Source organism: Nocardiopsis deserti (assembly GCF_008638355.1).
Taxonomy (GTDB): domain Bacteria; phylum Actinomycetota; class Actinomycetes; order Streptosporangiales; family Streptosporangiaceae; genus Nocardiopsis; species Nocardiopsis alborubida.
The window spans coordinates 1-54,970 of record NZ_VWVS01000031.1 but is presented as its reverse complement, the minus strand read 5'-3'; the positions used below and the strand labels follow the sequence as shown (position 1 = coordinate 54,970).

31 protein-coding genes are annotated in these 54,970 nt (G+C 72.2%); 18 read left to right on the top strand and 13 right to left on the bottom strand.

The features are described from left to right. A partial coding sequence (locus FYW99_RS32680; protein WP_223839804.1) for a hypothetical protein occupies nucleotides 1-185 on the bottom strand: 185 nt, incomplete at its 3' end. Nucleotides 186-221: 36 nt separating this feature from the next. Here FYW99_RS32680 and FYW99_RS30225 point away from each other — a divergent pair. The 3 genes from FYW99_RS30225 to FYW99_RS30215 all read left to right on the top strand — a co-directional run bounded on the left by FYW99_RS30225 (nucleotide 222) and on the right by FYW99_RS30215 (nucleotide 19,508). Continuing rightward, nucleotides 222-16,970 (top strand): ADP-ribosyltransferase, encoded by a 16,749-nt coding sequence (locus tag FYW99_RS30225; RefSeq protein ID WP_263364102.1) that lies wholly within the window; start codon nucleotides 222-224, stop codon nucleotides 16,968-16,970. Beyond that, nucleotides 16,957-17,820, top strand: coding sequence for a toxin-antitoxin system YwqK family antitoxin (locus tag FYW99_RS30220; RefSeq protein WP_223839802.1), 864 nt, complete (start codon nucleotides 16,957-16,959; stop codon nucleotides 17,818-17,820). The genes FYW99_RS30225 and FYW99_RS30220 overlap by 14 nt, the downstream gene beginning before the upstream one ends. A 428-nt stretch (nucleotides 17,821-18,248) precedes the next feature. Next, the gene (locus tag FYW99_RS30215; RefSeq protein ID WP_150255759.1) at nucleotides 18,249-19,508 is read left to right on the top strand and encodes a S8 family serine peptidase; all 1,260 of its coding nucleotides are present in this window, start codon (nucleotides 18,249-18,251) and stop codon (nucleotides 19,506-19,508) included. A 140-nt stretch (nucleotides 19,509-19,648) separates the two neighbouring features. On the opposite strand, the gene eccCa is transcribed toward FYW99_RS30215, so the two are convergent. Further along, the gene (gene eccCa / locus FYW99_RS30210) at nucleotides 19,649-23,611 is read right to left on the bottom strand and encodes a type VII secretion protein EccCa (RefSeq protein ID WP_150255757.1); all 3,963 of its coding nucleotides are present in this window, start codon (nucleotides 23,609-23,611) and stop codon (nucleotides 19,649-19,651) included. 213 nt (nucleotides 23,612-23,824) lie between these two features. On the opposite strand from eccCa, the gene eccD reads away from it, so the two are divergent. The 10 genes from eccD (at nucleotide 23,825) to FYW99_RS30160 (ending at nucleotide 39,540) form a co-directional block, all read left to right on the top strand. Beyond that, the gene (eccD, locus tag FYW99_RS30205; RefSeq protein ID WP_150255754.1) at nucleotides 23,825-25,243 is read left to right on the top strand and encodes a type VII secretion integral membrane protein EccD; all 1,419 of its coding nucleotides are present in this window, start codon (nucleotides 23,825-23,827) and stop codon (nucleotides 25,241-25,243) included. A gap of 1 nt (nucleotide 25,244) precedes the next feature. Next, a complete protein-coding gene (gene eccB / locus FYW99_RS30200) occupies nucleotides 25,245-26,690 on the top strand; it encodes a type VII secretion protein EccB (protein ID WP_150255752.1) in 1,446 nt (481 codons plus the stop codon). A gap of 76 nt (nucleotides 26,691-26,766) precedes the next feature. After that, on the top strand, nucleotides 26,767-27,039 hold the full coding sequence (locus FYW99_RS30195) for a hypothetical protein (protein WP_150255769.1): 273 nt from the start codon (nucleotides 26,767-26,769) through the stop codon (nucleotides 27,037-27,039). Nucleotides 27,040-27,090: 51 nt separating this feature from the next. Beyond that, on the top strand, nucleotides 27,091-27,393 hold the full coding sequence (locus FYW99_RS30190) for a WXG100 family type VII secretion target (protein ID WP_150255750.1): 303 nt from the start codon (nucleotides 27,091-27,093) through the stop codon (nucleotides 27,391-27,393). Nucleotides 27,394-27,530: 137 nt separating this feature from the next. After that, nucleotides 27,531-30,287 carry an AAA family ATPase gene (locus tag FYW99_RS30185; protein ID WP_150255749.1) on the top strand — a complete coding sequence of 919 codons (2,757 nt, stop codon included), beginning with the start codon at nucleotides 27,531-27,533 and terminating at the stop codon, nucleotides 30,285-30,287. A 32-nt stretch (nucleotides 30,288-30,319) separates the two neighbouring features. Continuing rightward, nucleotides 30,320-33,781, top strand: a complete 3,462-nt coding sequence (locus tag FYW99_RS30180) for a YML083C domain-containing protein (protein WP_150255747.1) — start codon at nucleotides 30,320-30,322, stop codon at nucleotides 33,779-33,781. Next, nucleotides 33,672-34,010: a YbaB/EbfC family nucleoid-associated protein gene (locus tag FYW99_RS30175; protein ID WP_150255767.1), complete on the top strand. Its 339-nt coding sequence runs from the start codon at nucleotides 33,672-33,674 to the stop codon at nucleotides 34,008-34,010. The genes FYW99_RS30180 and FYW99_RS30175 overlap by 110 nt, the downstream gene beginning before the upstream one ends. A gap of 47 nt (nucleotides 34,011-34,057) precedes the next feature. Next, nucleotides 34,058-34,411 carry a hypothetical protein gene (locus tag FYW99_RS30170; protein ID WP_150255745.1) on the top strand — a complete coding sequence of 118 codons (354 nt, stop codon included), beginning with the start codon at nucleotides 34,058-34,060 and terminating at the stop codon, nucleotides 34,409-34,411. A 71-nt stretch (nucleotides 34,412-34,482) separates the two neighbouring features. Beyond that, the gene (locus FYW99_RS30165; protein WP_150255743.1) at nucleotides 34,483-36,165 is read left to right on the top strand and encodes a hypothetical protein; all 1,683 of its coding nucleotides are present in this window, start codon (nucleotides 34,483-34,485) and stop codon (nucleotides 36,163-36,165) included. Nucleotides 36,166-36,231: 66 nt separating this feature from the next. Beyond that, entirely contained in the window at nucleotides 36,232-39,540 is a 3,309-nt protein-coding gene (locus tag FYW99_RS30160; protein WP_150255741.1) for a right-handed parallel beta-helix repeat-containing protein, read from the top strand. A 95-nt stretch (nucleotides 39,541-39,635) separates the two neighbouring features. On the opposite strand, the gene FYW99_RS30155 is transcribed toward FYW99_RS30160, so the two are convergent. Next, on the bottom strand, nucleotides 39,636-40,484 hold the full coding sequence (locus tag FYW99_RS30155) for a SigB/SigF/SigG family RNA polymerase sigma factor (RefSeq protein WP_150255739.1): 849 nt from the start codon (nucleotides 40,482-40,484) through the stop codon (nucleotides 39,636-39,638). A gap of 506 nt (nucleotides 40,485-40,990) precedes the next feature. Between FYW99_RS30155 and FYW99_RS30150 the strand changes: the two genes are divergently transcribed. Beyond that, nucleotides 40,991-41,875 (top strand): aldo/keto reductase, encoded by an 885-nt coding sequence (locus tag FYW99_RS30150; RefSeq protein WP_150255736.1) that lies wholly within the window; start codon nucleotides 40,991-40,993, stop codon nucleotides 41,873-41,875. 49 nt (nucleotides 41,876-41,924) lie between these two features. Here the strand turns inward: FYW99_RS30150 and FYW99_RS30145 are convergent, their stop codons facing one another. Further along, on the bottom strand, nucleotides 41,925-42,491 hold the full coding sequence (locus FYW99_RS30145) for a type I-E CRISPR-associated protein Cas6/Cse3/CasE (protein WP_150255734.1): 567 nt from the start codon (nucleotides 42,489-42,491) through the stop codon (nucleotides 41,925-41,927). 853 nt (nucleotides 42,492-43,344) lie between these two features. Here FYW99_RS30145 and FYW99_RS32675 point away from each other — a divergent pair. Next, the gene (locus FYW99_RS32675; RefSeq protein WP_223839798.1) at nucleotides 43,345-43,584 is read left to right on the top strand and encodes a hypothetical protein; all 240 of its coding nucleotides are present in this window, start codon (nucleotides 43,345-43,347) and stop codon (nucleotides 43,582-43,584) included. Further along, nucleotides 43,569-43,820, top strand: coding sequence for a CPBP family intramembrane glutamic endopeptidase (locus FYW99_RS30135; RefSeq protein WP_223839796.1), 252 nt, complete (start codon nucleotides 43,569-43,571; stop codon nucleotides 43,818-43,820). The genes FYW99_RS32675 and FYW99_RS30135 overlap by 16 nt, the downstream gene beginning before the upstream one ends. A gap of 238 nt (nucleotides 43,821-44,058) precedes the next feature. Here the strand turns inward: FYW99_RS30135 and FYW99_RS30130 are convergent, their stop codons facing one another. The 9 genes from FYW99_RS30130 to FYW99_RS30090 form a co-directional block, all read right to left on the bottom strand. Next, the gene (locus tag FYW99_RS30130; protein WP_223839794.1) at nucleotides 44,059-45,465 is read right to left on the bottom strand and encodes an NADH-quinone oxidoreductase subunit N; all 1,407 of its coding nucleotides are present in this window, start codon (nucleotides 45,463-45,465) and stop codon (nucleotides 44,059-44,061) included. After that, nucleotides 45,462-46,973 carry a complex I subunit 4 family protein gene (locus tag FYW99_RS30125; protein ID WP_150255732.1) on the bottom strand — a complete coding sequence of 504 codons (1,512 nt, stop codon included), beginning with the start codon at nucleotides 46,971-46,973 and terminating at the stop codon, nucleotides 45,462-45,464. Before FYW99_RS30125 ends, FYW99_RS30130 begins: the two co-directional genes overlap by 4 nt. A 3-nt stretch (nucleotides 46,974-46,976) precedes the next feature. Continuing rightward, a complete protein-coding gene (locus FYW99_RS30120; protein WP_150255730.1) occupies nucleotides 46,977-48,920 on the bottom strand; it encodes a proton-conducting transporter transmembrane domain-containing protein in 1,944 nt (647 codons plus the stop codon). Beyond that, on the bottom strand, nucleotides 48,917-49,315 hold the full coding sequence (nuoK, locus tag FYW99_RS30115; RefSeq protein WP_150255728.1) for an NADH-quinone oxidoreductase subunit NuoK: 399 nt from the start codon (nucleotides 49,313-49,315) through the stop codon (nucleotides 48,917-48,919). The genes FYW99_RS30120 and nuoK overlap by 4 nt, the downstream gene beginning before the upstream one ends. Then, nucleotides 49,315-49,875: an NADH-quinone oxidoreductase subunit J gene (locus FYW99_RS30110; protein WP_150255726.1), complete on the bottom strand. Its 561-nt coding sequence runs from the start codon at nucleotides 49,873-49,875 to the stop codon at nucleotides 49,315-49,317. Before FYW99_RS30110 ends, nuoK begins: the two co-directional genes overlap by 1 nt. 17 nt (nucleotides 49,876-49,892) lie before the next feature. Further along, nucleotides 49,893-50,819: an NADH-quinone oxidoreductase subunit H gene (locus tag FYW99_RS30105; RefSeq protein ID WP_150255722.1), complete on the bottom strand. Its 927-nt coding sequence runs from the start codon at nucleotides 50,817-50,819 to the stop codon at nucleotides 49,893-49,895. Further along, complete coding sequence (locus FYW99_RS30100; protein WP_150255720.1) at nucleotides 50,816-51,883, bottom strand: hypothetical protein; 1,068 nt, start codon at nucleotides 51,881-51,883, stop codon at nucleotides 50,816-50,818. The genes FYW99_RS30105 and FYW99_RS30100 overlap by 4 nt, the downstream gene beginning before the upstream one ends. Further along, nucleotides 51,874-52,224: an NADH-quinone oxidoreductase subunit A gene (locus FYW99_RS30095; RefSeq protein WP_150255718.1), complete on the bottom strand. Its 351-nt coding sequence runs from the start codon at nucleotides 52,222-52,224 to the stop codon at nucleotides 51,874-51,876. The genes FYW99_RS30100 and FYW99_RS30095 overlap by 10 nt, the downstream gene beginning before the upstream one ends. A gap of 327 nt (nucleotides 52,225-52,551) precedes the next feature. Further along, nucleotides 52,552-52,875 (bottom strand): beta propeller repeat protein, encoded by a 324-nt coding sequence (locus FYW99_RS30090; RefSeq protein ID WP_190394865.1) that lies wholly within the window; start codon nucleotides 52,873-52,875, stop codon nucleotides 52,552-52,554. 671 nt (nucleotides 52,876-53,546) lie between these two features. On the opposite strand from FYW99_RS30090, the gene FYW99_RS30085 reads away from it, so the two are divergent. Then, on the top strand, nucleotides 53,547-53,918 hold the full coding sequence (locus FYW99_RS30085) for an ArsR/SmtB family transcription factor (RefSeq protein ID WP_150255716.1): 372 nt from the start codon (nucleotides 53,547-53,549) through the stop codon (nucleotides 53,916-53,918). A gap of 3 nt (nucleotides 53,919-53,921) precedes the next feature. Then, a partial coding sequence (locus FYW99_RS30080) for a P-type ATPase actuator domain-containing protein (protein WP_150255714.1) occupies nucleotides 53,922-54,970 on the top strand: 1,049 nt, incomplete at its 3' end.

The following is a 54,970-nucleotide window of genomic DNA, read 5'->3' as shown; positions in this document are numbered from 1 at the left end:
CCAGCCCCATCGGCGCGGGCGCCTTCGACAACGCCGCCAAAGCCGCCACAGCACGCAACGACTTCGCCGACCTCTTCGCCCGCAACTTCGGCGACCACCTCGGCGACACCGCCGCACGCGACCTCGGACGCGACTACGCCGACACCCTCACCCGCAACTGGACCGATCCCAACCTGAGCCAGCACCTACGGGACACCATCGGCGACCGCCTGCCCCCACACATGCGCGACCACCTCGCCGACGTCCCCGTCAACCTGCAAAAACCCCTCAACGACTACTTCTCCACCACCGGTGCCTACGCCCAACAGGTCGGCGGCAGCATCGGCAGCGGAGCGCTGGAGGGCTACCTCGGCGAGGGCCTGGGCAGCATGGCCGACGGACGCGGCTGGGAGGCCTCGGTCTGGTCCGCCACATCCGGCGCCTCCCAGGCGGGCATCCAACAGGGCGCCACAGACGGCATCCTCAACGGCATCGACCTGTTCAGCGACAAGAACACACCCGACACCACAGCCCCACCGCCCCAAACCCAGACCGAAACCAACAACACCGACAACCAGACGAACGGCCGCACCACTCCCCCGCCAGAAAGGCACACGGACACGGAGTCCCTGTACGACAGCGACTCCGACTACGACAGCGACGCATCGTCCGTCTTCGACCGGGACGAGAGCTCCTCCCCCTACGACAGCGACGACGAGGCCTCGCTGTTCGACACCGACGAGGTCGCCCCCCAACAGGACACCACCACCGAGAAACCGGACAGGAAACCCGACCCCGACGCGCCCTCCGTCCCCGGGCTGCGCGACGACCCGCTGAACCTGGGGCCCTTCAACCCCAAGTCCGACGACCCCTTCCTGCCGGGCACGAACGACGGCCCCCTGAGCGTCGACTTCCTCAACGCCATCGTCCCCGACAACCCGATGACGGCCGCGCCCCCCGGAACCGACCAGGTCACACCGGACACGGGGAACACCGGCAACCGCGACACCGCGGCCCCGACCGACCGCTCCGTTCCCGAACAGGAGCAGCAGCACAACATCCCTCCCGTCGCCGTGGCGCCCCCCGTCGGCCAGGCAACCCCACCACCCGCACCCGCACCACAGAACCCGACCTCCGACACCGGCCAGCGCTCCACCCCCACCGAACGCAACAGCGGTGAACGCTCACCCCAGCGCACCGACGACACCCGCACCACGGACACCGCCGCGCGACAGACGACCGGCGACGACCTCCAGACCGTCGCGACAGGCCCCCCGCCCGCACCGGAGACCGAGACCACCGGGCAGGACGACCCCCGCGGCTCGACGGACGAACAGCGGGCGACCCCCCACGCCCCGACCGCATCCGATGCGCCCGCCCCGGCCGACATCCCGCTGCCCCCGTCTCCCGTGACCGAGAGCGGGCCGCCCCAGGACACGGAGGACACCGGACACAGCCCGTCCGAACGCGGTGGCGAACAGCCCGAGGACCGCGACGAGGACACCTCCCGCGACGACGACCGCTCCCGGGACGGCGAGAGGGATCGGTCCGGCGACGGCAGGGACCGGTCCGGCGACGAGAGCGGCGACGGATCCGACGGCGAGAGCGGCGACCGCTCCGGAGACGGCGGGAACCGGGGCGACGGAGACCGCTCCGGGGAGGAGAAGGGCGACGGATCCGACGGCGAGGAGGGCAAGGACGGCGAACGCGCCGACGACGCCGATTCCGTCCACGAGGAGGAGTCCACCGACGGACAGGAGGGCCAGGAGCAGGGCGGCAGCGGCGAACGTTCGCCCCAACGCACCAACGACAACCGCACACCGGACTCCTCCCCCCAGCGATCAATCGGTGACGGTGCGCACACCGCAGAGAGCACGTCACAACCGGATACCGCACCCACAGCTGAGCAGCGGACCACATCGGAGGACGTCCCGCCGTCTACGCCACCCGTCACCGAAACCGGCGACGGCCAGCACGACACCGACCTCAGGACGGAGAGCGCACCGCCTCCGCCGACCGTCACCGAAACCGGCGACGGCCAGCACGACACCGGTCCCACGTCCGAGAACGGACCCCCTCAGGACACGGAGAACACCGAGCACCCCCGTGCCGAGCGCGACACGGAACAGTCCGACGAGCGCGACGAGCGCGACGAGCGCGACGAGGACAGCGAACGCAAGGACGACGGCACCGGGTCCGGCCACGGGGAGGCCCCCGCCGAGGAGGCGGACGGCCAGGATCAGGACGGCGAGAAGAGCCGCAAGGACGCCCCCGTAGGAGAGGGCGAGACGTCCGGGGCGGCCCTGTCCCGGAACACGGACGGTGTCCCGCAGGGTCAGGAGACGCCGCGGTCCCGTCCGAAGCCGCTCCCCGGCAGGGAGGTCGGTCCGGAGCGGAACGGCTCGCCCTCTCCCGCCGCCGTGGAGCCCCCAGCCATGGCCGACAGCTGGGAGACCGCAGCCCCGCCGACGGAGAACAGCGGGGCGCCGGTACCGGGCGTCGGGGACGCCCCGCCCGCCGCCGAGGTCACGGCGTCCGACACGACCGAGGGCAGGCCGGTCCCCACGCGGAGCGCGGACGCGTCTTCGGTACCGCCCGCCTCCGGACCCGACCCGGCACCACCCGCATCCGGACCCGACCGCGCGGCGGACAGCGGTTCCGACAGCCCCCAAGAGACGCGCACCGACCCCACCGCTTCCGGGATCGACCCGGGGGCCGACGCCCGCGCCGCGTCGGTCCTGGACCGCCTGCCCGAACTCACCCGGGCCCTCGCGGACAAGGACATCCCCAGGGCGCGGACGCTGGGAGCCGAGTTCTGGAGGCTGCTGCGACCGGTCGACGGCCCGGCCCCGGAGAACCGCTCCATCCGCGAGGCGCGCGCGCTGGCGCAGGCACTGGTGTACGTCGTCTCCGACCCGTCCGACAGGCGCGTCCCGCTGAGCGGCGAGTCCGTCCCTCCCGAACGCGTCCAGGACGCCGAGGTCCTGGCCCGCGGCATCGACCGCCAACTCCGGGACCGCCACGACCCGGTCCGCGCCCGGCTCTGGCAGCCCGGCGGGCAGCTCACGACGGACTACGTCCGCTACGCGACGCAGGACCCCGCGGACCGGGGCCCCTCTCCCTACGGCGCACCGGACACGGTGACGACCGTCAACACGGCGCTGGTGGACGGCGACGGAGGCGCACCGGTCTCGGAAGGACGGTCCGGGGAGTCGTCGACGCCGGGCCGGACAGCGACGGACAACAACGCCCCCGCCGCGTCCGGGCCCGGGTCCGGGACGATCCGCCGGCTGCCGACCGGTGCCGAAGCCGACCGCTACGGCGACCTCCTGCACGACCCCGGCTACAACCCCCACACCTTCGACGCGCTCCCCACCCCGACCCAGGACGCGGTCTCCGCCTACACCCGCTCCCCCTGGCTGAACCGCTTCGCGCGTCTGCACCCGTTGAACGAGGCCACCGTGCAGGCCGAACTGGACCGGATCCGGGACGAGAGCCGATCCCACCCCGGATGGCAGGTCCACGAGATCGGCGGCGGCCAATGGCCCGACCTGGCACGGCTGGAGGAAGCCGCAAAGCGGGGCGGACTGAGCCCCGAGCAGGAGCGGATCGTGCGAGGCGTCCTCGACAACCCGTACCCGGAGGCGGCGCTGGAGAACCTGCGCGAGCGCTCCGGACGCGCGGGCGAGATCACCGAATCCCTCGCCCTGGGCGGGGAACCGGCGCACTTCCCCGACGCCTCGCAGGTCCTGGCGTTGCTCCGGCGCCTGGACCGCGCCACCGACCGACCCTTCCCTGAGGGTTTCGAAGCCGTGCACGGCATGTACCAGCACCGGCACCTGCTGGGCGAGGGCAGCACCGACCCCCGCACCCTCGCTGGGACCACGCACGTGGAACAGGGGTACTTCTCGATCTCCCTCGGTACCGTTCCGTCCGCGGCGGGCGGCTCCCCCATCGACCTGATGCGGCTGACCGTGCCGCAAGGCTCCCGAGGGCTGTGGGTCGGCGACCGGAGCCAACATCCCCGCGAGCGCGAGGTGATCCTCACCCGGGGGACCCGCTACCAGATCACCGCGGTCGAACCCTGGGGGCGCGGTTACCTCTTCCACGCCCAGATCCTGCCCCCCGCGCACGAGGCCGGGCCCGCCACGGCCCCGGCCTGGACGGGCGAGGTACTGGACCGCATCGACCAGGCCCTGGACGCGGACGACACGGCAGCAGCCCTGGCCGGGATACGCGAGGCGGCGGAACACTTCACCGCGGACCTGGCCTCCGCTCTGCGGGATGCCGACGGCTCCGGCCGGACCGCGACGATCGGCCGCCTCGAACAGTTGCGGGAGGCGGCCGAGCAGCTGGCGGACCGGGCCTGGGAGATCGCCGACACCGCCCCGGAGGCGGTCACGGCCACGGTCGCCCTGGCCGCGGACCTGGCCGCCGCCGCGGAGAGCGTCGCCGCGCGCGGTGCCGCCGACGCGGCCGCGGCCCGGGACGCGGTCCCCGAGCCGCCCGAGGTGGACCCCGAGGATCCGGACCGGATCACCGACGCCGCACGGGAGCGCGACACGGCCCTCACACGGGTCTCGGACGCCGACACCGCGCGCGACGACGCCGAACGCGCCTCCCACATCGCCTACGACGCCGCCGACACCGCCGCCCGCACCGCACGGACCACCGGGCACGATACCGGGACCCGGGTCGGGGAGGCCCGCGCGGCCGCCGAGAGGGCAAACACCCATCCCCGCACCGCGATCACGGCCGCCGAGGACGCGGCCGACCGGCACGAGAGCCTCACCCGCACCGTCAACGTGGCCGCGAGCATCGCCGTCGGTATCGCGCTCAGCGACGCGGTCGCGGCCCGCGGCGACGCCGCCGCGACGGCGGCCGCCCTCGACCGGGCGCGGTCCATCGCCGACCTGACCCCTCCCGACTCCGCGGCGCGCATGAGACTGAACACGCGTATGAACGCGATGGGGCTCTCCGGCCCGGCCGGCTCCAACAACTTCTTCGCCTTCGCCGTGACCGACATCGCCGGAGAGGTACGGGACCCGGACGGGGACGGCACCGGGACGAGCGGCGCCGACCCCGACTCCCTCGCCCACGGCCTGGGACTGACCGACACCGACGGCCCGGAGCCGGATCTGGCGGAGGCGCCCGGTCCTGCGACCGGCGCATCCCCGAGCGACCGGACGGAGCGGGAGCCGGGGGCGCACCCCGCGGCGGACTCGCTCCTGGACGCGTTCAGCGGCGCCCTCAACACGCAGTCCCCGCCGGTCCGGAGCGCACCGGCGACCGGGGAGGAGTCCTCCGACCCCGAAGCCGGACCGTCCCCGCGGCCGGTTCCGGCCCGGTCGGCGCCCGAGCCGAACACGGACGACGAGACCACCGAGGCCGCTCCTGCCGAGACCGGCGTTTCGCGGGAACAGGCGACACCACCGGACCCGCTGACCACCGAAACCGGAGAGACGCCGGAGGAGGCGGTGCGCCCGCCCGCGCCGCCCGCGGCCGAGACGCGCGTGCCCGCGGAGGAGGCGCGGACCAGAAGCGGAGAACACGAGGAGGGCGCGCCTCCTCCGCCTCCCGCACCCGCACCCGCACCGGCCGAGAACGACGGCACCGAACAGGAGCCGTCGGCGCGGCCCGTCGACACCGACACCACAGACACGGAACACGCATCCCCGCCGTCCCCGCAGGAGAACACCGACACCACCACAGACACCACGCACACCGAGAACACAGAACGCACGCCCCCGCCCCCACAGCACGAGCACGACACCACCGCAGCACCCGTCGAGACGGTGGACGCCACAGACACGGAACACGCACCCCCACCGCCCCCGCAGGAGAACACCAACACCACCACCGTCGGCACGGAGACGGATCGCCCGCAGACCGGCACCGGCGACACCCGGCGACGCGAGGAGCCGCCGCCCCGGAACTACCCGGGTTCCGTGCGGCCGGAGCGGACGGACACCTCCTACGACCTCGGCTACCTGCTGACGTCCAACCTGGTCAACTCCAGCATGGTCCACACCGAGCACCTGCGTTCGTTCGTGGACGACACCCTCACCAACGACGCCGGACACGTCGACGCCACGGTGCGCGACACGGTCAGGGAGCGAATCGACGCCCAGGTGCGCGAGCAGACGGGCGTGTTCTTCCAGCCGGAGGGGTTCTCCACGACGGTCAACGGAGCGGACGGCTCCACATGGCAGGCGACACTGCGGCTGAACTCCTCCCACGAGGGTTTCCACCACGCGCCCACCCAGCCGAGGGAGGGCTCGAACTCCACGGACCTGAAGCTGGTGGACGAGGCCGGGGAGGCCAACCCCGCCGAGGGCAGCGGCAGCCACGGCGGCACCAAGTTCGTCGGCATGGGGTTCCAGGTCTCCCCCCTGCTTCTCGGGACGGTGGGCGGCGCCGACATCGGCCCCCGCTTCACGTTCAGCTTCTCGGGGGGAACCCGCCAGCGGCAGTCCGTGGACACGGCGGTCAGCCTCCACGACGGCTACAGCAGCTACGAGATCAAGGGCAAACCCGAGGTCTACGCCTCCGACCTGACCATGTCCTTCGACCTGACGCCCGTCCACGTCCCCCCGGCACAGGCACCGGACAGCGGCACCACCCCGGCGAACGGCAACGCCCCGACCGACAACACCGCTCCCAACGACAACGCAGCAGCGAACGGCACCACCCCGCCGGACCGGGCCGTGAACTCCCGGGCCGAATCCGCCAACGGGGTGGTCCTGGTCCTTCCGGGCGAGGTCGTGGCCAACACCGGTCCGGAGACGATCCGCCTGCGCGACCCCTTCACGACCGAGAACCACCAGCGCGGCCGGAACAACGACGACGACAGGCCCGTGGGACCGCACGCGGACAAGGGCCACCCCGTGTCGGTCGGCGACATCCGGTTGAGCGACGGCTCCTCCGACAGGTCCTTCCCCGACTGGATCGCCGACCACCTGTGGCCCCCGGAGCAGAACCGCGGGTGGTGGAAGTCCGCGGTCGACAGGGTGACGCCCGGTTTCGTCAACAGGCGCAGGCAGCAGAAGCTGGACGCCTTCCACGACCAGGTCGGGGGGACCTTCTCCAAGAAGTCCATCCGCAACAACCTGTCGGAGATGACCTCGGCACCCGCGGTCTTCACGGTCACCGACCCCTCGGACAGACCCCGGCTGGTGAGCATCCACTCCGTGCCCACCGCCTACGACGTCAAGCCCCACACCATCCAGCCCGCGAAGTACATCAAGGGCAACAAGGCCGAACGCGAGAGCGGGAGCTCCGTCCGGCACAGCGACTTCCTCGGCGGAACCCTGGGCGCGGGCGTCAGCGTCGACGCGGGGGCCGTGGGCGGCACCCACAAGGCCCGTGTCGACGCGATATCCGTGGAGGGGGGTGTACGGGGCCGGTCGACCGCGGAGAGTTCGCAGGTGTCGTCGGGAGCGGTCAACCGCATGAACTACGGCAAGACCGAGTCGTCCGCCTACGACGTGCAGCGCAACTACTACGTGCACTTCGACGGCGAACCCGAGGTGTACCGCTTCCAGGGCGACACCGTCGAGATCCTCACCGTCCAGGAGGCCCGCATCCTGAACGGGGACGAGCCCTCGGACAAGGTGCCCGCGCCCCCGGCCCCCGTCCGGACCGAGGGTGTCGGCACGACGCCCGGGACGGTGAACCCTCCCGGGACCGCTCCCGACACCACCGGGAACCAGCAGCCCGGAACCGACGGCAACCGAGGCGCGCCGGGCGGCGACGACCGGAACGGGAACACCGGGACCGAGGAGCGCGGCCAGCAGCGGGAGAACACCCCGGAACAGGAACAGCCGCCCGGACAGCAGCCCCCCGAGGCGCGTCCCCACGGGGAGGGGCGGCCCGAGACCCTGCGGCCTCCCCGCCCGAACCTGGCCGAGGAGAACCCGGTCACCTTCCACGGGGCCGTGCCCCGCGACTTCACCTGGCCCGACGGCAGCCAGTACCGCGACGTCGACGGGCAGCAGCGCAGCATCTACCAGCACATCGCGCACCAGGTGTTGACCGGGCTGGCCGACAAGCTGCCCGGCATAGTCCTGCCCGACATGGCCCGCGACCCGAAGAACTTCGCCAAGCGGCCCGGCCACGAGAACAGCGGCCCGTTCACCGGTTCCACGCGCGAGCACCGTCCCTTCCGACGCGACCACGAGACCGCCGTCTTCAACACCCACAGGATCATGGACGCGATCGCCGCGTCCGAGTTCAAGAGCGGCACTGACGGCCTGACACTGCACGGTCAGCCCGTCCACCTGATCGACACGGGAAGGTTCGACCCCAGCGCACTCTTCAAGTCGGGCCAGAAAGTGATGCGCTCGCCGTTCGTCGCGGTACGCGTCAGCGCGGACTTCTCCTCGCTCAGGCACGCGGGAGAGACCACGAGGGGCACCGGAGGCGAGTACGCGGGCGCGTCCGAGATCGCCACCGCGGACGGCTCGCAGAAGCGCAAGACGCTCCGGTTCTCCTCCGGCGGCTACATCCGCCGGATCGACGCCGTCGACGCGGCCGACAACCCGAGCGACGGCGGCGTGTTCTCGGTCTCCCTCCAGACGAGCGACACCAAGGGGAAGAGCCGGGGCCTGGGCATGAAGACCCAGAGCGAGAGGACCATCCAGTACGCGGAGGACTCCAGTGTGTGGAACTCCGGGGTCCGGTTCAGGGCGAGGCTCTACCAGGACGACGACCTCGGCATGGTCCTGGGCGGTAACACACCGCTGGCCGAACGCGGACAGGACCTGCTCAGCCGCCCGATCGACGCGCTGGCCACGATGGACACGGCCAAGGCGGTGCCGGGCGGGGAACGCGGCGGCCGGGACGACACCGCCCCCGCCCCGCGGGTCACCCGAATCCGGCCGATACCGGTCGACCAGGCCCAGGAGATGATCGACGGCCCCACGAGGCCGACGCCGGACAGCGTCCGCAAGACACGCGACCTGACCGGCGGTGTCAAGAGGCTGTTCGGCGGAGGGCGGAGCCAGCATCCCCCGGCCGCAGAGGGCACGGTCCCGACGCCGAACACCGCAACCGCGCAGACCACCACCGGCCAACAGAACACCGGACAGCAGAACACCGGACAGCAGAACACCGGCTCCCAGACAGGTGACGGTCAGCGGACGCCCGCCCCCAACACCAACACCAACACCAACACCAACACCAACCAGCCGAACACCGAAACCGCGCAGACCACCACCGGCCAGCAGAACACCGACACTGCTGCGGACACCACAGGTCAGCAGAACACCCGTTCCCAGAACGACGACGTCCGGCGCCCGCCAGCGACGGAAACCACCGGCGACACCACTGGGCAACAGAACACCGGCACGGCCCCGGCGCCCGACACCGAGACCGCGCAGACCACCCCCGGGCAACAGAACCCCGCGGAGAACGCCCCCGACACCCGCCCCGTCGAACAGCGCCGGGCCGAGAAGCTCCACAGCACTCCCACCTCCGTCGAGCACGTCAACACCCGGTTCACCACCGGTGACGGCAACCGGGTGAGCAGCCTGGTCGAAGCCGCCTACGAGAGCTTCTCCTCCACCGCGCCCTGGGAGAGGGGCGCAGACGGCCAGCGCCCCTCCAGAGGGCTCGGCAACGAGCGCAAGCTGCGGCACTTCCTGCGACGGGGCGTGGGAAGCCGACAGTTCTACGAGAACGCGCTCTCCCCGGAGAACCTCGCGGACAACCCGGCTGCACGCTCCTCCGGCGGCGCGCGCACGCGCACGGAGATGAGCGGGGGCCCGCTCTCCCCGATGCACCTCCGCGCGACGTCGTCCACCCGGTTCGACATCAACTCGGTCGATCGCTTCGAGCAGTCCGACGGCGCGGTCGTCTTCAAGAGCAAGAACACCCTGGAGACGTTCTCCAGGGACGGGAGGAGGACCGACCTGACCTTCCTGGCCACGGGCGGAGGCCGGTTCAACCCCAACCCCATCCAACCTGCCGAGCAGCCCGCGGGCGGGACCGCACCCGCGCCCAACTCCGCGAGCGCCCCCCTGATCCAGCTCGGCCCCTCCGCGGGCAAGAGCCTGTTCGACCGCTACACCATCACCAAGCCCACGTCGAGGTTCAACGAGTCGGTCGAGTTCCACCCCAAGATCCCGATGTCGTACTCCTACTCCGCCTCCGGGCGCATCACGCAGGCGATGGAGTTCGTCAAGAACTGGAGCATCGGGCCGACCTTCCCCCGCTCCGCGCGTTACCGGGGCTGGCAGGCCGACTCCGACAACCTGGAAACCGGGCTGATCCACATCCGCGACGCCCACGCGTCGGGCATGGTCGAGGACAAGGTCGAGGAGGTCAACGGTGAACTGGTCCGCGTCCCCCAAACCGAGCCGGAGTCGCCCGGGTCCGTGAAACCGCGCCCGGGCTTCGAGGACTCCGGCATGATGCTCGATCCGGTCAACCCCGACGAGGCCATCCAGAGCCTCGTCGACGACCTGGCCTCGCAGGGCTGGCAGCTGACCAAGGGCAGTCGGGAGATCATCCTCAAGGCCCTCGATTCCCACACCGGGCTCAACCCCAACACCGGGGTGCCGGTGACGGTGAAGATCAGCCCCATCGACCACTCGATCGGGAACCTCAACGCCCCGACGACCGCGCCGCTGTCCCTGGACGCCACCGTGAAGCTGCGGCTCGACAGGAGCAACGCGAAGGTCGAGTACCTGGGCGGCAAGACGGAGTACCGCCAGCGTCAGGGCTCGGAGGAAGGGGACAGGCTCCAACAGGGCAACGAGAGCTCCGCGTTCCAGGGAGCCCACGGCTCGCTCCTGACACCGCTGCCCCAGTCGGGGGGCGACCAGCCCGGGGGCACCACCCCGCCGAGCCGCCCCTACCTGATGGGCCTACAGGGTGACGGCACCACGACGAACGCGCGCGGCGACGGCGGGATCGTCCGGGACGCGGACAAGCGCTCCACCCAGTTGACCATGGAGACGCCCTACGCGCGGGTGTCGTCGGACACCCGGCTGACGCTCGACCTGCACATCTCGGAGAAGCAGGGCGCGGCCAACTCCCTCCTGGGGGAGACCCCGGGCTCGCACAGGCGTGACTTCACCGGCGCGGGGAACTCGGGCCGGGCGCAGGAGATGTACCCGGCCTTCTCCCTCGACCTGCGCAACGAAGCCAGCACGCCCGGGGGGAACGACACCACCCGGACGTCCACCGACGGAGGCAACAACCCCCGCACCACACCCGAGGGAAACAACACCACCCCGACGACCACCGACGGAGGCAACAACCCCCGCACCACACCCGGGGAAAACAACACCACCCCGACGACCGCCCAGGGCGACAACAACAGACAGCCCGGCGGACAGCAGACGGGGAACCAGCGCGCTCCGGAGAACCCCTCCAACGACAACCACGCCTCACTGACCGACATGGCGCGCTCCCTGACACGCGACATGGATCCGCGGTCCCGAGACGCCTTCAACGACGCCCTGACCCTGCTCGCGTCCGTCGAGAACAAGGGCAAGGACGTCCTCGACCTCGGCCGGATCGTCCTGGCGAAGTCGTGGGGATGGAACCCGCCCGCGAACGCGGTCCATGACGGGAGCTACACCCCGGAGGCCGTCGAAAAGGCGGCCAGCTACGTGGCGGACAAGCTCAAGCTGAACTCCCGCAACAACGCCATCGACCATGCTCTCACCGAACTCGGCATCAAGGCCTCCTTCGCCGAGGCCAGTTCGGAGACGGGCGCCGAACTGCCCGAGTTGGGCCCGACCACGTGGATGATGCGTGCCATACCCCATCCGGAGACAGCGCGCATCACGGACTACAACCCGAGCATGCGCCTGACCGACTCCTCGGAGACGAGCAGGACCTTCTCCCCGTTCCACAACGAGTCGTCCACGACGACCATGGGCTTCGAGGCGCGCCCCTCCGGACGCACCGGAACGGGGCCCCCGACGACGGCCACCCACTACGGCTCGGCCAACAACACGGGATCGTCCACGTCCGGAGGCGACACCGCCCGGGGGAGCAGGCCGAAGGAGCCTCCCCACTCCGACCGCGTCCGGACCGGCCCCGGCTACCTGGTGGAGATGGACACCGACGTGTTCATCGGGGCCAGGACCGAGCTGAGCGGCCCCTGGTACAAGCGCTCGGCGCGTTACGTCGGGGACAAGGCCGCGTCCGCGGGCAGGGCGGTGCGCGGCGTCTTCGGCGGCCGGAGCACCCCCTCGTCCGTCCCGGCCCGCCCGGCCCGGTGGCAGCAGGGCCAGACCACCGTCAAGACGACCCGGTGGGTCTCCCACGGCGACGCGGTGAGGATGGGCATCATCACGCCCGACCACGCCACCCGGATGGCCCCCCTGACCGAGCGTTTCACCCGGATCCAGAAGACGCTCGGAAACGCGGAGAAGGCCTACCTCGATGCGCGCTGGCCTCTGGACCAGGCGGCCTCCGACCGCATCGCCGCACCCGACGACCCGCGGGTCCAGGAACGTTACAGGAGCCTGGAGGAAACCTACGAGGACCGGCGGCAGGACTTCGAGGAGGCGGTACGCAACTGGGTGACGGCGCTCCGGGAACTGCGTGACGGCCTGGGCGACCTCTCCTCCCTGCCCAGGCCGCGCACCGCGACCGCACCGGACCTCGACACCATCCAGGAGGAGCCGCCTCCTCCCCCGGACCCGCGGCGCGACGCCCCGGACCCCGCGGCCGACCCCGAGGCCATCGAGCTGCCCGAACGGAACAACCGCCAGCCCGAGCAGGAGGGCCGACAGCCCGAACGGGGCACCGGACAGCGCGGCGCCGCCCCGGACCTCCTGGACACCCTCGGCTCGGACCTCAACATCCGACCGCGGGAGACCAGGGAGGAGGAAGCGCCTCCCCAGCCCCCGCAGCGGGACACCCCGGACCCCGCGACCACCGAACTGCCCGAGCGCGACACCCGGCCGCCCGGGGACGACGACCAGCGGCCCGCGGACGGCACCGGACAGCGCGGCGCCGCCCCGGACCTCCTGGGCACCCCCGGGGACCTCCTGGACACCCCCGGCCCGGACCCCAGCACCCGGCCGCAGGAAGAAGACGTGCCGAGGCAAGCACCTCAGCCGAGCGCGGCCGAGGTGCTCGAACGGGCGCGGCAGAGACTGGCGCGGGACCTGGTGATGGGCAGGGCCCTCCAAGGCCAGGACGGCTCCTCCCGCAACGAGGCCGCCCCCGCCGACAACCGCCCGGAACGCCACTCACGCAACCAGACGAAGGGGCCCCTCAACCACACGGACCAGCGTTCGGGCCCCTCCTCCGAAACGCACGCACGGCCCGAGTCCGCGACGGTCCGGAGACCCAGGGCGGCGGAGCCGACCGGGGAGAACGGGAACGGGCCCTCCCTGCACGAGTCGACCCCGCCCGGCGACCAGGCCGAGACCCGTCGCGGCCCTGTCCCGGAGCGCGTCGACAGCGCCGCCGACAGGTACACGGCAAACGATGAGGAGGACCTGTACGACGTCAGTGACGAGGAGGAGGCGCCGCGCACCCGCTGGCTCGACAGGCACTACCCGGAGGCAGCCTCGCTCAGCGGGGAGGAACGCAGTCAGCTGGTGCGGTCGCTCACGGAACGGTCCCTGGCGGTGGGCCCGCCCGTCCCCGAAGGGTTCCGGTACCCCATGGACCTGGGCGGTCCCGACGACATCGCCTGGCTCGAAGCCCAGAGAGCACAGCACCTCCCCCCGGAGTCCGACACCATCGTCCTGCCCGGGCCCTCCACGGCCCCGAGCGCACCGCAACAGCGGGAACAACCCGTCGAAGGCCAGAACCAGCAGCCGCGGCCGACACCGTCCGAGGTCGGCCAACCGTCCCCGGCGGACACCGGCCTGACGGGCGACCACGGCCAGCAGCGCTCCCCCGAGCAGACGGAGCCGCAGGGAGTGGAGGAGCGGCCCCGTACACAGGGGGACCTGGACGGACAGCAGCCGCTCTCCACCGAGGCGCCGAAGAGCGTGATACACGTCAGTCAGCTGGCCCATCACCACGAGGCGACCTTCACCGACCCCGGAAACGAACGCGCTCCCCAGCCGCCGGAGACCGATCCCGCACCGGAGGGGCAGCCCTCCCCCGACCAGACCGAGACCCATCACGCTCCCGAGGACCGGCCCGCCCTCCACCGACCGCAGCCCCGTGATCTGCCCGCCCCTGCCGCGAACCCGGACCGAAGCGAGTGGGACAACCGGCTCCAGGCCATGCGGGACTGGAGGACCAACTGGGAGCACAGGGCGCGGACAGCGGAGGAGAGGGAGCGTCTACGCGAGGCCTGGAGGACCGAGTGGTCGCTACCGGCGACGACCAGGCCGAGCGGGAACGGAACCCCCCAGCACGACACCGGCCTGACGGGCGACCACGGCCAACAGCGCTCCCCCGAGCAGACCGGGACGCACCGCGACCCCGAGGACCAGCCCGTCCCGCAGACGGAGAGCGCACAGGAGGAACCGTCTTCCTCCGCCCCGGCCGGGACGGACCCGGACCCGGGCCCCAACAGCTCGCGGCAGAGCCAAACGACCACGCAACCGACCCCACCGTCCCCCGAGGAGACCTCCAGCACCCAGTCCCAGCCCTCCCCCGAGGAAACCCCCACCACCCAACCCCAACCCGCCCCCGAGGAAACCCCCACCGCCCAACCCCGGCCCCTTCCCCCGAGCGAGGGCGGCGAGGGCTCCCGCACCCTGCCCCAGGACCGCACGGGCACCTCCCGGCAGGAGGGGACCGCGCCCCCGGCGGAGCAGGCTCCCCCGGCCTCCACCCCGGTGTCCGACCTGTTCGCGTTCTTCGACCAGGAGTTGAACAGTCCCGCGAACAACGGGGACAACCGCTCCGCGCAGGACACCACACACGCCCCCTCCGGCGAGGAGGCGACCGCCGGACCCGCCCCGGCCGCCGACGACGACGGGGGACAGAAGACCCCGGCCCCCGAGACGGCACCCGCGGTGACCGAGTCCGATCCTTCCCGGAAACAGCCCGGGTCCGAGGGCGGCGAGACGGCGAAGGACCCCGAGCACACGCAGGACGAGGAGAAGCAGAAGGAGGACACCGAGGGAGAGCCCGAGGACGCCCCCACCGACACCAAGGACGAACGCGAGGACGGGGACGGCGACGACGGCGGTCCCGACAAGGACCGCTCCGGGGGGAACAGCGGGGACCGGACCGGCGGCGACGGGGGCTCTGGCCAGGACCGCTCCGGAGGCGAAGGCGACCAGGGCGGCAGTGGTGGCAGCGGCAGGACCGGTGAGGATGACCGTTCGGGCGACCGCTCCGGGGACCGGGACGGTTCCGGCGGGAAGGACCGCGGGGGGCGGGGGGAGGAAGACCGTTCCCCGCGTGGAGGCCACCAGGGCGGCACGAACCGCAGCCACGGGGGGAGCCCGGTCGATCGCGACACCGACCCCGACGCGGACCCGGTTCCGGACCTGGTCTCGGACACGGACACGGACGCCTACGACAGCGACGACGACCTGTCCCTGTACGACCTCCCCGACACACCGCTGCAGCGGCCCCGCAACCCAACGTTGGACGAACCGCAGGTCCGACCGCCGCGGAACCAGGACGGCTCCCCCTCCGACTCCGTGGATCCGAAGTCTCCGGACAAGGAGAACGGCTTCCCCGACACCCTCGGTTCCAAGCCCTCCCCCGACGACTTCCTGGGTCTGCTCAACCCCAAGGCCGACTTCGGCCAGCCCCTGCCCAGCTCGATGACCGACTTCCTGGTCATGCCCGTGTTCGGGGACAACGGCCGTTCGGGGAACCCGCAGGGCGACCCGCCCCGTAACCCGTGGGGAGACAACCAGACGCCCCCGAACGCACCCGCCGACTCCGGCGGCCGGGGAGGCGACGGGCAACCCCGCGGACGCGGCGGCATCCGAGGCGGCGGACGCGGAAACAGCCGGGGCGGACGCGGAAACAGCCTGCCCTCCCGTGACCGGGGCGGTCCTCCGCCCGCCTCCGGACCGGCACACCCACCCGCCCAGAGCGGCGGCACCCCGCAGCCCCCCACGGCGGGCGCGAGCGACCAGCCCCCCGCCAGCGCGCCTCCGCGCCCCGTCTGGGGCGGCGGCACCTCCCAACGCCTCTTCGGCAACACCGGCACCCCACAACCCACCGGCACACCCCAGAACCCGACCACGGACACCACCCAGCCCCCCGCACCGCAGAGCAGCGCCCCGCCCCGCCGAGGAGACCCCGACTCAGCCATCAACCTGGCCGGACTCGACAACACCACCACGGAGAACCACCGGTTCCCGGAAAACCTCAACGACGGCCGCGTCATCGGCAAAATTCCCGAAACACGCGTCACAAGAGACGCCGAAGGAAAAATCGCCACCGTCGACGGGAAACCCCTCGAAGACTTCCAGTTCGACCTCGTGGAAGCACGCGCGGAAGAAGTCAGGGACCTCCTGAAGAACGGGGCCAGGGTGAAAATCACCTCGCTCAGGCCAGGGTTCAGGCCAGGAAGGGACGGCAGGGTCCCCCTCGAAGTCCAGGACCTGGGAGGGGAGATGGGAGCGGTCAACTCCATCGTCGTCGACCGCGTCACCGGACTCGTCGCCGAAGGCATGAACGGAAGAAGAGGGACCTCGTTCATCCCGCCCAACAGGGAACACCCCGAAATCAGGAGAAGGATCGCCGCCATGAAGAAGCCCGGCGGATACGACGTCTACAAGGGCAAGAGACCAACGGGCGAAAAACACTACTTCCCCCTGCCGGACGCACCCGACCGCCACGCTGAGGTCAAAGCCATCAACGCGCTCCTCATGGCAAGGAAGAACGCCAGGATCAGCGACCTCCAGATCGACAACGTGTTCACCCTCAAAGAGGACGAATGGACCCGCACGGGTTGCCCCTGCTGCGCGAACTGCAGCAGGATCACCTGGGGGGCTCCCGCACCGCGCGCAGGAAAGAGCACCCACCCCGTCGGCCACCCCGAACACAAGGTCGTCTACCCGGACTGGACCCCCTCCGATGCGCAGAACTGACCACGCAGACCTGCGGTTCCCCCCGGGCGAAAGGGCGACACACCTCGGCCGGCCCTTCACCGGACTGTCCGTCACCACAGGAACGCACGAGACCAGCGCCCAGACCTTCGTCGAGGGCGTCCAGAAGGGCCCCGAGCTCTCCTGGCACGAGAACGGGCAGCTCATCGCTCTGGGCAACACCCACGCCGACGGGCTCCCCGTCGGTCCCCTGCACTACTGGGACACCGAGGGAAACCTCGCGTACGAACACGTCAACGACGCGTCCGGAAGCCCGCGCATCACCAGGGAGTGGGACGAGTCCGGAAACCTCGTCGGCGAGGAGCGGCACGAGGACCATGGCGACGGCACCGACACCGGCGATGAGGCCTTCCCGCCCTGGCAGTGGATCAGGCTCGCCCCCGGCATGCGGGCCCCCGACCGCGGAGGCTTCCTGCCCGCGGTCAGCGTCAGAGACCTCACCACCGCCGAAGTCGAGGGCCGGGGACGCCGTGCCCTGTACGGCGGCACGCCCTACACCGGGGAGGCCGTCACCCTCGACCGCCGGGGCCGGGTCGAGATGCGCACCTTCGTCGGGGGCGTCGAGGACGGCCCCACCCTGACCTGGGCGTCCAGCGGCAAACTCGTCGTCCAGGGCATCACCCAGCGCCCCCACGGCCCGGTCGGCCCCTGGCACCAGTGGGACGAGCGGGGACGCCTCCTGCGCGAGGTCGTCCACGACGCCCTGGGCAACCGGATCATCGTCCGCGAACTCGACGGGGCCGGGAACATCGCCCGCGAGGAGCGCAGGCCCCCCGCACGCCTGGTCCGCGACCCCGAGACCGGCCGGGAGCACCCCGCCCCCTGGCTCTGAGGAGCGCACCAAAAACCCCGCGCCGGGTACGCGGAGCGTCGTCCCGCCCCCGTGGGTCCCTGCCCCGGAGGGAAACGACGCGGGCCGGTCACCGGACGCTCATGGAACGTACACGGGAAACCGAGTACGCTACCGCAGTCGGCCCTCCCGCCGGAGGCCCCGCCCGCACGGACAGCGGTCCCTCCCACGGCGACGGTCACAGCCCCGTCCCGAGCGGAGGGGCCCACGGGACGGCGGCGAAGAGGCCCCGCGACGGCGCACGCCTCCCGGCCCGGCGTCCCGCGGAGGGTTGGCGTAGGGTCGGGTCCCCCGACCCGCTCCCCCGCGCACGGCCTCTGACGGGACGACGCCCCCGCGCCCCGTCCGGGCCGCCCCACCGGGTGCGAAGCGCCCCCAGGACACCCCTGAGAGTCTGGAGCACACGTCAGGTGACCGCACACACCGATCCGGGGACCGCCCGGTCCCGGCGCCGCCGCACCGCCGCCGCGGCGCTGGCCCTCGGGCTCCTCGCGCCCCTCCCCGCGGCCCCGGCGGCGGCCGAGACCCCCCAGGACCCCGTCTCGCTCACGCAGGTCCACCCCTTCAAGGCCGACGACCAGCCGTGCGCGGCCACCGGCGGGGACGTCGTGGAGCAGAGGCCCTGGACGCACCACTTCCTGGGCCTGTCGCGGGCCCACGACCTGAGCACCGGTGAGGGGGTGGGCGTGGCGCTGCTGGCCCCGGAGGTGGACGGCGGTGTTCCCGCGCTGTCCGACGCCGTGGAGGGCGGGCAGTCCGCCGACTGCCTGGGGTTCGGCACGTCGCTGGCCGGAGTGGTCGCCGCCCGGTCCGTGGAGGGCAGCGGCCTGGTCGGGGTGGCCCCGGGCTCGTCGGTGACGGCCGTGGCCACCGGCAGCCCCCAGACCGGCCTGGCCTCGGCGCAGGAGATCGCCGCCGGGATCGGGAGCGCGGTGGACGCGGGGGCCCGCGTGGTCCTGGTGGGCACGGGCACGTGGGAGGCGTCCCCGGCCCTGGAGTCCGCGGTGGCCGCCGCCGAGGAGGCCGGCGCCGTGGTCGTGGCCCCCGCGACGGTCCCCACCTCCCGGGGTCCGCTGCCGGGCCAGCCCGCCCAGCACGCGTCGGTGCTGAGCGTGGCCGCGCACGACGTGGAGGGCCTGCCCGTGGCCCAGGGACCGCTGGTCCTGCCCAGCGGCGACCTGGCCCGCGTGGACCTGACCGCGCCGGGCGACCGGGTGGTGGGAACCGGCCCGGGCGGCGGCCACGTGGCCGCGGCGGGCGACGGCGTGGCCGCGGCCTTCGTGGCGGGGACCGCGGCCCTGCTCATGGCGCGGGAGCCGGACCTGAGCGCCGAGCAGGTGCGCGAGCGGCTGACCACCACGGCCTACGCATCGCCGCGGGGGGACGCGGACCCGCTGTCGGGGCACGGCAGGGTGGACCCGCTGGCGGCGATGGCCATCGCCCCGGGCGGCACCCCCGCCGGGGTGGTGGGCGAGGGGTTCGTCCCCGACCCCTCCCCCGAGGGTTCGGTGGACGCGCCGCCCACGGCGGCCGTGGTGTCCGTCGCGCTCCTGCTCATCGTGCTGTGCGTCCTGGGCGGAGCGGTGTACAAGCTCGGACGCGCGCGGAAGTGGCGTCCCGCCGCCGCGGGCGAGCCGGTGCCGATGCGCTCCGACGAACCGGTGCGCTGACACCGAGCTGACGCGGAAGGGGGCGTCCGGCGCACCGGACGCCCCCGAACACGTTCGGGGACCGGGCTCCCCTCCTGGCCAGGCGGGGCCCGGACACCCCGCACGGGGACCCGCCCGCGCGGCGCGGGCGGGTCCCCGTATCACTCCTCGGCGCCCTCGGCGATGGCCAACTGCACCTCGACCGGGTCGCGGCGCGCGATCCACAGGGCGCGTCCCGCGGGCATCGTCCGCGCCCGGACGCTGCCGAACATCATGCCCTCCGAGGGCGGGGCGGACAGCAGGATGCTGGGCGTGTTGGAGTCGATGAGCGTCCGGATGACGGGGTCGCTGGAGGCCCGGCTGAAACCGCCCGCGGCGTGCACGAGGACTACGTGCAGACCGATCTCCGCGCCCTGGCCGAGCATCGGCAGGAGCGGGACCAGCGGGCTGGGGCCGCTTCCGGAGACCATCTCGAAGTCGTCGATGAGGATGAACAGCTCGGGGCCGCTCCACCAGTCGCGCTTGCGGATGCGGTCGGGGGTGATGTCGGGCCCGGGCAGGCGCGCCTTCATGGCCTGCGCGGCGGCGGCCATCATCTCCTTGACGTTCTCGCCCGACACCGCGTAGCCCAGCTGCATCTCCTTGGGCACCGCGTCGTAGAGCTGGCGGCGCTGGTCGGCCAGCACGACCCGGGCGGTGGTGGGGCCGTAGTGGCTGCGGATGGCGTTGGTGATGTGGCGCAGCAGCGTGGTCTTGCCCGTCTCGGTGTCGCCGACCACGAGCAGGTGCGGGGTGACGCCGAAGTCGTGCCAGAACGGCTGCATCCTACGGCTCTCCAGGCCCATGGGCACCTTGAGGCCGTTCACCTCGGTGAGTTCGGAGCCGGGCAGCTCACGGGCGTGCAGGATCGCGGGCAGGGTGCGCACGGCCGGGGCGGAGGGCCCGTCCCAGGCCGCGCGCACGCGGTCGGAGAGCTCGGTCATGCCCTCGGACAGGGTGACCGAGTCGGCGTTGCCGTCGGCTCGGGGCAGACCGGTGAGCAGGTGGTGCTTGGTGTCGGTGATGCCGCGTCCGGGTACGCGGGGCACGGTCTGCGCGGCGCGCATGTGGACGATGGAGTCCACGGGGTCGCCCATGCGCAGTTCCAGTCGGGTGCCCATCAGGTCGCGGACGCCGGTGTGGAAGTCGGCCCAGCGCGGGGAGGCGACCACGACGTGCACGCCGTAGTTGAGGCCGCGCTGCACGATCTGGACGATGGAGCCCACCAGGTCCGCGTAGTCCTGGCGGATGGTGCCCCAGCCGTCGATGACGAGGAAGACGTCGCCGTGGGACTGGTCGGCGAACTCCCCGGCGGCGCGGCGCCTGCGGTAGGTGCCCATGGAGTCGATGCCGTTCTCGGCGAAGAAGACCTCACGCTTGGTGAGGATCTCGTTGATCTCCATGATGGTGCGGAGGATGCGCCGCTCGTCGGTGCGCGTGACGACGCTGCCCACGTGCGGCAGGTCCTTGAGCGAGGTGAGCACGCCGCCGCCGCAGTCGATCCCGTAGAACTGGACCTGGGCGGGGGTGTTGCACACCGCGAGGGTGAGGATGAGCGTGGCCAGCAGGGTGCTCTTGCCGCTCTGGGGGCCGCCCGCGATGCCGACGTGTCCCCCCGCTCCGGTCAGGTCGGCGACCAGGGGCAGGCGCTTGTGCTCGAAGGGGCGGTCGATGACCCCCAGCGGCACGCGCAGGGTCGTCTCCTTCTTCCAGGCCAGGCCGCCCTCGGGCAGGCGGGTGCCGACCATGGCGAGCAGCTCGTCCACCAGCGGGGGCACCTCCAGCGGGGGCAGCCACACCTCGCGCGCGGCGGGCCCGAGGTCGTCCATCCGCGCCAGCGCGGTCGCCAGGAGGGACTCGCTGGTCTCCTCCACCTGGACCTCGGGCTCCTCGGGTTCGGGAGCAGCCGCGGCCACGGCGGTGTCGGAGAAGAGCACCACCTCGCCGCCGACCGTGCTCCTGCGGGCGGCGCGGCGCTTGACGCGGTAGGGCCCGGAGACGTAGGCGGCCTTGAACCGGGTGAGGGTCTCGGTGTCGGTCTTGAGGTAGCCGTTGCCGGGGGCGGAGGGCAGCTGGTGGGCGTCGGGGACGCCGAGCACCCCGCGGCTCTCGATGGCGGAGAAGGTGCGCAGCGCGATCCGGTAGGACAGGTGGCCCTCCAGCTGGTGCATGCGGCCCTCGTCCAGGCGCTGGGAGGCAAGCAGCAGGTGGACGCCGAGGCTGCGGCCCAGGCGGCCGATCATCACGAACAGGTCCATGAAGTCGCGGTGGGCGGCCAGCAGCTCGCTGAACTCGTCCACGACCACGAACAGCGTGGGCATCGGCTCCATGCCGGGGTTGGCCTCGCGGGCCCTCTCGTACTCCAGCGCGGAGCTGAAGTTGCCCGCGGCGCGCAGCTGCTCCTGGCGGCGGACCAGCTCGCCGTGCAGGGCGTCCTGCATGCGCTCGACCAGGATGGCCTCGTCGGCGAGGTTGGTGATGAGCGCGGAGGTGTGCTGGAGCTTGTCGAGGCCGATGAAGGTCGCGCCGCCCTTGAAGTCGACGAGCACGAAGTTGAGGGTCTCGGGGGAGTGGGTCAGGGCCAGGCCGAGCACCAGGGTGCGCAGCAGCTCGCTCTTGCCCGATCCGGTGGCGCCGATGAGCATGCCGTGCGGGCCCATGCCGCCCAGCGCGGACTCCTTGAGGTCCAGCTCCAGCGGAGCGCCGTCGGAGTTCATACCGATGGGCACGCGCAGCCGGTCCTTCTCGTGCAGCTCGCTCCACATGCGCTCGCTGTCGTGCCGGTGCAGGTCGGGGATACCCAGGAGCGTGGTCAGCTCGAAGTCGGTGGTGAGCGGCTCGGTGACCTCGACGACCATGCCGATCCGGTAGGGCGAGAGCAGGCGGCCCAGGGAGGTGGCGCGGGACAGGCTCAGGGTGTCGGGCCGGCCCAGCACCTCCTCGGTGTCGCGGCCGCTGTTGTCGCGGGAGAGCATCACCAGGCGCTCGGTCTCCACCCGCAGGGCCAGGGTGTAGGGGTCGTCCTCGGGGGGCATCGGGTCGGCGACGTCGATGACGACGGCGTTGCGGTAGCCGCCGCCCAGCATGCGCGACCCCGGGGGGATGCGCCCGCCGTCCACGACGATGACGGTGAAGGGCTCCTCGCGGCTGGGGGCGGCGGTGGGGTCGAAGCGGGGGCGGTCGGCCAGGTCCGGGACGAGCTGTTCGAGCTCCATCGCGTCCGTGCACAGCAGCCGTGCCTGGCCCGCGCCGTCGCGGGCGGTGGGGTGCTGGCTGTGGGGCAGCCACTTGGCCCACGACCACAGGGGCAGGGACTCGTCGGAGCAGCACACGGCCACGCGCAGCTCGTCGTGGGCGTGGAAGACGGTGAGCTGGCCGACGAGGGCCCGGACGAGGCCCCGGCTGGTGTCCAGGTCGCCGCGCATGGTGATGCGGGAGTACCCGCGCAGGTAGATCTGGACCGGCTGGTCCTCGACGGTGCCGTAGGCGCGGATGAAGCGGCGCAGGGCGTGGGCGCTGAGGGGTTCGAGGTCCTCCACCGGTTTGGAGGAGACCGGGGAGATGGTCATGGACAGCGCCTGTTCGCCCACGGCCATGCGCGCCTCGGCGAAGTCGTCGTCGGTCCCCCTGCGCTCCCACAGCCGGGAGGTGCGCACGATCGACCACAGGGCGTCGGGGTGGGGCGCCCGCCAGAGCATCGCGTCGCGCTGCTCGGTGACCACGCCCCGCAGGCGGGTGCGCATCTGCTTGAGGTAGCGCAGGTAGTCCCGGCGGTCGTCGTTGAGCTGGCGGCGGCGCTCCAGCATGCTGCGCAGGTACTGGCCGCCGATCATGACCACGGCGCCCACGAGCATCATCCCGCCCGCGAGGTAGGGCATGATGCTGCTGCCGTCTCCCATCCTGCCGGGGCGGATGATCATCATGAGCATCGCCATCGACGTCATGGCCATCGGCAGGTAGGTGAACACCGACGAAACGTTGGCCTGCGGTTCGGGCAGCTCCGGGGGCTCCTGGAGGCTGACCTCGCCCGAGGGCAGGTCCGGTCCGGGGCGCCGCGGGGGGCGCCGGACGAGGATCGTACTCACAGGACGGGGTCCTCCCTTGCAGGGAACGACGGGGAACGGTGCGAAGACCGGGACCGGAACGGGGGCCGTAACCGGCGTCCGGAACCGGACGCCGGAAGCAGAACACTACTGTTGCCAACTAAAGTGACAGACACCAAAATTTAAAACAACACACCTCCAAAATGGGTCGTCGGAGTGTTACCGTCACTTCCGCCCCTGTCACGACCCCGCCTCATGATGGGCCCCCACCGGATGAACGATGTCGCCTCCCCGGACCTGTGCCGACTGCTGATCCGCGCCCCCGAGCGCTCCTTCGAGATCGCGGCGCCCACGGAGGTCCCCCTCTCCGAGATCCTGCCCACCCTCGTGCTCTACGCCGAGGGTGACAACGGCGAGGACCTGGACGAGAGCGGACTGGAGCACGACGGCTGGGTCCTCCAGCAACTGGGCGACGAGCCCCTGGAGGAGGACGAGACCCTCCGCTCCCTGGGGCTCTGCCACGGAGAGACCCTCTACCTGCGCCCCCGCCGCGACCAGCTGCCGCCGGTGCACTTCGACGACCTGACCGACGGCGTCGCGACCGGCCTGGGCGAGCGCCCCGACCGGTGGCGTCCCGAGGCCACGCGCGTCCTGCTCCAGGCGTTGGGCCTGGTCGTGCTGTTCACCGGCCTGGCCGTTCTGGTCAGCGGCGGCCCCGGTCTGCTGACCGCGGTGTCCGCGGCCTGCTCCTCGATCCTCATGCTGTTGTCGGCCTGGGCCGCCTCGCGCGCCATGGGCGACCTGGCCGCCGCCACCGGCCTGGCCGCGGCGGCCACCCTGTACATGGCGGTGGCCGGCGCGTCCGTGCCCTCGGGCGACCCCGGCACCGCGCTGACCGGAGCGCGCGTGCTCACGGGCTCGGTGACCGCGGCGGGGGCCAGCGTGCTCGGCCTGGCGGCCGTTGCGGGCTCGGTGCCCTTCTTCGCCGGCCTGTTCACCGCCGAGGTGCTGTGCGCGCTGGGCGCGCTGGCCCTGATGTTCATCCCCGGCGCCACGGTCCCGGCCGTGGCGGCGCTGACGGCGCTCATCGCGCTGCTGCTGGGCACGTTCGCCCCCCAGCTGGCCTTCCGCCTCTCCGGCCTGAAGCTGCCGCCGCTGCCCTCCAACCCCGACCAGCTCCAGGAGGGCATCGACCCCTACCCCGCGCGCGGGGTCCTGGACCGCGCCGCGCTGGCCGACCGGTTCCAGACCGCCCTGTACGCCTCCACCGGCGCCGTCCTGACGGTCTGCCTGGTCGTGCTCGGCTCCTCCCCCGGGTGGGCGCCGATCACGCTGTGCGTGATCGTGTCGCTGGTCATGCTGCTCCAGTCGCGCGGTCTGGCCAGCGCCTGGCAGCGGTCCTTCGTGGTCGCACCGCCCTGGATCGGTCTGACCGCGCTGGTCCTGGTCCTGGTGTGGACGGCCGACCCCCTGCCCCGAACGCTGGCCATGGTGGGCCTGTTCGCCGCCTCCGCGATCCTGGCGGTGGTGTCGTGGAACCTTCCGGGCACACGGCCGCTGCCCCACTGGGGACGGGCCGCCGAGATCATCCAGTCACTGCTGACCGTGGCCATCGTGCCCCTGGTCCTGGCGATCTTCGGCGTGTTCTCGCTCCTGCGCGGAATCGGCGGCTGACATGCAGTCACGTCGCGACAGGGTGATGGCCCACAACTTCACGGTGGGCCGCCTGGGCACGGCCATGCTGGAGGGCGACCCCGACGCGGTCGACGCCCCCATGCGCCGCACCCGTACCGGCACCTACATCGGCATCGCTATCGGCGCGGTGCTGTGTATCGGCTTCCTCGTGTTCGGCCTGATCTTCCCCGGGGGCGCCACCAGCTGGCGCCAGGAGGGGCGGCTGATCGTGGACCGCGACACCGGGGCCTCCTACCTGTACTCGGCCGGGACCCTGCGCCCCGTGGCCAACGGCGCCTCCGCCCGCCTGGTCCAGGGCGCCGACGCCGCCGTGAGTCTGGTCTCGGCCGACTCCCTGGAGGGCGTGCCCGTGGGCGGCCCCGTCGGCATCGCCGGCGCGCCCGACGCCCTGCCGACCACCGAGGGACTGGAGCAGTCGGTCTGGCGGGTGTGCGCGCTGCCGCCCGAGGGCGAGGAGGACGAACGGGGCCGCACCGCCCTCGTGGTGGGCACGGCCCCCGCCCCGGCCACGCCCTCCGCCAGCCAGGCGGTCCTCGTGACCGGACCGGACGGCGCCCCGCACCTGCTGTGGAACGGCACCCGCCTGCGCCTGGACGAGGAGGGCGGCGCCGTCCAGGCCCTCGGCTACGGCACGAGCGACGCCCTGGCCGTCACCTCGGCGTTCCTCAACACCGTGCCCACCGGCCCGGACCTGACCGCACCCGAGGTCCCTGGCGCCGGTGAGGACGCGGGCGAGATGGCGGGCGAGCCCCGGCGCGTGGGGCAGGTGTTCGCGGTGTCCACCCCCGGGCAGGAGGACCAGCACTACCTGCTCACCCGGGACGGCCTGGTACCGCTCTCCGTGACGCACGCGCTGCTGCTGCTGGCCGACCCGGACGTCTCGGGCGCCGCCTACCCCGACGCTCCCGCCGAGGCGCTGCCCCTGCCCGCGGGCGAGGCGCACACCCGGCTCTCCGACGGTCAGGGCCCGCGCGAGGAACGCCACCCCGCGGCCCCGCCGGAGCTGGTGGGCGTCGGCGCGGGCGTGCCGTGCCTGCGGCTGGCCCCCGACGGCTCGCTGTCGGTGACCATGGACGACCCCGCCGGTGTGGAGGCGTGGCCCGTGCAGGAGCGGCCCGGCATCGCTCCCGGTTGCCCGACACCCGACCTGGTCGGCATCGCCTCCGGCCGGGGTTCGCTCGCCGCCGCCCAGCCCGTGGGCGGCGGAGGCGCGGCCACCACCCACTACCTCGTCACCGACAGCGCGGCCAAGTACCCGGTGCTCGACGAGACCGCCCTGACCTCACTCGGCTACCAGACGGCCCAGGCCGTCCCGGTCCCGACATCCCTGCTGCGGCTGCTGCCCTCCGGGCCGGTGCTCGACCCGGAGGCGGCCGCCCTCCCCCTGGCGCCCTCGTCGATGGTCGAGGACGCCGGATGCCCCTGATGGAACCGACAGAGGAGATCCCGTGAGCAACGTTACGCAGACCACAGACGATGGTGAACGGCAAGCGCAGGAGGCGATGGCCGAGGCCCACGCCAAGTGCAACGAGGTCTACAACTACGTGGACAGCGCGCGTGACAAGCTGCGCGCCTCCTGGCAGGGCGCGGCCTCCAACAGCTACAGCGAGGCGGTCGTCGGCTGGCTGGAGGAACTGCGGCTCATCACCAACGACATGAACCGCATGATCGGCACCTTCGGCGGCACCGTCCAGGCCATGCACAGCACGGAGGACGCCAACGTCATCGCCGGTTCGCGGTGGATGGAAGCGCTCAACACGAACCAGGCCGGCTGAGGCCGGCCCACCGCGCCCACCCCTACCCGCCCCTTTCCGGAAGGCGAGACCATGAGCATCAACGGTTTCAGCGTCACCTACGCCCACGTCAACGATGTCACCGAGGACCTGCGCGCCCAGACCGTGAAGGTGCAGCAGCAGCTCGAGAACCTCAACACCACGATGCTGTCCCTCCAGAGCCAGCTCGAGGGTGCCATGTTCACGGAGTACCAGAGGAAGTACCAGTCCTGGCAGCTCAACGTCGCCGACATGAACACCCTGCTGAAGGAAGCCGAGAGGGCCCTGATCCAGATCAGCAACCAGTACGAATCCACCGACAGCCGCGAGGCCATGAACTGGCAGGCGCTGTTGTAGTCCACTCCCCCTCCCCCCAGGGCGGGCGGCCCACCACTCCCCTCGCGGCCGCCCGCCCCGCTCCGCACCACCCCATCCCCCACCCCCGACACAATCCAGACGAACGACCGCCCTACGGGCGGTGAGGAGGCCTTGACGTGGAGTCCCCCCTCTTCGACTTCCGTGCTGCCCTCTCCGGGGAGGAGCCGGACCCGACCGAGACCGAGGAGGGCACCACCCTCCAGGAGCAGGGCACAGCCACGAACCGGTCGGAGTCCGCCCCGATCAGCGTGGACCTGACCAGCGGTCTGCTCCTGCTCCGGCACGCCGGTTCCTCGGTCGAGGTGGACACCGCCACCCGGGAGGCGGTACTCGACCCGGGCGACTCCGGGGTGAGCGTCGGCGACGACGGCGTGATGCTGTTCGGCACGCAGCAGTCCGGTGACAGCGCCTCCCCGCACGTGCTCGCCGACCAGGGGGTCGCCCGCGTCGTCACGGTGTCCGCACCCGAGTCCGGGGACGTGTCCGGCCAGGAGCTCCACGCGGAGAGCCAGTTCGAACCGGTGTCCCAGGGGACACCGGCGCTCCCCGTCGAACCGGCGGTCAGGACCGTCGGGGTGCCCGCCAACGCGGAGCCCGTCCCCGAGGGCGAGACGACCGCCACGGAGCCCGTACCGCTGGAACCCATGCTCATGGGGGAGCCCGCCCAGCGCGTGGAGGCGATGGAGCCGCTGGCTCCGTTGGAGCCCGCGGTCGTCGCGGAGCCCGACCACCTCCTGGAGCCGCTGGAAACCAGGGAGGTCGAACAGGGCGAACTGCTGGAGCCGCTGGCCTCCCAGTTCACCGAGGCCGCGGAGCCGATTACCGGTGTGGAGCCCATCTCCGCCGACGCCGACGACCCCGCCTTCGGCGAGACCGGCTCCGAGATCCCCGGGGCGCCGGTCGTGACCCTGGACCCCGAGACGGGGATCACCACCGTCGAGGCGGGCGAGCTGAAGTTCGTCCTGGACTCGGACGCCGGCACGATCAGCATCGAGCCCGGGGACAGGAATGTGCCCCTCGACCCCGAGGCGGCGCCGGTCACCGTCGAGGCCGGACACCTGGGTCTGACCATCGACCCGGCCGAGGGCACCGTCGGGATCGAGACGACCGGCTCCGGTGACGGTGAGGAGGCCCTGCCGACCACGATCGAGATCGGCGACCTGAAGCTCACCCTGGACCCCGAGACGGGCGAGGTCTCCCTCGACCCCGGCAGCGGGGACGTGGAGGTCGATCCCGAGACCGGCTTGATCACCGTGTCCGAGGACCTCGACGGTGAGGAGGACACCGATGACGAAGAGGGCGCTGGCGACGAGGAGGGAGACGACCATCCCGGCGGCCACGGACCCGGCGAACCCGGCGAACCCGGCGACGAGGAAGGCGCTGGCGACGAGGAGGGAGACGACCGTCCCGGCGGCGACGGACCCGGCGAACCCGGCCAAGAAGACTCCTCCGACCACGACCACCCCGGCAACAACGAACCCGGCGAACCCGGCGAACCCGGCGACGAGGAGGGCACTGGCGACGAGGGGGGCACTGGCGACGAGGAGGGAGACGACCGTCCCAGCGGCCACGGACCCGGCGAGCCCGGCCAAGAAGACTCCTCCGACCACGACCACCCCGGCAACGACAGCCCCAACGAACCCGGCGAGCCCGGCGACGAGGACTCCCCCCAACACGTGGAGAGCAACCGCCCCGGTGCGACCGACCCGGGCAGCGGCGGGGCTCCGGGCGTGCCCGTGGGCGCCACCCCGCCTCCGGTCACGGGAGAGGCCCCCCGGGACGAGCCCGGGCCCGGCATAGGCGACGACTCCGACAGCACGGAGGACGACAGCCAGTTCTCACACCCGGCCCCAGGCCCCGGGGACGAGGAAGGCGGCAGCGGACCCGAGCACCTGGAGACGGGCCAGCACGAGACGTCGACGGACGACCACACCCCCGGCGAGGAACCGATACCGGTGGACCCGGCCGTCTCGTTCGAACCCGTCGTCGCGGACACCTCCGAAACGCCCGGTGAGGAGACCGAGGGCACCGGCGACGGTAGCGGTTCCGGAGGCGAGGGCGAGGGGGGCGAAAACCAGTTCTCACACCTGGCCTCAGGCCCCGGGAACGGGGAAGACAGCAGCGGTGACGGCTCCGGGGGCGAGGACGAGGAGACCGGCCCCGGGGACGTTGAGGACGGCGAAGAGGACAGCGCCGGGGACGGCGAGGACGACACCGAAGGCGACGAAGACGACGAAGACGACAGCGCCGGGGGCGACGAGGACGACGAGGACGACGAGGACGGCGAGGACGGCGAAGAGGACAGCGCCGGGGACGGCGAGGACGGCGAGGACGGCGAGGACGGCGAGGACGACACCGAAAACGACGAAGACAGCGAAGAGGACAGCGCCGGGGGCGACGAGGACACCGGCACCGGGGACACCGGAGGCGGTGACGAGGGCACAGGTTCAGGCGACAAGGGCACCAGGATCGACTTCGACAAGATCACGGCTTTCCGCACGAGCATCGTGGAGCCCCTCCAGAACGACCTCAACACACTGGTCACCGATCTCGCCGTGTACAACGGCGTAGGCGAAAGCGGCTACCAAAGGCTCGGGAACCCCGAAATCCTTCCCCAGGCCGGACAGCTCACCGGCAAGATCGACAGCTCCATGGGCGGGATCTACGAGTTCATCAGCGGCCTGAACGAGGAACTGATCGAAATCGAGGACAAGCTCTCGGAGAGCCTCATCAACTTCGCCAATCTCGAGGATGAGCAGAACCTCACCGCCCAGGAGGTCCACCGCCTGATCTATTCGAGCCAGAGCGGTTCTGGCGGCGGTTTCGGAAGCGCTTCCGGTAACGGTCAGGACGAGGACAGCAGCGAAGCCTAGTCCCGAGGCGCGATCCACAGGGGGAGGGGACAATGCCAGAAGAACCAGAAGAGCAAAGAGAGTACGAAGACCTTCCGGACAAGCCGCTGCACGAGCTCATGAACATCTTCGCTGGCGGCCAGGACAGCACTTACCCGCCGATGGTGGGTATCGACACGGTCACTGCGGACCCCTGGGTCGCGGACGGGCGCTACCACTTCCACGAGACAACCGGGATCGGCGGCTTCTCCTGGGATTACGGCGGCCACGAGATGGACCGCTGGTGGAGTTACAGGGAGTACTACACGGCGTACATGCCCACGTACGGCGGTAGCAGCATCCCTTATGAGACCTACGGCATCGACTACGCCGGCTACACCATGCAGAGGCACCTGTGGGGACAGAAAACCCTCAGCAAAGGCAAGAAGGAACTGCACGAGGACGACACCCCTCCTCCCCAGGACACGTTCCGACAGCAGCTGAGCAACCTGGCGCATCTCGCCGACTACGGGAACAACCAGCTGGTGTCCGACAACTGGGACCTCACACGGTTGCAGAAGACCATCGACAGCCTGGGCGGTCTGCACGAGGCGCTGGCCCCCTACATCGACGGTGAGGGCGGCGGTCTCCTGAACAAACTCTGGCAGGAGATCGACGTCCCGGACGGGGCCATGCAGGGCTCGGCCGCGGCGGCGTACAAGTACCGCCTCGAGGACATGGCGTACCGGATGACCGTGGTCTACATGAAGCTCCCCGAGTTCAAAGCGGAGCTGGAGCGGGTCAAGCTGGTCCTGGTGGCTGTCAACAGTGCTCTCGCCCACGTGGTGGAGGAGGCCCTCACCACGAGGGGAGGGCTCGTCCAGGAAGTACTCGACGACTGGTACTTCTACACCTCCGCGGGGACGGAGGAGTTCAACCCGGAGCTGGACCGGTTCCACGTCACGATCGCCTACCCCGAGGAGACCGGCGGGGACAAACTGACCGGGATCCCCGGCGACCAGGCGACCCAGGACAACATCAACGGCGTGCTCTACCAGAGGTTCCGGAACCACTACCAGAGCGTCTACGAGATCGCCAACCACGTGCGCGACATCATGGCCTACACCTACACACAGGCCTATGACACCGTGCCGACCATCAAAGACCCCGCTCCGCTCGCGCCGCCGACCCCCGAAACCCCTCCCGGGCCCGGCACCGGCGGCGACGGTCCCGGCGGCGACTGGGAGATCGAGAACCCCTTCGATGGCTGGGAGATCGAGAACCCCTTCGATGGCTGGGACTTCGAAAACGAGGGAGGCGGCCCGCCGCCGCCCCCGCCACCGCCTCCGCCGCCGCCCCCGCAGCTCCCGTACAACGGCCCCGGAACCGGCGGTGACGGCCCTGGGAACGAGTACCTGAACCCGCCGCCGCCCCCGCCGAACCTCGGACTCAACGGGCCCGGCACAGGCAACCCCGAGGGTCTGGGCGGCCCGCCGCCTCCCACCCCGAACCTCGGACTCAACGGGCCCGGCTTCGAGCAGGTGGCCAACAACGGCCCCCAGGGGCCGAACGGCCTCGGGGCCCCTCCCCCGCCACCGCCTCCGCCGAACCTCGGCCTCAACGGGCCCGGCTTCGACCAGGGGGCCAACAACGGTTCCTTCACGCCCCCTCCGCCCCCTCCGCCCCCGAACGACCTCGGGCTCAACGGGCCCGGTACCGGTGGCAGTGGCGGAAACGATCCCGGCATGAACGGGCCCTTCATCCCGCCGCCCCCTCCGCCGAACCTCGGCCTCAACGGCCCGGGAAGCGGTCGCGGCCCCGGGGGTTACAACGGTTCCCTGGAGCGCGATCCGGCGACGGGGCTCCCGATCAACCCCGAAACCGGCGAACCCTTCCCCGTCGACCCCGCAACCGGGCTGCCCTTCAACCCCGACACCGGCCTGCCCATCAACTTCGACCCCCAGACCGGCCAGGTCCTGCCCATCGACCCCGTCACCGGCGAACCGATCCCCATCGGGGAGAACGGCAGCTCCCTGGAGTTCGACCCGGCGACAGGGCTCCCGATCAACCCCGAAACCGGCGAACCCTTCCCCGTCGACCCCGAAACCGGGCTGCCCTTCAACCCCGAGACCGAACTCCCCATCAACTACGACCCCGAGACCGGCCAGGTCCTGCCCATCGACCCCGTCACCGGGCAGCCGGTCGGCATCGACCCGGTTACCGGCGGTTCCCTGGAGTTCGACCCGGCGACGGGGCTCCCGATCAACCCCGAAACCGGCGAACCCTTCCCCGTCGACCCCGCAACCGGGCTGCCCTTCAACCCCGACACCGGCCTGCCCATCAACTTCGACCCCCAGACCGGCCAGGTCCTGCCCATCGACCCCGTCACCGGCGAACCGATCCCCATCGGGGAGAACGGCAGCTCCCTGGAGTTCGACCCGGCGACAGGGCTCCCGATCAACCCCGAAACCGGCGAACCCTTCCCCGTCGACCCCGAAACCGGGCTGCCCTTCAACCCCGAGACCGAACTCCCCATCAACTACGACCCCGAGACCGGCCAGGTCCTGCCCATCGACCCCGTCACCGGGCAGCCGGTCGGCATCGACCCGGTTACCGGTCTGCCGACCGACTACGGCTACGGGATGCCGACGCCTCCGCCCGACCTCGGACTCAACGGACCCGGCACCTCCGACGACTACGACTACGGGGTGCAGCCGCCCCTGCCGCCTCCCGACCTGGGCCTCAACGGCCCCGGGACGGGCACCGACGTGCCGATCAACCCGGTCACCGGCGAGCCCTACGTCATCGACCCCATGACCGGGCGGCCCTACCCGATCAATCCCGAGACCGGGGAACCGATCACGAGCAACTACCCGGGCTCGGGACAGGAACCCCCAGACGTCCTGCCGCCGCCGCTGGCCCCCGACGACATCGGCCTCAACTACGGCGGCCTCGGTCCCAGCCCCTACTCCGGTGAGGGCCCCGGCGCTCCGGACAGCTCCGACCGCTCCTCGCTGTTCGCCAACCCCGACGGCACCCAGTATCAGGCGGGCGGCCCCAACGGGTCCGCCGGCGGACCGGGCACCCCGGGCGGCACCGGCGGGCTCGGCGGCGTGGGAGGACTGAGCGGCCAGCCCGGCGCGGGCGCCGGAGCCGCCGGTATGGGAGGCATGGGCGGCATGCCGATGATGCCCCCCATGATGGGCGGCGGCATGGGCGGCGGTGGCGGCGGCGGTGACAACAACCGCGACCGCCAGCGTTCCACCTGGCTCTCCGAGGACGAGAAGGTCTGGGGAACCACGGCCGACGCACAGAGATCCGCACTGGGACGCCCCGTCCCCGGTCAGAGCAAGAAGGGAGCATCCCGGCATGAGCTCGCAGATGCGACACCAGATGGAAGAGGAACTGGCACAGCTTCACAAGACGATGGGCCTGCTGGCGGACGCAAGCGCAAACCTGGAGGCGGCAACAGAAGAGGTCGTGGCCAAGAACAGGCTCGTGGGCGCGAAGGTGAACGCGACGGGGGAACTGGTTGAGCTGAAGTTCCACACCCAGGCCTACCGGGACATGGCCCCCACCGAGCTGGCCGCCGCCATCACCGAGGTGGTCAACAAGGCGCGGAGCCAGATGGCCGAGCGTGTATCGAAGGCCTACAGCCCCTTCATGCCGGACGTGGCGAGCGCGGAGGAGATCATGAGCGGCGACCTCGACCCGCTCAAGCTGCTCGACCGGCTGGGCATCCCCTCCGAGAACCCGCGGCAGTAGGAGTCCCGCGCCACACCCGTGGCTGAGGAGCAAGAGAGGAGACGGACATGACGGACCGCGGCGACGGCTTCTTCGCCGACCTCGACGGCATGGACAGGAACAGCTGGAGCGTCAACGACGCGGCCGAGTACGCCCGTGAGCTCCAGCAGTGGCTGAGCAGCGAACTGGCGGCCCTGGACCCCATCTGGGGCAGGGGCGACAAGTTCGCCGACGACATGGACAATTCCCTGGGGATGCTCAGGACCTCCATCGACGAGTACCTGGGTTTCCTGGTCATCGCCGCGCAGGACACGAGCGCCATCCTCAGCGTCAGCAGGAAGAAGTTCGGCCGTGCGGAAGAGATGAACGTGGACACCGTCCCCGACATGGACATCCCGGACGGGCCCGGAGGACGCCGGTGACCCCCCCCCCCCCCCCCCCCCCCGGGGGGCCCCCCCCCCCCCCCCCACCGCTCCCCCGAGAAGGAGTTCCGATGTCTGAGAGTGCGCAGGCGCGCGGCGGGGCCGAAGGCCGTCCCGCACCGGCGCCTGACTTCCGGTCCGCGCTCTCCGAAGGAGCCGGCGGCACGGTCTCCGACGGAGCCGCGGGCTCCGCGGCGCGCATCGCGCCCGGTCCCCCGTCCGGAGCGGTCGAGGGGTCGGGGGCGGCCGAGGCCGCGCCGGGGCCCCGGATCACCGGTGCCCTGCACGAGCCCGCCGCCCCCCAGGCCCCGGAGGTGGCCCTGGACCGTCCGGGCAAGCCCGTCCTGGCGGGCGCCGCCATCGCGGGCCTGCTGCTGGTCGCCGCTCCCTTCGCCATGACGGCGGGGGTTCCCGGGGTCACCCTGGACACGACACCGCTCGCCTCGGGCGCGGGCGGCGCGGACGGCACCGGCGGCCAGACCTCGGGCACCGCCGAGTCGGGCGCCTCGGCGAGCGGCGAGTCCGGAACCGTCGCGGCACCGGCGGACGCGGGCGCCGCGCCCGCGTCCCAGCAGGGCGGCACCCCCCAGGAGACCGGTTACGTCCCCGAGGTGAGCGGGGACGGGGCCTCGACCCCGACGATGCCCGACCCGGGCACCGCCGCCACCGGCGGGGGCAACCCGGTGGAGACCGCCCCGGCCGCACAGCAGGCCCCGGACACGGCGGCCGCGGGCGCCCCGGAGACCGGGGACGGCGCGGGCGAGGCGGCCGCCGCCGGGGAACCGGGGACCGAGGGCGCCGCGACGGCAGCGGGGGAACCGGGGACCGGGAGCGCCGCGACCGAAGGCGGTGACACGGCCACCGGTCCTTCCACTGGCGGGGAAGGCGCGGACGGCACGGCCGGAGAGGACACGACAGCCGGAGGAGACGAGGGCGCCGGGACCTCCGGGGAGGGTGAGACCGACGGAGCGGCCGGAGAGGGCTCCGGAAACGGCGACACCGGCGCCGGGGACAACGGCACCGGCCCCGCCGCGGAGGAGATGAACGCCCCCCTCGCCGACACCACCGGAACCGGCGACACCGCGCGGGAGAGCGGGGCCGCCGGGAACGGCGACGCCGCGGGCGGCGGGTCGGCGCCAGCCGACGCCCCGGCCGCCGACCCGCCCCCCTCGGAGGGCGGGGGTTCCGTCCTGGAGAACGCGGTCGCGTCCACGGGCGCCTCGGAGCCGGAGTCCTTCCTCGCCGTCGCGGGGCCCGGCTGCCAGGCCTCCCCCGGCGCCTCCTACGCGAACGAGGGGCGCTGGGACAGCGCCGAGGGCACCGCCAGCTGGGCCACCCGGCCCGGCGGGTACGCTCAGGAGGGCTGTGACGGCGGTTACGAGGCCCTTCCCGTCTCGGGCGACCCCGAACGGGGCGACGGCCAGTACGCCACCTGGACGTTCACCCCCGGGGAGGCAGGGGTCGCGTGCGAGCTCTACGTCCACGTGCCCGACGACGAGAGCCCGCTGTGGATCTCCCCCGGGGAGGCGAAGTACCAGCTCTTCTCCGGTCCCTCGTCCGAGGGGTCGCCCGTGGCGGTCTTCGGGATCGACCAGGCGGGGATCCGGGGCGGCTGGGTCCAGGTGACCGGGTTCACCTCCCCCACGGAGGAGTTCACCGTCCAGCTCACCAACGCGGGGACCGACGCCCTCGCGGACCAGGAGCACGCCAGCTCACACGTGGCCGCCTCGGCGGTGCGCGCGTCCTGCTCCTGACCCACCCCCGGCGGGGCGGCTCCGGCCGCCCCGCCACCGCCCCTCCCCCGACTTAGGAAGACACCGATGACCAGGCAGTTCCTCACCGTCGACGCCGACGCTCAGGACGGGCACGCGACGATCACCGAGGCGGTCGAGGCCGCTGACAGCGGTGCCCTCATCACCATCGCCCCAGGCCGCTACGAGGAGAGCCTCGTCCTGCGCGACGTGGTCACCCTGATGGCCCGCGACGGCCTGGGCAGCGTGGAGATCACCACCGCCAGCGGCTGCGCCGTGGTCTCGGGCGCCGAGGCGGTCAAGCTGTCGGGGCTGGTCCTGCGCGGCCGCCACGCCGACTACCCCGCGGTGGACATCCCCCTCGGACAGTTGGAGATGGCCGACTGCGAGGTGGAGGGGGCCTCGTGGACCGCGGTGTCGGTGCGCGGCGGCGGCGCGCTCGCCATGCGCGACAGCCGCGTCACCTGCTCGGCGGGAGCGGGCGTGGTGATCACCTCCTCGGGGCCGAGCGTCATCGAGGACTGCGTGGTCGAGGAGGTCGACACCAGCGCCGTGGTCATCGGCGAGCAGGCCCGCCCCACGATCCGCTCCTGCGTGCTGCGCGACGCCGGGGGCAACGGCGTGTTCGCCAGCGGACAGTCCGGGGGCACGATCCGCGACTGCGAGATCTCGGGGACCAAGAAGCCCGCGGTGGCGCTGGAGGAGGGCGCCGCCGCCTCGCTGCTGGGCACGCGCGTGCACGACACCGAGGGCGACGGGCTGGTGGTCTCCAGCAGGTCGCGCCCGGTGGTCGAGGACTGCGTGTTCGAGGACGTGGGCGGGCGCGGCGTCGCCGTGCACAACGGGGCGGACCCGCAGGTGGCGCGGGTCCGCGTGGCGCGCGCCAAGGGCGTGGCCATCCACCTGTCGGGCCGGGCCCGCGGCACCTTCACCGACTGCGAGGTGGAGGAGTCGGGCGGTGACGCCGTGCGCGCCGAGGAGCGCGCCTCCACCGCCTTCATCGGCCTGGTCGTGCGCCGCGGCCTGGGGCTGAGTCTGGGCGGCGACAGCGTCGTGGAGTTCGACCGCGGACTGGTCAGCGAGACCGCCGGTCCCGGCGTGGTGGTCGAGGAGTGCGCCCCGTTCCTGCGCGCCACCGCGATCACCGGGACCCGGGGCCAGGGCGTGGTGTTCGGCAGGGGCGGCCGCGGACGCCTGGAGGACGTGACGCTGGAGCGCACCGGCAAGAGCGCCGTGTCCGTGGACGAGGGCGGGGCGCCCCTGCTGACCGGCGTGCAGATCTCCGGGAGCCGCGACGCCGGGATCTCGGTGGGCTCGGGCGCGTCCGCCGACGTGCGCGACTGCGACGTGTCGGAGTGCACGGGCGACGGCATCGCCGTACGGGCGGGAGGTAGGGCGACGGTCCTGCGCACCCGGGTGTACAACGGCCGCCGCAACGGCGTGCTGGTGGCGGCCAAGGCGAGCGCCACGCTGCGGCGGTGCGAGGTGTTCGGCAACGGCGCCGACGGCATCCTCGTGCACTCCGCCGAGGACGTGGCGGTGGAGGACTGCTCGGTACGCGAGAACGGCCGCTCCGGGCTACGCCAGACCGTCGCCAGCCAGAGCATGCGCACGGAGGAGCTGCTCAGCCGCGGCAACGGGGCCCCGGACGCGTTCGGCGACCTGGCGGGCGCGCCCGTCCCGATGCCGGAGGTTCCGCTCTCCGAGGAGGGGGACGGTGAGGCCGAGGAGGTCGGCCCCCTGATGGAGCTGGACGCGCTGGTGGGCCTGGCCGGGGTCAAGCACGAGGTCAAGACGCTCGTCACCCGCAACCAGATGGCCCAGCGCAGGGCGGAGATGGGTCTGCCCACACCGCCCATGAGCCGCCACCTGGTCTTCGGCGGCGCGCCCGGTACGGGCAAGACCACCGTGGCGCGGCTGTACGGGCAGATCCTCGCCGAACTGGACGTGCTGCGCTACGGGCACGTGGTGGAGGTGGCCCGCGCCGACCTGGTCTCGCAGTACGTGGGCGGCACGGCGATCAAGACCACCGAGGTGTTCGAGCGGGCCAAGGGCGGCGTGCTGTTCGTCGACGAGGCCTACACGCTGGCGAACGGCAGTGAGGGCGGCGGCAGCGGCCCCGACTTCGGCCGGGAGGCCATCGACACCCTGGTCAAGCTCATGGAGGACCACCGCGACGAGGTCGTGGTGATCGTCGCGGGCTACACCGAGGAGATGCAGAACTTCCTCGACACCAACCCCGGCCTGGCCTCCCGGTTCAGCCGGACCATCGAGTTCGCCAACTACGCGCCGGAGGAGCTGACGGAGATCGTGCGCAACATGTGCGTCTCGCACAGCTACCGGATGGCGGAGGAGACCGAGGCGGCCCTGCTCGCCCACTTCGAGCGGGTGCCCAAGGGCCCGGCGTTCGGCAACGGCCGCGAGGCCCGCAAGCTGTTCGAGGAGATGATCGACCGCCAGGCGTTCCGGCTGGGCGGGACCATCCCCGACAGCCCGGACTCGCTCACCCTCCTGCTGCCCGAGGACCTCGGGGAGGCGGCCGAGGAGGAGCAGCTCGGCGGCACGGCGGACGGGATCGCTGCCCTGCGCGAGGAGCTCAACGCCATGGTGGGCCTGGCCAGTGTCAAGGAGACCGTCAACGACCTGGCCAACCTGCTGCTGATGTCGCAGCAGCGGCGCGCCATGGGGCTCCAGGTGGCGGCGATGAGCCACCACCTGGTGTTCGCCGGTCCCCCCGGTACCGGTAAGACGACCGTGGCCCGGCTGTACGGCAAGCTCCTGCACGCCCTGGGGGTGCTGCGCAGCGACCACGTGGTGGAGGCGGCCCGCTCGGACCTGGTCGGGCGCTACGTCGGGCACACCGCCCAGCTGACCGCCGAGGTGTTCGAGCGGGCCAAGGGCGGCGTGCTGTTCGTGGACGAGGCCTACTCGCTGGCGCCGCGCGGATCGGGCAACGACTTCGGCCAGGAGGCCATCGACACCCTGGTCAAGCTCATGGAGGACCACCGCGACGAGGCGGTGGTCATCGTCGCCGGGTACACCAACGAGATGCAGCGCTTCCTGGACTCCAACCCCGGTCTGGCCTCGCGGTTCAACCACCAGGTGGAGTTCCCCGACTACAGCGACGACGAGCTGGTCACCATCGTCGAGCGGATGGCCAAGGGGTCGGGGTACACCTGCGGCGAGCAGACGGTGGCGGCCCTGCACGAGCACTTCTCGGGGGTGGTCCGCGACGTGAACTTCGGCAACGCCCGCTACGCGCGCCAGGTGCTGGAGCGGATGATCACCCGCCAGGCGGGCCGCCTGGTCAACGGCGTCCAGAACGCCACCAGGGAGGACTTCACCACCCTGCTGCCCGAGGACATCCCGGCGCGCTGACACCCGCGGCCCGCGCGGGGGTCCGGTGCGGCGGGGCGGCTCCCCCCGGAGGACGGCCCCCGCAGCGTCCTCCGGGAGGGAGCCCGGTCACGGACTCAGCCGTGGCCGGGCGCGTGCCCGCCGACCTCCTCGCGCAGCTGTTCCAACACCCCCGACAGCAACCGCGACACGTGCATCTGCGAGTACCCCAACCGGTCCGCTATCTCGGACTGGGTGTGGTCACCGAAGAACCGCAACCGCAGGATCTCCCGCTCACGCGCGGGCAACCGCGCCAGCGCGGGCTTGAGGGACTCTCGCTGGACCACACGCTCCAGGCCCTCGTCCTCCTTGCCGAGATGGTCCTCCAGCCGAGCGCCGTCCCGGCCCTCGGCGTCGGAGGAGTCCGGCGCGTCCAGGGACAGGGAGCGGTAGGACTCCGAGACCTGCGTCAACTCACTGACCTCGGCCTCGGGCAACCCCATCTCGTGGGCCAGTTCCGCGATCGTGGGCGTACGCGCGTGCTCCTGCTGGAACTCCCCCGTCACCCGGCGCAGCTTCACCCGGTTCTCCTGGTGGCGGCGCGGCACCCGCACCGCCCAGGTGTGGTCGCGGAAGTGCCGTTTGATCTCCCCCGTCACCGTGGGCAGCAGGTAGGAGACGAAGGGCTTGCCGCGGTCCGGATCGTAGCCGCGCACGGCCTTGACCAACCCCACCATCGCGGTCTGCTTCAGGTCCTCCAACGGCTCACCACGGCCCCCGTAGCGGCGCGCGATCTTGTTGATCAACGGCTGGTAGAGCACGACCACCCGCTCACGCAGGTCGTCGGCCCTCGGATCGTCGTCGGCGAGGTCACGCAGCTGGGAGATCAGCTCCTCGGGGCGGACCTCCCCGGCCTCCTGGACCTCTTCGGTCCCCGTGTCCTCGGGGACGGTGTCCTCGACCGACCTGCGTGGTCTGGGGATCACGGGCAGTCGGTCGGTGACGGTCGTTGACGTGTGTGTTTCGGTGAGAGACGTGGACAAGAGGAAACCCCCCGGTGCTCTGTCCTGTGTGCTCATGTACCTGCCTGGGCAGGACACCGGCGGCGCGCATCCCGCGCGCGACCCGCGGGGCCGGTGGCCCTGTGGCTGGCGAGACAGCCGCGATGCACAGACTAGGTTCCCTCAGGAACGGCTTCAAAAGCCGCGGATCCAATTTTTTGTCGCAATACGACAATTATCTTGCAAAAAGCGGCAAAGTACCTCAAATTCGACACGCGACACCCGCCCTGCCCGCGGCTCCGCTCCCAGCGCCCCCGAGGCCCTGCGGCCCGCCTCCCCGCACAGGGGCGGCCGCGTCGGTCGGATACACAGTCGCACGGTTCCGGACGTCGGACGCGATCCGACACGTGCGGGCCGCCCCGGAAGGACCCCGCGACATGGTCACCCTGAGCACCTACGACAATACTGAGCGCGACGCTAGGGTGGGTGGCATGACCGTTCCGCACCTGTCCCTGAACAACGGCGTCGAGATCCCGGCCCTCGGTTTCGGCGTGTACCAGACACCTCCCGAACAGACCGTCTCCGCCGTCGAGACGGCCCTGGCGACCGGTTACCGGCACGTCGACACCGCGGCCGCCTACGGCAACGAGCGCGAGGTCGGGGAGGCGATCCGCCGCTCGGGCCTCGACCGCTTGGAGGTGTTCGTCGAGACCAAGGTCTGGATCAGCGACTACGGGTACGACGAGACGCTGCACGCCTTCGACAAGAGCGCGGGCAAGCTCGGCGTCGACCGGATCGACCTGCTCATCCTCCACCAGGCCCTTCCCGGCGAGTTCGACCGCACCCTCGCGGCCTACAGGGCGCTGGAGAAGCTGCTGGCCGACGGCGTGGTGCGGGCGATCGGGGTCAGCAACTTCACGCCCCAGCACCTGCGGCGGCTCCTCGCCGAGACCGAAACCGTGCCCGCGGTGAACCAGATCGAGGTCCACCCCTACTTCCGGCAGTCCGACCTGCTCGCCTTCGACGCCGAGCACGGAATCCTCAACCAGGCCTGGTCGCCCATCGGCGGCATCACCTTCTACCGCGACGGGAGCAAAGGCTCCACGCTCCAGGACCCGGTCATCGGCGAGATCGCCCGGGCGCACGGTAGGACACCCGCCCAGGTGATGCTGCGCTGGCACCTCCAGCAGGACCGGCAGGTGATCCCCAAGTCGGTGACGCCCTCGCGGATCGCGGAGAACATCGACGTGTTCGACTTCGAGCTCACCGCCGACCAGCTCGCCGCCGTCGACGCGCTCGACACCGGGATACGCGGCGGGCCGGAGCCGGAGGACATCACCCGGGAGAACGCCTGGATCGACGTCCCGGAGGCCTGAGGACGCCGGGGCCGGGCCGCGCGGGCCCGGGAGGCGCGGGAACCCGGATCTACCTCGGGGCCAGCGGGCTGGCGAGGAGCAGCCCGGCTCCCGTGGCCGTGCCGGCGCCGACACCGTCCAGGCACAGTTCCTGGAGCGCCTCGCTGTCGCGCACCACGGCCTCACCGGTGAAGTGGTACCGCGCGGGCCTGCCGCCCAGGTGCTTCCACCTCACCGAGGTGACGTCCAGCGCGCCCGCGAACTTGCCGTCCAGCCAGCCCTCGAACTCCTCCTCCGGAAGAGGGGCCCGCTTGCCGCGCGGGCGCGTCCCCTCACCGGCGGGCTCCGCCCCGCGCTGCGCGGTGGGCGCCGTGATGAGCTCCCAGCGGACGGTCTCACCCTCGGAGTACCGCGGCATCGGGTGGATCGCGGCGGACGTCGCGCCGGGGACCTTGCCCCAGGCGGGGGCGGTGTCGGAGCTGACCACCAGCGTGCTCGGCGAGATGCGCGCCCACAGCACGCGGGCGTCGGACTCGGGGTCGGGGTCGACCGCTCTGCGCACGGCCTGCCCCATGACCGCCCACTGGTCCATCCGGGCGCTGCGCTTGGGGTCGAGGTTGATGCGGGACAGGTACAAGGAGTTCCCCTCCGGGGCGTCCCCGCCGGGGCGGGGATTCGTGTTCGTGTTCGGTCGCGGGCCGTCGAGGATCACCTCCGCCCGGGACGGAGTTCCCACTGTACGAGGCCCTGGGCCCCGGGTCGGCCCGTCCCCGGCCCCGGCGTCAGGCCCGGTTGGAACACGCACCGCGCACGGACACGGCGGCCCGCCTTCCCCTGCCCCCTCCTGGATCGGCTGCGGCTGCGCCACGCTCCTCCCCAGCGGCCCCGGGAGTCTCTGCCAGTACCCCTATCAACCGGGGCTCCCTCTTCGCCCCCGCGCGTGGTGACCTGGGAGGAAGCGCCAGTTCTGTAGTCGTCTCGCCGTTCGGCGGCCCGGCTCCTCTCCCAGCAACAGGAAGGGACCGGCCTTCGCCATGCCCGCCACCGCTCCGTCCGCAACGAGGACCGCCCGGCTGCCGTTCGTGAGGTTCGAATCCTGTATCGCCCACCATCTCCCCAGGCCAGAGCACACGCTCTGGCCTGAGTCGTTTCCGAGGTTCCCTGTGTGGGGGATATCCGGGAGATCGTCTCCGAAGCGGGTCCCTCCGGGAGCCCGTTTTCGTCGTCTCCGCAGTAGTGCTCTTCGAGCGTCGGCGCCACGACGAAGAGCCACTCCCGTTCCCGAAGCGCGAGAGCCACCACGCTCCCCCACCACCCATTCTCGAGCACGCTGAGTACACGCCGCTTCGTCTCCGGGGTCACGACCCGGGCCATCCACGCCACCCGGTGCCCCAGCCGTGTCGCACGGGCCACCTCCGGGATCTCGTCCCCGGCAAGTCACGTGCGGTGGGTGTGACGTCCCTCATGGAAAGCGAAACCCGGCAGGACCGGTGAGCACAACCATCCCAGGCCGCTGCGCCGATCGCCGTCCCACGCGGATCGCCAGAACCGGTACGAAACGCGCCTTCGCGGCCATCGCGACCTCGATGATCGGCATGAACGTGCTCAGCAGTCTCCTGCCCGAGGCCGCGGTGGGCGGACCCATCATCGAGGACCACGCGGACGCCGTCTGGGCCTCGCTGATGCTCGGCCCCGCCCAGTCACCACGGCACGCATGGAGGAACCGGTAGTAGACGGCCTGCTGGTGGCGCTGCTCGGCGCCGCCCGGTGCCCGGTGTGGGAGGTCTACACCGTCGCGGTCCTGGCCAAGGCCGTCTACCACCTCACCTACGGGCTGCCCGTGCCCGCGCTGATCCCGGCGGCGCTGGTCATCGTGTGGCTCTACCACCGGACCGGTCGGCTGTGGCCGGTGATCATCGCCCACTCCGCGCTCGTCACCCGTTCGCACACCATCATCCGCGACTGACCACCGTAGTCACCGCCTCGGGAAAGCCCACCCGTGCCGCTCACCAAGCAGGGACTGCCGCCTCACCGACACTGCGTTCAGCATCGGCTCCTTCACCCCCTACTGGCCTGACCCGCCGAACACGAAACGCTCCCATGACACGGCCCGCCAGCCCCTCGCGGTGGTTACCCCGCCCCTCCCCTGTCGCGGACACGTACGCGACACCAGTGCGCGATGTGGCTTCCACGGGAGAAAGCACTCACAGCAACCCCAGGGCCGGGCCCGCCGCGACACCCGCCCCCAGGGAGACGATCGCGGCGGTGACGGCCACACCCGTGCTCCACGGACCGGGCTCGTCCGCAGGACCCTTCCCCTTCCCCGTCACCTGGAAGAGGGGCAGGATCCAGCGCAGGTAGTAGAAGAGGCTCGCGACGGTGTTGGCGGCGGCCAGCACCATGAGCCAGCCCAGCCCCGCCTCCAGCGCGGCGGTGAACAGGGCGAGCTTGCCGACGAACACCGCCGTGGGCGGAGTGCCCACGAGCCCGAGCAGGCACACGACCAGGCTCAGCGCGAGCCAGGGGTGGCTGCGGAAGAGGCCCGCGTGGTCCTCCAGCGTCCGGGTCCGCAGGGTGCACACGACCGCGAACGCACCGAGGTTGGCCGCCAGGTAGGCGCCCAGGTAGAAGAGCAGTCCCGGCTGGGCCAGCTCCGCACGTCCGCCCACCGCCGCCACGGCCATCAGCAGGTAGCCGACCTGGCTGACGGTGGAGTAGGCCAGCAGGCGCCGGGCGTTGGTCTGGAAGAAGGCTCCCAGGTTGCCCAGGGTCATCGACGCGGCGGCCAGGAGCGCGGCCAGCAGCGTCCAGTCCAGAGCGGCCCCGGACATCACCTGGTCGCCCAGCCGGTACAGGGCGGCCAGGGCGCCGAGCTTGGGCACGGTGGTGACGAAAGCGGCCACGGGCGCCGGGGCACCCTCAGTGACGTCGGGCACCCAGAAGTGCAGGGGCACTCCCCCGGCCTTGAACAGCAGTCCCGCCAGCACCGCGACGGTACCGGCGGCCACCAGGGCGCGCGGTGCCTCGGGCAGGGCGGCGGCCAGGCCCGCGTAGGCGGTGGTGCTGCCCGCCCCGAGCAGCAGGGTGGCCCCGGTCAGCAGCAGGATCCCCGCCAGGACGCCCAGAAGGTAGAACTTCAGCGCGGCCTCGGTCCCCGATGCGTCCTTGGCGAAGCCGACCAGTGCGTAGAGGGGGATGCTCGCCAGGAGGTAGGCCACGGCGAGCACCAGCAGGTCGCTCGCGCCCGCCAGCGCCACCGCGCCCAGGCCGCCGAGCAGCAGCAGGACGTGGAACTCCGACTCGCGCGGATGGGAGGCGAGGGAGTCGGCGGCCAGCAGCACGGTCGCCAGGACTCCCGCGATCACCAGGGCGCGCACCGCGTGCGTGGCGGTGTCCACGGTGTAACCGCCCGAAGCCGACCCGGTCGCGGTCGCCGCGGACGCGACCGTGACGGCCAGCGCGGTCAGGAGCGCCGCGATCACCAGCAGGCGCACGCGTCCCTGCCGGTGCCGTGGCGTCCAGCTTCCGAGTAGGAGCGCACCCACCGCGGCGAGCGCCAGGATCAGCTCGGGCAGCAGAGCGGCCAGGTTCATTCCCCCCATACCGCTCATCCGGCCACCAGGGCGGCCAGGGCCCGTGCCGCGGGTTCGATGCGTCCGAGCAGGAAGTGGGGCATGAGGCCGATGAGGACAGCCAGGGCCAGGAGCGGCACGATCGCGGCGGTCTCACGGACGGACAGGTCACCGACCCGACCCGTGCGCGGCCCCGGTCCGCCCAGGAACAGCCGTTGCAGGGCGCGTAGGAACAGGGCCGCGGTGACGAGGATGCCCAGCAGCGCCAGCGCGGTGGCGACCGGCACCGGTCCCAGGCTGCCCGCGAAGATCTGGAACTCGGCGACGAACCCTGACAGGCCCGGCAGGCCCAGGGAGCCGAAGAAGGCCACCGCCGCGAGGGCGGCGAAGCGCGGGGCCCTGGCCGCCAACCCCCCGTAGGAGCCCATGTCGTAGGTGTCGCCCCGGTCGTGGAGGGCACCGGCGATCAGGAACAGCGCCCCCGTGAGCAGCCCGTGGCTGACCATCTGCGTGACCGCGCCGGTGACTGTCAGGGAGGCCGCACCGGACTGCGCGCCCGTGGCCAGGCCCGCGGCTCCCAGACCCAGGAGGATGTAGCCCATGTGGTTGACGGAGGTGTAGGCGACCATGCGCTTGAAGTCGGTCTGGGCGAGCGCGACGAGCGCCCCGTACAGGACCGAGGCCACACCGACGACCACGGCGACCATGGCGTACTGGCCCCAGACTCCGGGGAGGATCGGCATCGCGATGCGCACGAACCCGTAGGTGCCCATCTTCAGCAGCACCCCGGCCAGGATCGCCGACCCGACCGCGGGGGCGTCGGTGTGCGCCGGGGGCAGCCAGGTGTGGAAGGGGACGGTGGGCGTCTTGACGGCCAGGCCGATCCCGATGGCCAGGAGCACCAGCCCGCCCGCGAGGCCACTGCCCTCCAGCGGGGTCTGGTCCGCCAGCTCCACCATGTCGAAGGTGCGCGGCTCGGAGGCCACGTACAGGCCGATGAAGCCCAGCAGCAGGGCCAGCGATCCGAGGAAGGTGTAGAGGAAGAACTGCAGCGCCGACCGGGCAGCCCGGCCGTGCCCCCAACCGGCGATGACGAAGTACATCCCCACGATGGACAGGTCGAAGAAGACGAAGAACAGCAGCAGGTCCAGGGCGCTGAACAGGCCCAGCGAAACCGTTTGGAGAAAGAGGAAGAGGACGGCGTGGGCACGGGCGCGCCGACGCTGGCGCAGGGAGTGGACCGCGCACGCCAGGAAGAGCACCGCGGTCATCGCCAGCAGGGGCAGGGAGAGCCCGTCGACGCCGACGTGGTAGGACGCGCCGACGTTGGGGATCCACAGCACCCGCTCCTCGTAGGCCAGGGGCCCGGTCATGGCTCCCCGGGTGCCGGAGGCGAAGGGGTAGTACGCCCACAGGCCGACGACCAGTGCCAGGTCCAACGCCGCCACCGCGACCCAGGTCCACGCCACCGCCTCGTCGCGCGGACGCGGGAGGGCCAGCAGTACCAGGCCCGCGAGCAGGGGCAGGAAAACGACGACGGAGAGCACGCCTCACCTCATCAGGACGACGACGGCGGCCAGGACGACGAGTGCGACGACGGCCTGGACGTAGTACTGGTGCAGCAGACCGGTCTGGGGTCGCAGAGCCCACGCGGCCGCGGTCCGCGCTCCGGCCGCGACCGCGCGCACGGCCCCGTCGACCCCCGCCTCCCCGCGGGTCCGGGCCAGGTCCGCGGCGCGCGTCCCCCCGACCGCGCAGGCACGCACGGCCCGGGCGAGCGTCCGGTCGTCGAAGGAGGCCAGGCCGCCCGAGAGGGACACGACCAGGCGGGCGGCGGCCCGCGACCCTCCTGCGGCCACGCGATCGTCGAAGGAGGCCAAGGCCCGGGCGAGTCCCGTCACTGGTCTGGTGACCAGGACGTGCGCGGCTGTCTCCAGGCCGAGCCACCCTCCCAGGAAACGCTGGCCGGGTACGGCGCCGAGGTGGTCGCGGGCCGCCGCCCACCCGGTGATGGCGAGCACCGCGGCCACCAGCAGTCCTGACAGTGCCATCTCCCACACCGCGGGCTCCGGCTCGCCCGTGGCGGCCAGCAGCGCGCGCCACCACCGCGCGACCGGGGGAAGGGCCAGGACGCCGAGACCGACCGTGGCGGCGGCCAGGGCGGCCAACGGCAGTGCCTCGGCCCGGGGCAGCGACCGGTCGGCCCCCTGACGAGGCCCACCGTCCTCCTCCACCGGTGTCGGGGACCAGACCGCGGCCAGGGCCCGGGCGGCGTAGGCCGCGCTCACCGCCGACGCCGCCAGACCCGTCGCGTACAGGGCGGGGCCCGAGTGCAGCACCGCGGCGAGCGCCTCGTCCTTGGCCGTCCACAGGGGCAGCGGGGGCAGTCCGGCCACGGCCAGCGCGCCGACGGTGAAGACGGCCCCGACGAGGGGACGCCGACGCGCGGCTCCGCGCAGACCGCGCAGCTCCCGTGTGCCCAGTGCCGCCAGCCAGGCCCCGGCGCACAGGAACAGCAGACTCTTGGCCGCGGCGTGGGCGGTGAACTGCGACATCCCTCCGCCCACACTGCCCGCCCCCGCGGCCAGGACGACGAAACCGAGCTGGGAGCACGTCGAGGCGGCCAGGAGCTGCTTAAGGTCGGTCTGGTGGAAGGCCACCGCCCCCATCAGCAGGGCGGTGGCCGCTCCGACCCAGGCCAGGGCGGGCCCAGCCCAGCCCGTGACCGCCAGCGCGGGTTCGACCCGCACCAGCAGGTAACCGCCCGCGGCGACCATGGTGGCCGAGTGCAGCAGGGCCGAGACCGGGGTGGGACCGGCCATCGCGCGCGAGAGCCAGAAGCTGAACGGCAGCTGCGCGGACTTGCCCAGCGCGGCGAGGACCACACCGGCCACGGCCGCGTCCCGCCATCCGCCGTCCAGGGAGGCCAGACCAGAGAGCTGGAGCGCACCGGCGCCACCGGCCAGGGCCGCACCGGCGGCCAGGTACAGGCCCAGGTCCCCGGCCCGGGTGGTGAGGAAGGCCAGTGTCGCCGACCGGACGCGGTGGAGGTCGTCCCACCAGTAGCCGATGAGGGCGTAGGAGAGGGCACCCATGACCTCCCAGGCCGCGAGGAGGACGAACAGGTCGGTGGCGGTGACGGTGGTGAGCATCGCCGCCGTGAAGAGCAGCATGAGGCCGAAGAAGCGGCCGCGAGCCTCCCCCGTCCCCATCTCGGCGGAGGCGAAGAGCACGACCGCCAGGGCGACGGCGGCCACGGTGAGCACCGCGACCGCCGACAGGCCGTCCACGGCCAGGCCCGCGGGGACGCCCGGGAGCAGGGGCGCGGACGCGGAGGGGCGCGTCGCGGCGGCGACCGCTGCCGCCGCCAGGGTCAGCACCAGCGCGCCGACGGCGCAGGGCGCGGCGACCGCGTCGGCGCGCCGTCCCGTCAGCACCAGAACCGCACCCGCGGCGGCGGGCAGGCCGACCAGCGCCCACAGGACCGCCGTCACCGGTCATCACCGTCCCCGTGGGCACTGTGGTGGCCATGGTCACCTTGGTGCCCGTGATCGCCGTGATCGCCAGGGCCACCGGAGCCGCTGTGGTCGGCGAGGTCGGCGGCCATGTCAACCATGTCGACGTCGCGCGCACGGAAGATGGCGGTGGTGACGGCGAAGCCCATCGCCATCTCCACCGCCATCGCGGTGACGGCGACCAAAACCAGGACCTGTCCGTCGGGCCGCTCGGGCGAGGTGTACAGCCACAGGGCCGCCGCGGCGACGATGACGGCGTTGACCATCAACTCCAGACCCATCATGACCATGACGACGGACTGCTGGCTGAGCGCGCCGAACAGCCCCACCGAGAACAGGGCGGCGGCCAGGAGGAGGTAGGCCTCCAGCGTCATCAGCGCAGCCCCCCGTCGATCGGGTCGTCGGGGCGCTCGCGTCGCAGGTCGTCGCCGTAGCGGTCGTAGCGGCCGCGGTGGGTGGCGAGCACGGTGGCGGCCACCATGGTCGCGAACAGCACCAGACCGACGAGCATCATGACGAGCATGTGCTCACCCATGATCGCCCCGCCCAGCGCGAAAGCGGGGTCGGCGGGGGGATCACCCGTCCGCTCGGGCCAGGGCACCAGGACGACTCCGGCGGCCAGCAGCAGGAACACCGCGGCGGACACGACCAGGGAGCCGACCCTGTTGTGCACCATGGTCATCGGCATGAGCCCGGCGGGGTTCATCATGTACATGATCATGAAGACGGCCATGACCATCATCTCCATGACCATCATGAGGATGACCAGAACGCCCAGGTAGGACAGACCCAACAGCAGGAGCGTCACTCCCGTGAACAGGAACGAGGCCAGCAGGGCGAAGGTCGCCCGGGCCATGGAGTCCACCACGAACACCGCGGCGCCGGACGCGACCGCGCCCACGGCGCAGACCGCGAACACCACCGTCTCGGTCATTGCTCCTCACCTCCCTCCTAACGCACCAGCACGTACACGGCGACCGCGAGCGCCTGGAGCAGGGTCACGGGGACGAGGACCACCCAGCCCACTTCGGCGAACCGGTCCATGCGCACCGCGGGGAGCTGGTGGCCCGTCCAGACCAGGAACGCCAGGACCCCGACCGTCTTGACCAGCGTCCACACCCAGCCCGGCAGGAGCGGTCCCATACCGCCACCCAGGAAGAGCGGTACCGCCATCGCGGCCACGACGGCGAGGAACAGGTACCGCCCGGCGCGGAGAACCAGCAGGTCCACACCAGAGAGCTCGGCGGTCGCGCCCCCGACCAGGTCCCGGCCCACGGGCGCCGCGAAGGGCCCCCAGAAGGCCATGGCCAGGGCCGAGAGCAGGTAGACCGCGAAGGCCGCGGGCATCAGCACGGCGAACCAGACCTGCTCCTGGGCGGCGACGATGTCGCTCACGCGCAGCGAGCCCGCGCCCAGGGCCGCGGCGGTCAGGGCGAACATGTGCGGCAGCTCGTAGGAGAGCCCCTGGACGAGGAACCGGTAGCCCCCGACCAGCCCCCAGACCGAGTTCGCGCCCCAGCCGAGCATCCACAGCGCCGCCCAGACCACCACCTCCATCGCGTTGAACCACACGACGCCGACGGACAGGTCGCTGACCGCCGCCGGGCCGAGCGGGATGACCAGGGCCGCGAGCACGGCGGCGGCCGGGACCAGCGCTCCTCCCAGCCGCCACAGCAGCGTGTCCGCGCCGGGGATCGTGCGGCGCCGCTGCACCAGCAGCCGGGCCGACTCTCGCGCCGGGGCGGCCAGCCCCGCTCCGGGTGCGGTCCCCGCGGCCCGGGCACGGAGCGCCGCCGCTCCGGCGGCGGCACCGTAACCGAGGGCGAACAGCAGCGCGGGGACGAGGAGGACGGTCCACAGCGGTGCCGTCCCGCTCACGTGCCCGGCTCCGGGGCGTAGGCGCCGACGGCCTCGGTGTCGGGGTCCAGGGAGGCCACGATGAGCCGTACCGACGCCAGTTCCTGACCGACGACCAGCGCGGGGACCGCCTCCAGGGCCGCGCGTGCGGTGTCGGGGTTGGTGGCGGCGGGCACGGCGGCGGCCCACCCGGGCGCCGCCGCCTCGATGCGTTCCAGCCAGCGCGACCAGCGGTCGGCGGCGTCGCCGCGCAGTTCCTCGGGGGCCGTCACCCCGACCGTTCCGAGACCGCCGGTGGCCCAGCGCAGCAGGCGCGAGCGGCGCACCGTGCGCACCCAGCGGCGCAGGGCCGGCCCCAGGCCCGGATCCGCTCCGGGCTCCAACAGGGTGTCGCGCAGGCGGCGTCCGGCCAGGGCGGCGGCGGGCCAGCCCGCGACGAACAGCAGGCGCTGCGCCGAGTCCAGGGCGCACGCCGCACCAGCCCGTGAAAGGTCGTCCGCGTGCGCCGCGTCCCAGAAGGAGGAGCCGTCCCGCGCCCCGACGAGACGGACCTGTGCCTCCTGCACCACGTCCCCCTGGACCGTCATGCGCAGTGACAGCCCGGCGGGCCAGTCGGGCAGGGCCGGGCCGAGGGTGAGGTGCAGTCGGTCGAGTTTGAGGCCGTCGCGGTCCTCCGCCCGGTCGGCCATGGGCAGGCCGCCGGGCATGTCCTCCCCGTCCTCGGCCTCGGCACGCTCGCGCGCGGCCCGGTCGCGCTCGTCGGCGTCGCGTCGTTGGGCGGTGATGTCGAGCAGGTCGGCGCGAGCGCCTTCCAGGACCTCGCCCGCCTTCTCGGGGAAGGGAACGCGCACGCGGGCGCGCGGACCGGGAAGCTGTGCCCAGACCCGGTCCAGCATTCCGTCGAACTCGACGTCGCCGGGGCCGCACACCACCAGCAGGTCGGCCTCGGCAGGAGAGGGCGCCTGGCGCCAACCGCGCTCGCGCAGGCCCCTCTCCACGGCCAGTCGCGCGCCGGTGCCCCCGATCGCGGTCACGACGAAGGCGCACGGCACGGCACGGCGCAGCAGCCATTCCGTCAGGTCCACCGGAACGCCCCCTCCCGCCACGCGTAGACAACGGCCGCGACCAGGACGGCGAGGAAGACGAACATCTCCACGACGGCGGGCGCGCCCTTGTCCGCCACGACGAGCACCCACGGGTACATGAAGACCATCTCCATGTCGAAGGCCAGGAAGAGCAGTGTCACCGTGTACCAGCGCACGTGGTACCGCGAGACCGCGTGTTCGGTCACGGCCGCGCCCGACAGGAACGGCTGCACAGTCACCGGCGCGCGACGCAGGCGCACCGCCCAGGAGAGGCCGTAGAGCCCCGCGACCAGCGCGACCGACAGCACACCCAGCGCGAGCGCTGGTCCGAACGCGTCCACGTCTGCCTCCTTCCCGCGCCCGGTGCGCCTGCCCGCAGGAAGTGGTGTGAAACCCGTCGGAGCCACGGCCCTCGGTCCAGCCCTCAGGCTAGGAGAGGGCGGGGCCGAATCCGGGGAGAAACACGGGCAGGGGTGAAAGCGCTCCTGGGGCCGCCCCAGGGAGCAGAGGGGCCAGGGCCGGCCCGGGGTCACCCGAACCGGCCCTGTCACGGACGCCGGATAGCGGAGTAGTGCCCCTGCCCCCTGCCGTTCGCGGAGCGCTCAGTCGCTGCCGGGATCGGACGCCTCGAACGTCTGCCCGCCGTCGGAGGAGAACACCAGCGTTCCTCACGCCGCGACCACGACCTGCTCCTCATCGGCGTACATCGCCTCGGGCTGCCCGTCGACCGTGCCCAGGGCGGTCCAGCCCTGACTGGTGTCGTCGCTGCGGTGGGCGGTACCGCCGGTGTCGATTCCGTAGACGGTGTCGGTTCCCCTGGCCCAGTCGAGGAGAACCAGCGGAGGAGCCGCGTCGACCCCGGTGAAGGAGCGTCCGCCGTCAACGGAGCGGCTGAGCCCCTGCTGTGTGGTGGCCAGGACGGTCTCCGCGTCGTCGGAGGCTGCCAGCGCGACGGCGTCGAACCCCTCTTCCGTATAGCCCTCGACCCGCATCGCTCTCTCCTTCTCGTTCGTGGGCAACGCCCACGGCCTCACTCGTGGGAGTCCCGTCTCCGGGGCGACGCGAAGGGACTGACACGCCGCACCTCGAAGACCCCCCTTTCGCCATTTACCCCCAGGGGGTATAACCCAAGCATGCTTCCACTTCTGAGGAAACTCGGCGACCAGCAGTCGGACCGCCCGTGCTCGGCAGTGTGCGGACTGGGTTCAGCGGAGGTGACGCTGCTCCGCCAGGTTCTGGGACTGTGCCTGCGCCTGCGCGTCACCCTCGCCGGGCACTGTCCGCAAGGCGGACACCAAAGGCGCGGGCAGTCCAACGGGTGATCCCTGCCCCTGGTTCTGGGCTCACCCTGAACGGGTCACGAAGCGCCCTCCTTCGAAAGCCCTCATCGCAGCCCCGCGTCCGACACGGCGAGGCCGCCGGAAAGCTCTCCAGCCGGACCGGGCGTGGACTGGAGCAAGCACGGTACCGCAGGCTCAGGTCGGCCTGTCGGTACGGGATGCGCACCACCGCGGACGGAGAGCCCACGGGCGAGAATCAGAACCGGCAGTGCGCTCAGGACCAGGCGTGATCAAACGTGGTCGAGTTCGATTCCGAGCCGGTGTCCTGTCACGTCGCGAAGGCGCCATTGACCCAACACATCAACGTCCGTTAGTTTGTTGTCATGACTTCCGATGCCTGCGAGCTCCTCTGTCTCGACCTGCCCCAGGCCGAGGCGGTCCGCACCCTCGTGCCCGCCGACGAAGGCGTACGCCCCGCCGCCGACCGCGCCCGGGCCCTGGCCGACCCCACCCGGCTGCGCATCGCCCGCGCTCTGGCGGTCGGCGACGAGCTGTGCGTGTGCGATCTGGCCTGGGTCTGCTCCGCGTCGCAGAACCTCGTCTCCCACCACGTCCGGCAGTTGCGCACCGCTGGTCTGGCCACATCGCGGCGTGACGGCAAGCTCGTCATGTACCGCCTCACCGACACCGGTCGCGCCCTGCTGTCCTTGTTGCTGCCCGACCTCGACCTCGAGTCGACCGTGAGAGAGGGTTGATCCATGTCCGACCTGTGCTGTGGCGCAGACGACGCCCCGGAGCCGCGCCGGGATCGTCCGTTGATGAACCTGACCCTTGCCCCCGCCTCCCAGGCCCCGGCCTCGGTCACGTGCTCCTGCTGCTCGGGCGATGCCCCGAAACGCGTCCGCCCTGCCGCCACCGCGTCCGGCGACGACTGCTGCGCGGATGGCGCACAAGAGCACGGGCACCCCACCACTGAGGGTGCGGCCGACGCCGACGGGTGCGGCGACCCCACCTGCGGCTCGCCCGCCCCGAAGCCGGAGGAGGTTCCGGGCGCGTGGTGGGACTCGGCCACCGTCCGCTGGGCGGGTCTGGCCGGAGCACTCTGGCTGGCCGGGACACTCACCGGATGGCTGACCCAGGCTCCCGTGGCCGCGACCGTGCTGTTCGCGGGGGCGGTCGCGGCGGGCGGGTGGACCTTCGTCCCCGGCACCCTGCGCGCCCTGGTCCGCGGGAAGCTGGGTGTGGGCACGCTGATGACCGTGGCCATGGCCGGCGCGGTCCTGCTCGGCGAGGTGGGCGAGGCCGCCATGCTCGCCTTCCTGTTCTCCCTGGCCGAGGCCCTGGAGGACCACGCAGTGGCCCGCACCCGCCACGGTCTGCGTGCCCTGCTCGACCTCGTCCCGGCCCAAGCCACCGTGCTGCGCGAGGGCCGCGAGACCACCGTCTCCCCCGACGACCTCACCGTCGGGGACCTGCTCCTGATCCGGCCCGGCGAGCGGATCGCCACCGACGGCGTCGTCCGCTCGGGCCGCTCCACCGTGGACACCTCCACCGTCACCGGTGAGTCCGTCCCCGCCGAGGCCGTCGAGGGGACCGAGGTGTTCGCCGGGACCGTCAACGGCGGCGGCGCCCTGGAGGTGGGGGTCACCGCCCGGGTGACCGACAACTCCCTGTCCCGCATCGTGCACATCGTCGAGCGCGAGCAGGCGCGCAAGGGCGCCGCCCAGCGCCTGGCCGCCCGGATCGCCCGCCCGCTGGTGCCCGGAATCCTCGTCGCGGCGGCCCTGATCGCCGCCGCCGGTTCCCT

What these genes read in the sequence shown, in the direction of transcription:
- FYW99_RS30225 (WP_263364102.1), top strand. Translation starts at nt 222, where the DNA reads ATGCGCGACCACCTCGCCGACGTCCCCGTCAACCTGCAAAAACCCCTC.
- FYW99_RS30220 (WP_223839802.1), top strand. Translation starts at nt 16,957, where the DNA reads ATGCGCAGAACTGACCACGCAGACCTGCGGTTCCCCCCGGGCGAAAGG.
- eccD (WP_150255754.1), top strand. Translation starts at nt 23,825, where the DNA reads ATGATGGGCCCCCACCGGATGAACGATGTCGCCTCCCCGGACCTGTGC.
- eccB (WP_150255752.1), top strand. Translation starts at nt 25,245, where the DNA reads ATGCAGTCACGTCGCGACAGGGTGATGGCCCACAACTTCACGGTGGGC.
- FYW99_RS30195 (WP_150255769.1), top strand. Translation starts at nt 26,767, where the DNA reads ATGGCCGAGGCCCACGCCAAGTGCAACGAGGTCTACAACTACGTGGAC.
- FYW99_RS30190 (WP_150255750.1), top strand. Translation starts at nt 27,091, where the DNA reads ATGAGCATCAACGGTTTCAGCGTCACCTACGCCCACGTCAACGATGTC.
- FYW99_RS30180 (WP_150255747.1), top strand. Translation starts at nt 30,320, where the DNA reads ATGCCAGAAGAACCAGAAGAGCAAAGAGAGTACGAAGACCTTCCGGAC.
- FYW99_RS30175 (WP_150255767.1), top strand. Translation starts at nt 33,672, where the DNA reads ATGGGCCTGCTGGCGGACGCAAGCGCAAACCTGGAGGCGGCAACAGAA.
- FYW99_RS30170 (WP_150255745.1), top strand. Translation starts at nt 34,058, where the DNA reads ATGACGGACCGCGGCGACGGCTTCTTCGCCGACCTCGACGGCATGGAC.
- FYW99_RS30165 (WP_150255743.1), top strand. Translation starts at nt 34,483, where the DNA reads ATGTCTGAGAGTGCGCAGGCGCGCGGCGGGGCCGAAGGCCGTCCCGCA.
- FYW99_RS30160 (WP_150255741.1), top strand. Translation starts at nt 36,232, where the DNA reads ATGACCAGGCAGTTCCTCACCGTCGACGCCGACGCTCAGGACGGGCAC.
- FYW99_RS30150 (WP_150255736.1), top strand. Translation starts at nt 40,991, where the DNA reads ATGACCGTTCCGCACCTGTCCCTGAACAACGGCGTCGAGATCCCGGCC.
- FYW99_RS30135 (WP_223839796.1), top strand. Translation starts at nt 43,569, where the DNA reads ATGGAGGAACCGGTAGTAGACGGCCTGCTGGTGGCGCTGCTCGGCGCC.
- FYW99_RS30130 (WP_223839794.1), bottom strand. Translation starts at nt 45,465, where the DNA reads ATGAGCGGTATGGGGGGAATGAACCTGGCCGCTCTGCTGCCCGAGCTG.
- nuoK (WP_150255728.1), bottom strand. Translation starts at nt 49,315, where the DNA reads ATGACGCTGGAGGCCTACCTCCTCCTGGCCGCCGCCCTGTTCTCGGTG.
- FYW99_RS30110 (WP_150255726.1), bottom strand. Translation starts at nt 49,875, where the DNA reads ATGACCGAGACGGTGGTGTTCGCGGTCTGCGCCGTGGGCGCGGTCGCG.
- FYW99_RS30090 (WP_190394865.1), bottom strand. Translation starts at nt 52,875, where the DNA reads ATGCGGGTCGAGGGCTATACGGAAGAGGGGTTCGACGCCGTCGCGCTG.
- FYW99_RS30085 (WP_150255716.1), top strand. Translation starts at nt 53,547, where the DNA reads ATGACTTCCGATGCCTGCGAGCTCCTCTGTCTCGACCTGCCCCAGGCC.